This is a genomic window from Parabacteroides vesiculifaciens, assembly GCF_049860805.1.
In the GTDB taxonomy this organism is placed as follows: Bacteria; Bacteroidota; Bacteroidia; order Bacteroidales; family Tannerellaceae; genus Parabacteroides.
On record NZ_CP187555.1, the window covers coordinates 4,037,005 to 4,094,675 of the forward strand.

Genomic DNA, 57,671 nt, shown 5'->3' on the forward strand with positions numbered 1-57,671 from the left:
ACAGCAATCTTTGGCTCGGAAAAAATGTTACAAGCCTCTCCTGTAGACAAAATCCCAGATGGTCCTACCACCCCGGAAATCGCGTATCAAATGGTTAAAGACGAAACGTTTGCACAGACACAACCCCGTTTGAACCTGGCTACATTCGTAACTACCTACATGGACGACTATGCAACCAAACTTATGAACGAGGCAATCAACATCAACTACATCGATGAAACGGAATATCCGCGTATTGCCGTAATGAACGCCAAATGTATCAATATCGTAGCCAATTTGTGGAACTCCCCCGAACAGGCAAAATGGAAAGCCGGAGCTTTGGCTATCGGTTCTTCCGAAGCATGTATGTTAGGTGGTGTTGCAGCCTGGCTGCGCTGGCGTAAGAAAAGATTGGCCGCCGGTAAGCCTGTAGACAAACCGAACTTCGTTATCTCTACCGGATTCCAGGTTGTATGGGAAAAATTCGCCCAGCTTTGGCAGATCGAGATGCGCCAGGTTCCTCTGACGCTGGATAAGACTACGCTCGATCCCGAAGAAGCATTGAAGATGTGTGATGAAAATACGATCTGTATCGTGCCCATCCAAGGGGTTACATGGACAGGTCTGAATGATGATGTAGAAGCTCTGGACAAAGCTCTCGACGCCTACAATGCAAAGACTGGTTACGATATTCCTATTCATGTGGATGCTGCTTCCGGCGGCTTTATCCTCCCGTTCCTGAAACCGGAATTGAAGTGGGACTTCCGTTTGAAATGGGTTCTTTCCATCAGTACGTCCGGACATAAGTTCGGTCTGGTTTACCCGGGTCTGGGCTGGGTTGTCTGGAAAGACAAATCTTATTTGCCTGATTCCATGTCATTCAGTGTAAACTATCTGGGAGCTAACATCACACAGGTCGGTTTGAACTTCTCCCGTCCTGCCGCCCAGATCCTCGGACAATACTACCAGTTCATCCGTCTCGGTTTCGAAGGATATAAAGCAGTCCAGGAAAACAGCATGGCAGTCACCCAATACCTGCACGACCAGATCGGCAAGATGGCTCCGTTCGTAAACTACAGCAACGAAGTCGTGAACCCGTTGTTCATCTGGTATCTGAAACCGGATTATGCAAAGAAGGCAAAATGGACACTGTATGACTTGCAGGATAAACTGAAACAAAGCGGTTGGATGGTTCCGGCTTATACACTGCCTAACAATCTTGAAAATTATGTAGTGATGCGTATCGTTGCCCGTCAGGGACTCAGCCGGGATATGGCAGACCAATTGTTGAACGATATCAATGCAGCCATTGCAGAATTTGAAAAACTCGAATATCCGACTCCTACCCGTATTGCACAGGATAAGAATCTGGAAGTGAAAGGTTCTGTATTTACTCACACGGGTATGCCTCACAAGAAGTAATCCTGTTGACTATATATATTCAAGAGTGAGGGAGTTGCAGCCCTGTTGCGACGACCTCCTCTTTCACTATCAATTTTTAATATCAGTTGTTTATGATTAAAACAATTTCCGTTTCTCAAATAAAAGAGGCAGCCCAGGAAGCTTACCAGCAATTTAAGGATAATACGGGCGGCAAGAATGCCGACTATATCCCTTACTTAGCTAATATCGACAAGAACCTGTTCGGTATCAGTATTTGCCTGTTAGACGGCAGGACCATTACGCTGGGCGATTCTTCCTACCGTTTCGGGATCGAGTCTGTTTCGAAAGTGCACACGGCTATCCTGGCTCTTCGCCAGTACGGCGCCGAGAAGCTGCTCGAAATGATCGGTGCCGATGCGACCGGCTTGCCTTTCAACTCCATCATGGCGATCTTGCTTGAAAACGACCATCCTTCCACTCCGTTGGTTAACGCCGGAGCGATCACGGCTTGCAGCATGGTACAGCCGGTCGGTAATTCCGACAAGAAGTGGGAAGCCATCGTTTCGAACATCACCGACCTTTGCGGGAGTGCCCCGCAGTTGATCGACGAACTGTATAAGTCCGAGACGGCCACCAATTTCAACAACCGTTCCATCGCCTGGTTGCTGAAGAACTACAACCGTATCTACGACGATCCGGATATGTCGCTCGACCTGTACACCCGCCAGTGCTCATTGGGTATCACAGCCGAACAACTTTCCATCGCCGCAGCAACCGTTGCCAACGACGGCGTGAACCCGGTTACCAAGAAGCCTGTTTTCGACGCTTCCTTGTCTCCGAAAATCACTTCCTTAGTGGCTACAGTCGGTTTCTACGAACGTACGGGAGATTGGTTGTACACTTCCGGTATTCCTGCCAAGACAGGTGTAGGCGGCGGCGTCATGGGTATCATGCCCGGTCACTTCGGTATCTCTGCCTTTGCTCCTCCTTTGGACAGTTCCGGCAACTCTGTAAAAGCACAACTGGCAATAAAATACATAATGAATAAGCTGGGCCTCTCCATCTTTGGAAGTACCCGGTTTACAATCACCGATTAAAACGGTTTATTCTTTTAGTTGACGAGCCTCCACGCCCTTGTATTTAACAGGGAGACGGGGGGCTCGTTTTTTGTGGAAATAATTTTATCATTTTATTATCTTTATTCGGTAAAGTAGCGCATTCTGTAATGTTAAAAAATATTACCCGCAATAGTAATTTCAAAAACATGGGGTAGTAATCCGATTTGGATGGGGTAGTAGTGACATTTTGATAATCCTAAATTCGTATTCCTTTATCATGCCGGATGTGTTTCAGAAAAACAAGAGGGGATAAATGAAAGAGCCTTGGCGTAAAGGAGTAATTTTTCTAATAAAGCGAACCTTATGTAAACAAATTTGTTTTCCTTTGTAAAAAGGAAAAAATTATGGATAGCCGTATTGATATAATAAAAGGTATTAAGGAGATGAAACTATTGTAATATGAAAAAATGACAATAACCCCTTTTTCGCCCTTTTTCTATTTCATCTGAAATTCCGGTTCATTTTGATCTTACATTTTGTCCGCTTAGGCGGTTTTTGTTTGACAACACAAAGTATGTGGCAGGCAGCTTGTCCGGTTATCGCTTCTGTTTTGTCAGCCGGAGTAAGAAAAATAGGAAAATATGATAAAGCCCAACTCCCGGAGAATCGAATATTTGCAGACAAGGTCGGGGCGCGGATCATTTATGGAAAAAGTATTTTCACGTCTTTTCGGCGTGAGCTGCGCAGAATTTTGAAATGACGACCGTCTTCGTTGCCATGAACATTGACTTCGTATGTAACGACGACCGTCTTCGTGGCGATGAAGTCCCTTGTCATGGCGATGACGACCGTCTTCATGGTGATAAACCGGCAAATAAATGGAAAAAAGCTCGTTTTACCTTCAAAAAAGGGGTATCTGGATTTTTTCATCACCAGACCCATCAATTGTTAAATAATTTGTTTTTTACAATAAGTGAATAATAATGCCCCAGAATTTATTTGTTTGTCTGGGGAGAACCGGCCGGTTCACTCTCTGCCGCTTGTCCGGCAGGGGCGGCATGTGTCTCATTATAGTAATCTTCTTTTTTCTTGTTTGCCGACTGTACTAAGCTCGTGACATAGACCGTGAAGATCGGGAACATCATCATGCCGAGAGCAGCCAGCAGGACCGACAGGATGCGTCCTGTAGGAGTGATCGCGATGATGTTCGAACCGACGGTCGTCACGTCCATGAAAGCCCACCAGAGGGCGTCGCTGTAATCCTTGACTTCGGGGTTCACTTTCTGTTCGATCACGAAAAAGATCAGGCTGGAGAAATAGACCATTGCCAGCAACATCGTCAGGTAGGAGACGAAGAGGCCGGAAGCCCGGTTCGAAGTCAGCCAGCCGACGACGATCGCCAGTGCCCATCCGCTGCGTACGAGCGGGATGAAACGCAGGAAATAGGTCACCTCGGCCGAAAAAGTAAAGCCATAGTAATCTATTATATTAAGATAAGGAATCGAAACCAGCAGGAAGAGAAAATGGGTTTGCAAATAATGAATTTTATCTTTTGATAAGAAAAACTCCAATATGAAATCGGCAATGAAGAACATACAGATCCAGAACTGCGTTTTCAGATACGAGGTTTGCGAGATGAACGGTATATTATTGAACGTGTCGATCGAAATATCTACGATGAGGAACAACGATAGCAGTAATATCATCACATGAAGTACTCCGTAGATACCTCGCTTTTCATAAAAAAAGTCGTTGAATGCAGTTCTCATTATCTTTAAATATTTTATCCGATGAAACAACAAAATGACACCTTTTGTTTTTAACACTTGTCTGTTAATTAACCAAGTTTGACATTTTGTTGACAAACTAACACAAAAAGGAGTTGTTATACTGTCAATACAAGCGAAACTAAACGAAACAAAATTCACTTTTTAATAGTAAAATTCATGGCAAATATTGGAAAAGCAGTAAAACTTGGAGTATTTACTCTTGCGATTATGAATGTTACGGCAGTCGTCTCACTCCGCGGACTGCCGGCCGAGGCTGTGTATGGACTTAGTTCAGCCTTTTATTATCTTTTTGCAGCAATCGTGTTCTTAATTCCTACTTCGTTGGTGGCTGCCGAGTTGGCCGCCATGTTTCAGGATAAACAGGGCGGGGTGTTCCGATGGGTAGGAGAGGCCTATGGCAAGAAATGGGGCTTCTTAGCTATCTGGGTGCAATGGATCGAAAGTACGATCTGGTATCCGACCGTGTTGACTTTCGGTGCCGTTTCCATCGCGTTTATCGGGATGAACGATGCGCACGACATGACGCTGGCTTCGAACAAAATGTACACGCTGGTTGTGGTATTGATTATTTATTGGCTTGCAACTTTCATCTCTTTGAAAGGGTTGAGCTGGGTAGGTAAAGTGGCTAAAGTGGGCGGTATCGTCGGTACGATCATCCCGGCTGCCTTGCTGATTATCTTAGGTATTGTGTACCTGGCTTCCGGGGGGCATTCCAATATGGACTTCCATAGCAATTTCTTCCCCGACTTTACGAAGTTCGACAACTTAGTGCTTGCTTCCAGTATTTTCCTCTTTTATGCCGGTATGGAAATGGGCGGTATTCACGTGAAGGATGTGCAGAACCCTTCCGTCAACTATCCGAAGGCCGTGTTTATCGGTGCTTTGATTACTGTGTTGATCTTCGTGTTGGGAACATTCGCATTGGGTATTATTATCCCGCAGAAGGATATTAACCTGACACAGAGTTTGCTGGTTGGTTTCGACAACTATTTCAAATTTATCCATGCTTCCTGGTTGTCACCGGTTATCGCCGTTGCGTTGGCTTTCGGTGTGCTGGCAGGTGTATTGACATGGGTTGCCGGTCCGTCAAAAGGTATCTTTGCCGTAGGTAAAGCCGGTTATCTGCCTCCGTTCTTCCAGAAAACAAACAAGTTGGGCGTACAGAAAAATATCCTGTTGATCCAGGGTCTGGCCGTTACATTCCTGAGCTTGTTGTTCGTGGTCATGCCTTCCGTACAGAGCTTCTATCAGATTCTGTCACAGTTGACGGTTATCCTGTATCTGATTATGTATATGCTGATGTTCTCCGGTGCAATCGCACTGCGTTACCGGATGAAGAAAGCCGGTCGTCCGTTCCGTATCGGTAAGAATGGCAACGGTCTGATGTGGTTTATCGGCGGTCTTGGTTTCTGCGGTTCACTGCTCGCTTTCGTTCTGAGCTTTATTCCGCCCAGCCAGATTTCTACAGGTAACAATACCGTTTGGTTTGCCGTGCTGATTATCGGTGCTATCGTGGTGGTAGCCGCTCCGTTCATTATTTACGCTGCTAAAAAACCGTCTTGGATAGACCCGAACACAGAGTTCGAACCGTTCCATTGGGAAGTCGACAAACAGGCACAGGGAGCTGCTGCAACTACTACAAGCGCAACTTCTGCAACAACTGCCTCCGCCCCTAAAATGCCGGGTGGCAGCAGTACGACGACAGGCGCGTCTTCTTCCGGAACACCGGGTAAGGCGTAAATGTGTACACTGAAAATATATATTATTGGTAATAGAATGAAACAAGGGCAGTTCACAATGTGTGGACCGCCCTTGTCAATTTAAAGACTAATACCTGATGATGTTACCAACCTGTGTTCTGTATCAATTTATCGTTGAGGTCTATTTCGGACTGCGGGATAGGCCATAGATTATATTTTTCATCAATGGTTTTCGTTCCGCCGATCAGCTTGCCCATGATATCGGTTTCTTTCATGCCATTGGTTTTCTCTACCAATTCGCCCCACCTGCGGAGGTCAAAGAAACGGAGGCCTTCAAGTGCAAACTCAACGGCGCGCTCATGTTTGATACGCTCAAACACTTCGTCTTGCGAATTGGCAGCCAGCCAAGCCGGACCGCTGTTCAATCCCGGCATACCTACACGGCTACGCACTTAGTTGATGTAGATAACCGCATTGTTCTGGTCATTCGTTTGGTTGTAGCATTCAGCCAGCATCAACAAAACATCGGCATAACGGATGATCGGCCAGTTGACGGGCGAGTTGCCGCGATCTGCGATCTGGCTTCCCCAATCGTATTCCTGGACAAATTTGCGCCAGAGGTAGGCGTCGTGATTAAAGGCGTTACGTACATATCCGTTTCCTTCGTTGGAATGATATACGCCATCATTCGATAGCACCATTTCGCAATCTGCCGCTGCATTGTATACCCATCCTTTGTAAGTGGTGTAGGGGAGAATGACGGTTGCTGCCATACGCGGGTCGCGTTGTTCATACATGGCTTTCAGCTTGTCAACGGCAGGTGGATAGCTTACCACCTTTTGTCCGTTTTCATCGAATTGGCTTTGATAAAGATCCTCATCGCTGATGCCTTTAAAGAAATCATCCCGGTTGTAAGGCTTTCCATCGATACAGTCATACATGGCTACCAATTCCTGCGACGCAACATTCGCATTGATACAACCGCCGTAGGAGGCACGGTTTCCGAGGAATTGTACATGCAGCCCGTAAGGAGTGGAGCTACCGCCCATGTGTTCGACGGCAAAGATGATCTCGTTGCAATCGTCGGCTCCGTTTTCATAGCCCGACGGACGGAACAGGTCTGCATAGCTGCTGTGCAGCGTGTAGCCATATCCTCCGTTAACCACTTGCAGGAAGTCGGCTTTTGCTTTTTCATACTCTTTATTGTAGAGATAGACTTTTCCGCGCAGGGCATAGGCGGCCCCTTGCGATGCTTGTCCGACGGAACTGCGTGTCTTGGGCAGGTTTTCGATGGCAAACGTCAGGTCGTTCAATACAAATTCGCGTACCTCTTCGGCCGTATTGCGTGGATTCAGCATTTCCGAAGCATCTCCCGTAAAGGTCTCGTCGTAGATGGGCACTCCGCCGAAATAATTCAACAGGTTGCTGTAGAGCAATCCTCTTATAAAGCGGGACTCGGCTATATACTGGATCCGTATGCTTTCATCGAGGTTGCTTTTTCCCATATTGGCGATCATGTTGTTCGCCCGGGAGATTCCTTCGTATAGACCGGACCAAGTTTCGCTGAACCCTCCATAAGAGGCGTTAGCGATACCCATCGATATATTGTACTTGTCATAGGCCGGCCACCAACCGTTATAGCTCCAACCTAAATCGGTCGCAGACTCCAAGGCGTAGAAGCCGTTGTAGACGCTTGAGCCATTCAGTGCCTGATAGACTCCGACCATCGTTTCATACGCTTTTTGCGAATCGTTGAAATCGATTACTACAGAGTCGTGAGGCAATTGTTCCAAATCGTAGCAGCCCGTGAGGGAAGTCAGTAAGCTGCATACGCATATACCTGATAAAAATCGTTTTATGTTTTTCATAACTCTTAATCTTTAAAATTCAACATTGATACCTACTACTGCCTGGCGCATCGTCGGATAAACCAGGTTGTCTGTTTCAGGATCGATGCCTTTCCACCCTGTGATCGTGAAAAAGTTTTCCAACGAACCATAGACACGCAGTTTTTGAACAAAGATCTTTTGTGTCAGCAACTTCGGGAAAGTATACCCCAATTGGATATTACGAATTTTCCAGAAATCGCGGTTTTGCATCCAGGTGGTATTATTGTTGTCGGTAGCAATGATACCTTGTGAAGAAAGACGCGGATACTTGGCATTGGTAACCCCTTCTCTCCAAGCATTCTCGACAACGTATTTGGATAGCTGATGGTCCTTCGATACTGAAGTGGAGAAGTAGTTCTCATTGATGTAGCCCTGATAGCCGAATGCTCCATCCATACTGATCGACAGGTCGATGCCTTTATAGGCGACATACAGGTTCAATCCTAAGTAGTCTGTCGGATTGGTGTTGCCTGCTACGGTACGGTCTTCTGTGTCGATGACACCGTTATGATCGAGGTCTTTGAACAAGACATCCCCTTTGGTCGGTACGCGACCGAGGGCTTCGAATGCTTTCGGGTTGGCGGCTATCATGTCGTCGACGAGTTTCAGATCCGCATCGGATTGGATGATCCGGTCGGTTTCGTACATATACATGTCACCGATGGAACCGCCTTCTTTGATGTATTTGTAACCGTCTAATGAGTAGTCTTCACCCTGGAACTTATCAATCGTGTTTTTGATATGGGTGTAGTTCATGGTTATGCCGTAGGAGAAATCACCGATACGGTCGTTCCATCCCAATGTCAGTTCGATACCTTTGTTGCTGACTTCTGCTGCATTGGTCGTCGCTGCTTTTGCCGTTCCGTGGACACTCGGGATCGGGAGTTGGATCAAAATACCGTCCGTCTTTTTGTTGAAGTAGTCGAACGTACCGTTTAGGCGGTTATTGAGAACATTGAAATCAAGCCCTATGTCGGTTACGTTTGTCTTTTCCCAGGTCAGAAGCGGATTTGCCAGATTGGCTATTTTCCAACCGGTTTGCGCAAGGCCGTTTATGACATACGTGGCGTTGGAGTAAGTCGAACGGGAGGCATAATTACCTACAGAATTATTTCCCAGCGAACCGTAGGATGCACGGATCTTCAAATTATCCAACCAGTCGTATTCTTTCATGAACTCTTCTTCGCTGATTCGCCAAGCGACAGATCCTGAGGGGAACCAGCCATAGCGGTTGCCTTGCAGGAAGCGTGAAGAACCGTCGGAACGGAGATTGAACTCAGCCAGGTATTTGTTTTCCCAATCCAGGTTGATACGTCCGAAGTAAGAGCGCATAGCCCAGACCTGCTTGCTGCCGGAGGCAGAAAGTTCTCCGTTAGCCGCATCCATCACAGACAGGCTCGAGTCGATCAGGTCTTTTCGCTCGGTTGTCTCTTTTTCTTCCGTATAGCGTTCCTGGCTTGCACCGGCCATGATTCCGAAGCCCAATCTATCTTCTAAAAAGCGATGGCTGTAGTTGGCTACGATGTCCATGAAGTTACGTTCGTAACGGTTGTTCAGTTGCTTGATATAAGACTGTCCCTTGCCTTCTACCAAAATAGTATTGTTGGAAAAATTCCAGAAGTCATGGAATACCGGAATGACTTTCTGGTTATTGCCGGTAAATTCATAGACCATGCTCCCGGTTACACTCAAATCCTTGATTGGGTTTACGGTCAGGAAGAAGCGCCCTTTTCCGTTGCGGGTGATGTTGTCGCCACGTGTGGAGTGCAAGTTGGCCAGCATATTGTTGGCTGATTCCGAAACATCCGCTTGCGGATCCTGCATACCGCCATATTTCCCGTCATGTTTCAAAATCATGGCAGGAGATGTGGCATAAGCCCAACCGAATTCACCCGATCCCGGATCTGACTTGCCGTAATAACCGCTGAAATTCAACCCCATTTTCAACCAATCGGTAACATTGGCCGTGATGTTTGAGAGGGCATGGTAACGCTGATACCCGGCATTCTCCATAATACCCGGATTGTCATAGTAGCCCAATGATCCGTAAAACTGTATGGATTCGCTTCCTCCCTGCATCGAAACGGTATGGTTACTTCCGACACCTGTTTGGAAAGATTCGTCTAACCAGTTGGTATTCGGATATTTCAACGGATTCTGGCCTCCATCGGCACGCCATTCCTGGATGGATGTCACGGTATAGGGAGCGGCTACATTGGCATTGTCGTACCCCTCGTTTATGTACTCCATATAATCGGCGTAATTGCTGACCGGTTCCAAAATCCCTTTACGGGCACTTTGGAAAGAGACATAGCCGTTGTAAGAGAGTTTCATCTTGCCGGTATGCCCTGTTTTGGTAGTTACCAAGATAACGCCATTGGCAGCACGTGAACCGTAGATGGCTGAAGATGCGGCATCTTTCAAAATGGAGATATTATCCACATCGTTGATGTTGATGTTGCTTAACGAGCCTTCCACACCATCGATGATGACCAATGGGTCTGCATTGTTCAGGGTTCCGACGCCACGAATCTTGATGGTGGCATCGTCGCTGCCCGGACGGTTTTTGGCAGAGGTGACGTTTACACCGGCTGCCGCTCCTGCCAAAGCATTCGAGAGATTGGTGATCGGACGGCTTTCCGCCATGTCGGATATCTTGACAGAGGCAACCGAACCGGAGAGGTTGATTTTCTTTTGTGTACCATAACCTACGACTACCACTTCTTCCAATGCTTGTGTGTCTTCCCGCAGTTCGATGTCGATGGTAGCTGAGTTTCCTAATTTGATATGGCGTGTGGCATATCCGATGTAGGAAATGACCAATGTTTCTCCTTGTGATGCGGAGATGGAGAAATGTCCCGAGCCGTCCGTAATAGTCCCGTTGCTTGTGCCTTCGACGGATACGTTCACACCGATCAGCGGTTCACCGTATTCGTCGGTGACCGTTCCGGTGATTTTCCTGGTCGATTGCATGACGGCGGGGTTTTCTGTTTTATCCCCTTTCATCAGCATGATGCTGTTTCCTTGCATGGCATAGACAATATCGGTGTTATTGAATATGTTTTGCAGGATGTCTGCAACAGATTGATTGGTTGCATGCACAGAAACCTTACGAGTAAGGTCTACTTCGTTCTTATTAAAGATAAACAGGTAATCCGTCTGCTGTTCGATTTGATTGATCAGCGTCTGGATATTTATGTTTTCGCCGTTGATGGAAACTTTGGCAACTTGCGAGCTGGCTTCCGTAGCGAATAGCCCCGTTATGAAAATGAAGAGAGATGCAAAGGTTATTTTCATAATGCGCAATATATGTTTGTTAGTCATTTTTAATGGGATATAGAAATCCCTGTATAGATTATTTTTCATACATTTATAGCCTTGTATTAGTTAATACTTAAGATAATTAAAATCCTGTCTGGTATTGACTTAGCCGGAGTGTGTTGGTAGCGCGTTCCGGCTTTTTTATGTATTCTTTCCTTTCTCCATAGGCAGTATAGATTTAAGATGTTAATGACTCTTGTTTATTTTATTATGATTGTACTTTCCTTGTCGTCCTTTTTCTCGTATTTGAATTTTGTCCTGAGCTGCAAGGTTTTCAGGACATGTTCCACCCCGTCGCTGGTCCGGAATTTGCCGCTGTAACGCTGGTTGAGGATCCGGGTATTTTGGATGATGATGTTGACATCGAAATAGAGTTGCAGCTTCTTGAACAGGTCTCCGATCGTGTTGTCGTCAAAACAGATCAGCCCTTCTTTCCAGAGGAAATAATTGTACTGGGTGATCGGGGAGGTCTTAAGCTGCCCGTGGTCCGTGTAGGCCTTTTTATTCGGCTCTAACAGGAGATTATCCCGGTGGTTGGCCGATTCGATCTGTACGGAGCCTTTCAGCAATGAGGTTTCGAAGATGGGATTTCCCTTATAGGCATGGACATTGAATTCCGTTCCTAAAACCTTTATATCGTATTGTTCCGTCTTGACGATGAACGGTTTGTTTTTGTTGTGGGTCACATTGAAATAGCCTTCTCCATCCAGTGTGACACTCCGGTTGCCGCCTTCGAAATGGCTGGGGAAAGTCAAGGTTGTTTTAGCATTCAGCCAGACTTTTGTGCTATCCGACAGCGTCAGTTCGGCACGCTGTCCGGCAGGAACATAGATCGTTTGCATAACGGCTTCCTGTCGGACAGTCTCCGGTTCTGCTTTGTTATATGTCGACACAACTGAAAAAGCGATGGCAAATATGGCGGCGATTTTCAGCACTTCCCGGCCGATTGCCCATAACGTCCACCGTTTCCGCCCCTCAGAAAGACTTTCTGAGGCAAAATGAGCCGGCTCATTTTGCCAGATCGTTATGTTATAGAGTTTGCGTAAGGCGAGATATTCTTTCATATTCTCCTTATCGGAATCTACCCAACGGGTAACAGCCTCTTTTTCTTCGGGGCTTGCTTCGCCGATAATGTATTTATGTAGTATATCCTTATCCATAATTATTCTTCAGGGAGGTTGGTTTTTTCCACCTCTTATTAATAACACGATTCAGACGGGAACATCCCTAACCGGAAAATGAAGATTATTCGGCTAAAAGTAAAAAACATAAAACGGGCAGATAGTCTTTCAGGCTTAAACGCAGCGGTTTGAGCGCTTTCGTTATATGATATTCCACGCCTTTGACCGATACACCCAGCTGTTCGGCAATCTCTTTGTTCGACTTGTTCTGGAAACGGCTCATGATGAAGATATGGCGCGTCTGTTCGGGCAAGGTAGCCAGTGTGTCTGTGATAATCTTTTTTACTTCTTCGGAAAATATTTCTTCAGGGTTGCATGCCTGCAAGGTGGAGATACGGATTTCCAATTCGCGCTGGTTCAGGCTGCTCATCGAATGGATGGCTTCTGCTTTGATAGCCTCGTGTTTGAGATGATCGAGCGATTTGTTTTTGAGGATTGTAAGCAGCAAAGCGTCGGTATAGTCCGTTCCTTTCTCTTTCTCTTTCAAGCTTTCCCATAGCTTGATCAGTGCGTCGGATACGATGTCTTCGGCTACGGATTCATCATGTACAAACGATTTAGTGAACAAGAAGGCTTTCTTGTAGTATCGTGTGTATAAGGTGTTAAAGCTATGTATTTCCTTATAAGACATTTATTTATATTTGTATTCCGTACGCTTCTGGTAGCAAATATAGATAAAAATATGAGATTGGAACGAGAAGTAAGATGAAAAGCGACCCCGCCCTGGTTAAAATTCAATAGAGGTGTGTCGGCGATAAGTTGAGAAGGGATAAGATGGGCGGGGGCGCTTTCAAATGTCTTTTTGAGTCGTAAAGTTCGGCGTATTAGCCGGTGGCAAGCGGAGGGATAGTACTTGCCACGGCTGTTACACCTATAGAATTTCTTTCAGAAAAAGTAGCCCGAACCCCGTTCCCGGATGTTTTAGCGAACAGCGGTTCCCTGCTTTTCCCTTTCACCCACAGCGGTGTTTCTTCTTGTGATGAAGAGCTGCCTGTACTCTCTCCCATACATCCGTGCAGGCAGCTAATCAACATCACAACAAAACATCTCTGCCCGAAAATTCTATACATAACCAAACATAAAATAAAACTTACACTACAGAATCATACTCTCCATACTACCTCCGACAGGAAGCCATTCGCTGCTGCTTACATCGTCGAGCGTGATGCCTTTACCGTCGAAAAGGAGGTTGTATATATATCTTTTTCCTTTTTCCCATTTCGTATGGGCGGGAATTTCATATTTGAACGTCTCTTTGTTAATCGTGAAGAGCACTTCCACATCTCCGTCGTCTTTGATGCGTGAGGTCGGGATCACCATCAGTTGTTGCTGTCCGTCCGGTATCTCTTTCAGCATCCGCGGACTGTCCAGCTTCAGGCGGGTGGAGGCATTCGTTCCGGCACATCCGCCGATGTTTCCGGTTCTAATATTCATCTTCCCCCTGAAGCATAGAGCCGTGCCGCCTGCTTTGTTCCCGATCTGGATCGCGTGGAGCAGGAAGCAACCTTCCGTTTCCGGTGCCATACGCAACTGGAAGTTCAGAAGCGAAAGCGCATGGTTCATATTTAAAAGAGCGATTGGCGAAATCTTGTTGACCGCCCGTTGCCCGCTGGCCTGTGCCCCGTGCATGTAATCTTTCGTCAGGGAGGCATCCGGCGATATGCTGACCGGGATATTCTCCGGGTCGAAGTTTACTTGCGACTGGTACGGATAATAGGCATAAACGATGACCGGCTCTTCGTGCAAATAGATCTCGGGAGACTGTCGCCAGTTCAGCCTGTTGTTCATCAGATAGGCCTCGGCCCGTACGTTTTTGTAATCCGGATTACTATCATAGAGGTTGCCGGTGCTTTCTGAGACGACATGCAACCCGATAACCGATCCTCTTGTAAATTCTTGCATAAAATTAGGAGACTTTGTTGTCAGCACCTTTGTTATTATTTTTAAAGGTCGTTCTTTCATGCCTAAATTATCAATGAGTTCCGGATCGTAGTCGTTTGTACAACTGAAAATACTAACCGACATCATTATAAATAGTAGTAATTTATTCATTCTTTGTATTATTTTTGTGAAATGATTACAGGTGCAAAGATCAGTCAGTTTGGGGAGGTAGAGGGTGCATTCGGTATAAAACCACGATGAAATCGTATAAAACCGCAGGGTGCAAATTGTCTACAGGCATCAAATTGTCTACTGATGGTTCAAATCAACTATTTAATGCTCCAATTTGTTTACTTGATACGAGGGATCTATTATGTTGGACAAAATTCAGTTTTTATTGAGCTTACAGATTATAGGGTTCTGTGTTTTCGGCGGAACTACCCTGCTACTCCGTGCCGATGATAACCGGGCGAAAAAGATATTGGGGTGGGGAATGTATTTGTGGGCTTTCCTGGCAATCGTGAGGTTGTCCGTCAACCTCTATTTGCATGAGCCGAAAGAAGCTTTTCATCCGGATATTCTGATTATGGGTGCGTTGGTGACGGCTACGCTTGCCTGTTATGTGATTGAAGTATTGCGCCCCGGCTATCTTACCTGCAAACGTTTCTTTCTATTTATCAGTCCGGTTATTTTCGGTGGGCTGGCTTACCTGACGTATCGTCTGTCGGGGGGTGAAATACATACCTACTATTCGATGCGGGAAGTTTTCGAATACTTTAATATGGATGTCTTGCTCCGTATGACGGTCTTCGTGCTGACCTTGTTTTATATGGTACTGCCCGTCTATCTGATAGCACGGTACAGCAAAGATTTCAATGTTTTCCTGGCCGAGAATGTATCCGATCCCGAAGAATATGATTTGGAATGGTTAAAGAAAACCATGATAATTTTAATCGTCTTGTATGGCTTCTACCTTGTTTTATTGCTGACCAATACGCCTTTGATGTATGTGATCGACAAGACGGTCCTGCTGTTTGCCTGGTATTATTTCTTTTATAAGGCGCTGTTCCTGAAGGTGGTCGTACTGGAACATTCTTTTGAAAGCGGATGGGATCTGCCCTATCAGGAAGAGGAGGATGGCAATGATGATGACGAACACCGGATTCTCAGCAAACGCTATGCGGAGGAGGTGGATGCATGGTTTGAAAGAGAAAAACCGTATCTTCGCGATGATTTACGCCTGACGGACTTGCAACGGGTCTTCCCTATCAGCCGTTCTTACCTTTCCCAACTGTTTAACCGGGAGCTGGGACAATCGTTTTCCGATTATGTCAACCAGTTCCGGATCGAGGAAAGCAAACGCCTGATGGATGCCGAACCGAATGCCAGCATACAGGAGGTTGCCGAACGTTCCGGATTCCATTCGATCAGTACGTTCCGGCGGGCTTTCCAGAAATGCACGGGCACGATTCCGTCGGAGTATAAGAATAGCAAGTAAACACATAACGATCTTTATTCTGCCATGAACACTGTTCAAACTACCACTGCCAGGCCGCATATCGTCTGGCTGGATGTCCTTCGTCTTGTCGCAATCCTGATGGTGATTGCCATTCATTGCACCGACCCGTTCAACGCTTCGCCCGAGTCGCGTGCCGATCCGGAGTTTAATTTCTGGGGTTCCATCTACGGCTCCATGCTGCGTGCCAGTGTGCCGTTGTTTGTGATGATGACCGGATTTCTTTTGCTGCCTGTCAGGCAGGAGGCTTCCGTCTTTTATAAGAAACGCATTCCGCGTGTGCTATTCCCCTTCCTGATTTGGTCTGTCCTGTTCGATCTGGCGCCCTGGTTTATCCAGTGGGTGGGAGGAAGCCCGGAGTTGGTGACGGACTTTTTCCCCTGGGAACCTAACCCTTCGGCTTCGTTTACGGAAGCGTTGAAGACCATTGCCTTGATACCTGTAACCTTTACGGTTTATGCGACGCCGATGTGGTATATCTATGTGCTGATCGGGCTTTATCTGTATATGCCGGTCTTCTCCGCCTGGGTGGAAAAGGCATCGGACAAGGCGAAGCGTATGTTTCTGGCACTGTGGTTCGTTTCGTTGTTCATCCCTTATCTGACGGAGTTTGTCTCGCGTTATCAGTTCGGAACCTGCTCGTGGAATTCATTCGGGCTGTTTTACTATTTTGCCGGTTTCAACGGGTATTTGCTTTTGGGGCATTATCTGGGAAAAGGGACCGGCTGGTCGCTCGGCAAGACTTTTTCGGTGACGGTTCCGCTGTTTCTGGCAGGCTATTTTATTACATTGGCCGGCTTTCGCTATATGACATCCGATCCGAATGTGAGCGAAGAGGGGATGGAGTTGTTCTTTACTTATTGTTCGCCTAACGCGTTATTGATGACGGCAGCCGTTTTCCTATTGGTACAGAAGGTACGGATCGCTTCGCCTGTCATTTGCCGTGCCCTTGCCAATTTGACTAAATGCGGCTTCGGCTTGTATTGCGTGCATTATTTCTTTGTCGGCCCTTCCTATATGTTTGCGCAATGGATCGGGACGCCCATCCCGGCACTTGTCCCTGTCTCTACCGTCCTGACTTTTGTCTGCGCCTGGTCGTTTACCTATCTGGTAAGCAAGTTGCCGCATGCGAAGTATATTATCGGGTAAGGCGGTTGTTCTTGTACGGCTGTTTGTGCAAATGATGTTAAATAGGTGTCTGAAGTGAGCAACATATCTATATTAGCTCTACTTTTGTGTTGTAAAACATAATTCTGCGGTTAAGAAGCAGAGCCGTTTTGTACAAGTCGTTTTAAACAAAAAGAGAGAAGCTATGAAGAAGGTTTTTAGAAAATGCCTCAGATACCTTGAAATATTAGGTGAATATGGAATGCAGAAATATGGTGTGAAATAATAAGAGGTAAATGTGTGTCTGATAAGGAATGTCGATTTGACATTCCTTTTTTATTTCTTGAGGATAGCGCACATCAATACAATAGTAATTCTCTTAATGCCCAAAAACGCAGTTGTATTTCCATTAAGATAAGGTGGAAAAACTCTTGCCGGTAAACAGATATCTGTTTACGGGTGGAACTGTGGCGGGAAAGCATGCAAATCTTACCGTTGAAGAGGAAAAGCATCAGCACGCCGTTCCGGCAAACCGAAATACAGGCTACCTGGTCCGAATCGATCGATACGGATGTATCTTTGGAGGAAAGGGGCGGAAGGATAATGCCATGGTCCGTAAGTTCTATCCTGTGAATTGCCATGTAAGGGCGAAGTTCCCAGAAGAGATCGGCCGTATGGATAGGAGCCATATTCCTTTCCAAAAGAGCATTTATCTGCCGTTTGAGCTTTGTAATCATAAAAAGATCCTTCATTTTATCGGGCTTTTTCACATTCAACAGTTCCCGATTGAACGTATTATAAAAAAGAAGCGTGAGAACTGTTGATATACCAATCTGAGGCTCTGGACGGCCCTCGCAGTGATATACACAACAGCACCACGCCCTTTATTTGAAATACACAAACATGATTGCATCACATTTGTAATGTGTATACACAAATAGAAGGACGTTGACGTCGTGTCTATTCACTACGATGAAATGGTCCAGATTCCAGATTGAATAGTATCTTTAAACGCCTACGTTTTCAAAAACAAAAATACTGGCAACGCTTTGCCATCTATATACGAAACAAATATAGGAATATTTTAGAATAATTGTATGATCGGTTTATTTTAATCTTGAGCAACCATATCAAAATCTCATTTTGGAACCGGTCCCTTCGGTATGACTTGCTGTGAACCCCCGGAGGACGGCTGCATGAATGGGCGCGGAGACGCTTGTCTTCCAAAATTCATTTTGCTTCACAGAATTCACAGCAACTGGCATATATTCAGCAAGTTGCAGCGATGTGAAGGTGAATGCTATAAAAATAAAAGGCTTTAATAAAGATGTATAGATAGGCTGGGAGCCATAAAATATAGTCCTAAGGCTATAAAATATACCCTTAAGGCTATCCGTGAAAAGGTGCCGACCTTTTCCGGGAAAAGCATGCACCTTTTGCCGGAAAAGCATGCACCTTTTGCCGGTAAATCATCATTTATCAGGATACAGCCGGAGTTGCGTAACACCTTTCATTCGGACGAAGGGGAAGGAGAGGAGAGGCGGTAGCTGACAAATGCGATGCGTTTGCTATCCGGTGCCCAGGAATTGACATTGATCGTTCCCTGTCCGCCGAATAGTTTGACCAACGTTTTCGGTTCTCCTCCCGTGGCAGGCATCAGCCTAAGCTCTACGTTTTTATTGGGCAGGTGCTGCCCCGGCTCCAAATCTCCTTTGTGGTAGGTGATGTAAATGACCGATTTGCCGTCGGGCGAGATATGCGGGAACCAGGAGTTACGGCTTTCGTCGAAGGTCATCTGGGTTTGTTCGGAGCCGTCTTTTTTCATTCTCCATACCTGCATCAGGCCGGTGCGTACGGAATTGAACCAGATATATTCTCCGCAGGGCGAATATTCGGGGCCATCGTCCAGCCCTTCGGCTGTCGTCAGGCGGGTTTCTTCTCCTCCTTCAACTGGAATGACATAGATGTCATAATTGCCTTTCCGTTCGGCACAATAGGCGAGTTGCCGTCCGTCCGGGCTCCATCCGTGGAGGTAACTGGGAGCCATCGGGGTGATCAGGCGGGGTGTTCCTCCCTGCATCGGAAGCGTGTAGACACGTGATTTGCCGTCTTCTTTTGTCCCGTGGCTGATGGCGATCTGCTTGCCGTCGGCAGCTATGACATGGTCGTTGTTACATCGGGCGGCAAAACCGGTGTTTATCATTTTCGGTTCGCCGGTCGAATCGGGTGAGATTTTGTACAGTCTGCCTCCGCTGTTATACACGAGCCACTGGCCGTCGGGCGTCCAGTTGGGGGCTTCGACACGGTAAGGGAATTCTTTGACTACGGTGCGCTGGCCGTTTGTTACGTCCAGCACTTCCAGTATGCTGGTCACGCCGTTTTGTTGGGCGGATGCGAGCGACGTGAAAGCCGCTAAAAGAATCATACAACAGGTTTTCATGATGATTGAGAATTAATAGAACGCTGAAAGGTACTAAAATTAACCGGGCTGGTAATAACCGTAGGGGATTAATTCTTCTTTTTCCTTGATCTCTTTCAGGTAGCATTGGTCGAGAAGCAGGATGCGGTTTACGATTTTGTGTACTTCCCTGAAGTTATGGTCTGTCAGGATAATGCCTCTTGTCCGGGCGCTTTCGGCGATGTGCATCCGTATTTCTTCCGCTGCAACGGGGGAGAGGCCGTTGAACGGTTCGTCCAACAGAAGATAGGCTGCTTTGCTGTAGAGGATAAGTTTTATCTCCAAATAACGCAGTTCGCCTCCCGAAAGATGGGCGATCTTGTTGTTGCGGACTTTGAACAGGAACCGGTCGCCAAGGAATTGCTTATATTGCTCCTTTGGAATATAGAGTTCGACCGCTTGCGCGATGGTGAGATTGGGCGGGATAAAGTCGTGCTGGGGCAGATAAGCCACCATCCCCGTACGGTAGGCTGCTCCTTTGATCACTTTCCCGTTTATGCGGATAAAGCTCCTGTCGCCTTTCAACGTCCCGAAAATAATGTTCAGCAGAGTCGATTTCCCGCTTCCGTTATGTCCGAACAGGGCGATGATATCTCCCGGACGGCAACAGAGGTAGACGTCCGACAGGACAGTTTTCTCTTTAAACGCTTTTACGACGCTATCGACTTCCAGACAAGTGCACATAACCGGATGATTTGATTAAAGACCAGACATAATGATACGAAAATCACAAACGTGGCGACCAAAAGTTCTACCTTGCTGATGCCTTTGTTATAGAAAAAGAAGTATTTCTCCTTATATGATATTTCTTTATAAAGCAAATCCATCCCTAACCCGAACGTAGGAATGAACAGCAATGCGCTACCGACAAAATCTCTTGAATGGAGGATGGAAGCCACGAAAGCAAGTGCCACTCCGATGATGATGCTGGTCAGCAGCGTGGTGCGAAAGAAGGCGAGGTAGAGGCGGATGCGGGTCATAGGGGGAACATTATTACATCATGAGGTTTGCCGTATTTGTCGATAGTTGCAGTAATCATCGTCATCTTTGCATCTTTGGAATCCCAGTCCTTATATTTGTTATTGGTTCGAAAATAACTTTCCCAGTTTTCCAGATAGGCTGTGTAGTAAGGCATTTCCGGTTTTTCTTGCTTGGGGGTTTCTTTAATACTCGCTTTGTTATCTTGTTTGCTGGATTCTGTTTTCTCAGATGCCGGTTCCTTTTGCTTTATTGGCTGCATTTCTACTTGCTCAGAAGAAGTATTTAATGCAATGTCTCCTGCATCCGGTTGGCTGACCGGCAGATCGAGCGTGTCTTTTACCCGGTCGAGATGCAGGGTGGTGACAATGGGGCAGTCGTCTAAGGATCGCCCGCCGGCTGTTTTGTTTCCGGAACAGGCTCCAAATAAGAAGATAGCGATGAAGAACGGTGTGATGTAATGTGTTTTCATAAGCCGGCTGTTTGACTGTTTATATTATGAATAAGAACTCCGTAGCAAATATAAGGTATTATATAATATATTATTACTAATATTTCGTAAAAAGTGATGGTGAGGAGAAAAGAGAAGTATCTATAAAGCAACAGTACGCTGTCGATGGTAACCGACAGCGTACTGTGAAAGATATTATTTGTAAATATGATTTACCATTTATTATACAGCACCACCTCACGGGAGCCGCGTACACTCATGGTCGGGAACCAGATATCTTCTGCTGTCAGGCCGCATGCTTCAACGGCTTGCAGGCAATATTCCAGTCTGCCGAAATCAGCGTCTGCATTATTCGTTCCGAAGGTGAATTTGATTCCGCGTTCTTTTGCTTTGCGGATGATTTCCATGCTGGGGATCTTGTAACGTGCGTTGATTTCGAGTGCGATGTTGTATTTTTCCAATACATCCAGGACGCGGTCGATACGTTCGTCGGTCCAGTATTTGGCATATTCGGCATTCAGCTCTTCGGGCAGGAAGGTCGGATTGGCATAGATGTCGGCCGGCTCGTTGGTAAGGATCTTGACGGTCTGGTCCACCAGGTGATCCATGTATTGTTCTTTTGTGACACCGTCGTAGTGCACTTCTTCGGGGCGGTATATCCTTGACAGGCGGCCTTTATGGTCTACTATGGTCATGCCGTCGGTAAAGAGATAGTCGAATACGCCTAAAGCCTCCTGCGAGAAGGTGGCTGTCCATTTACGGCCTTCGCCTTGTACGCCGCGCAGGAAAGGCATGTCTTTTACTTCGTTGTAATATTCGTACACTTCCTTGTCGTCGGCAAGCATACGGCCTACGCCTCCTTCACCGGCATTGGGAGCTACGCCGTAGTTGATGCCATAGTTCATCGACATGGCGTGTGCCATCTCTTTCGTCAGGCCGCCTTTCAAATGTACGTGGTAGTCTATCACGGGGAAGTTTTGCTGTTGGAAACGGATCACGGCATCGTGTTGTTCGTCTATCTGCGGCATTGTGTCCGCTTCATTGACCGCGTCTTTTTTCAGGCGTGTCATGTTGAGGTTACGGAAGGTCACGTCGCCGTTTATGCCTTTTAGCGCGATAGAACCCCGGCCGAGAAGACGTCCGGCATATTCTTTCGTACGATAGGGCTGTCCGGGTTCGGTATAGCATACTACAACAGTATCGTTTATGGCAACCGATATGTTATGTCCGCGTACGGCAATTTCGAAGTCGAACCATTTCCCGTCTTGCGCCAGGGAACGGTAGAGGTTACGCACGGATGTGAGGCTGCCGCTTTTGCGTGTGCCGTCGATGGCTCCGTTCCGGAATGCCACCTCGTAGCCTGATTTCCCGTCGGTATGGAACAGCAAGGCCGCTTCCGCATCGTCACCGGTGAGGGCCTGTCCGGTGAGTATGAAGTTTTCATATTCTCCTTCGGCGAACCAAGTCGATCCGGCGGTTACGGTTATTTCATTACCGTCGGCAGTCCCCATTTCGGGGCTGCTGAAGCGGTTTAACGGTTCTGCCACGTTGTATCGTACGCAGCCGGTAAATCCTAAGATACTTATCAAGGCTGCTATGAATGCTGTGCTGGTTTTACTGATCATAATGTATTTTGTTTTATTAATTATACATTGAAGCGGAAATGCATGATATCGCCGTCCTGAACGATATATTCTTTTCCTTCGACGCTCATTTTTCCGGCTTCCTTCACGGCTGATTCCGATCCGTAGGAGATATAATCCTCGTATTTGATGACTTCGGCACGGATAAAACCTTTCTCGAAGTCGGTATGGATCACACCGGCACATTGAGGAGCTTTCCAGCCTTTATGGAAGGTCCAGGCGCGGCATTCGTCGGGACCGGCTGTCAGGAATGTTTGCAGGTTCAGGAGCTTGTAAGCGGATTTGATCAGGCGGGCAACGCCGGATTCTTCCAAACCGATCTCCTGCAAGAACATCTGGCGTTCTTCGTAGGTGTCGAACTCGGCTATTTCGCTTTCGATCTTGGCGGCAACGATCAGGATTTCGGCGTCCTCGTCTTTTACGGCTTCGCGGACTGCATCCACGTATTTATTTCCGTTGACAGCGCTGGCTTCGTCTACGTTGCAGACATACATCACCGGTTTGTCGGTCAACAGGAACAGATCGTGTGCGATCTTCTGTTCGTCTTTCGTGTCGAAAGAAACGGTGCGGGCACTTTTACCCTGTTCCAATGCTTCCTTGTATTTGCAAAGCACTTCGTAAGCGATTTTAGCCTGCTTGTCGCCGCCTGTCTGAGCCTGTTTCTGCACTTTGGCGATACGGCTGTCGATGGTTTCCAGGTCTTTGATCTGCAACTCGGTGTCGATGATTTCTTTGTCGCGCACCGGGTCGACACGGCCGTCCACATGCACGATATTGTCATCGTCGAAGCAACGCAATACATGCAGGATTGCATCTGTCTCGCGGATATTGGCGAGGAATTTGTTTCCCAGACCTTCCCCTTTGCTGGCGCCTTTTACGAGGCCGGCGATGTCTACGATTTCCACCGTAGTAGGGATAACACGTTGGGGATGTTCGATCTCTGCCAGCTTGTTCAGACGTTCGTCCGGTACGGTAATGACGCCGACATTTGGTTCGATCGTACAGAACGGGAAGTTAGCAGACTGTGCTTTTGCATTCGATAAGCAATTGAAAAGAGTAGACTTTCCTACGTTGGGAAGTCCTACGATGCCACATTGTAAAGCCATTCTATTTTGTTGTTATGATTGATTCAAACTTTGTTTTCAGTCTGCAAAGATAAGGATTCTTTTGTATTTATGTTGCCGGATAGCGGGCGAACCGAATATTTTGCTTATGTTTGTGTACCCTTTAATTAATTTATTATGAACAAAAAACTTAAAGCTCTTCTTTGTGTTTTGTCATGTTCTCTTATGACGACCTATGCACAACAAAAGCCGGAATGGATGAATCCGGAAGTGAATGCTGTCAACCGTGCTTCGATGCACGCGCATTATTTCGCCTATGAAACGGAAGATGCGGCCCTGCAGGGCGAGCGGCAAAAGTCCTCCAACTTTATGTCGATCGACGGAACTTGGAAATTCAACTGGGTGAGGAATGCCGATCAACGGCCGCTCGACTTCTATAAAGTTGATTTTAACGACAAGGGATGGGACCATTTCTCTGTCCCCGGCTTGTGGGAGATGAACGGCTATGGTGATCCGCTGTATATCGAAAGCGGGTATGCCTGGTGTTATCAGTTCGAGAGTGATCCGCCTTATGTGCCGGTCGAAAACAATCATGTCGGCTCATACCGTCGGGAGATCGAACTGCCTGCCGGCTGGAAGGGGAAAGAGGTTTTTGCTCATTTCGGTTCCGTCACGTCCAATATGTATCTGTGGGTAAATGGCAAATATGTCGGATATAGTGAAGACAGCAAGCTGGAAGCGGAGTTCAATCTGACTAAATACCTAAAACCGGGTAAGAACCTGATTGCTTTCCAGGTATTCCGCTGGTGTGACGGAACTTATCTGGAAGACCAGGATTTCGTACGTCTCTCCGGAGTAGCCCGCAACTGCTACCTCTATGCCCGTAATCCGAAATACATCGAAGATATACGGATCACGCCGGATCTGGATGAGCACTATAAAAACGGCACGGTCCGGGTGGATCTGAACCTGAAAGGAAGTGCCGTCGTGGACCTGAAATTGGCGGATGCCGAAGGTAATGTGATTGCCTCCGAAGAGTTGAAGGGCAGCGGTAAACTGAATGCCTCTTTTGCTATCAAAGATGCCCGGAAATGGTCTGCCGAGACACCCTATCTGTACACGTTGACCGCTACCCTGAAAGAAGGAAACCGGGTACTTGAAGTGATCCCGCAGAAGGTCGGCATCCGGAAAGTCGAATTGCGCAATAACCAGGTTTGGGTGAACGGTTCGCCGGTTTTGATCAAAGGTGTGAACCGCCATGAGATCGATCCGGACAGAGGCTATTGGGTGACACCCGAACGGATGCTTCAGGATATCCGGATTATGAAAGAAAATAATATCAATGCCGTTCGTACCTGCCACTATCCGGATGATAACCTGTGGTACGATTTATGCGACGAATACGGTCTGTATATGGTTGCCGAAGCCAATGTGGAATCGCATGGTATGGGGTACGGCGACAAGACGCTGGCCAAGAATCCGATATTCAAGAAAGCTCACTTGGAGAGAAACGAACGGAACGTGCAGCGCAACTTCAACCATCCGTCCATTATCTTCTGGTCATTGGGAAATGAAGCCGGTTTCGGTCCTAACTTTGAAGCCTGCTACCATTGGGTGAAAGCCGAAGATCCGTCACGTGCCGTACAATATGAACAGGCGGAAGAGAATGAGTTTACCGATATCTATTGCCCGATGTATATCCCGTTCGACAGTTGTCTGAAACACCTGCGCGGTAATTACGGCAAACCGCTTATCCAGTGCGAATATGCGCATGCAATGGGCAATTCGGAAGGTGGTTTCAAGGAGTACTGGGATCTGATCCGGAAGGAACCGGAATATCAGGGTGGTTTTATCTGGGATTTCGTCGACCAGTCTCCCCGTATGTTTACAAAAGAGGGCGTACAGTATTTCGGTTATGGAGGCGACTTCAATAAATACGATGCTTCGGGGCAGAACTTCCTCGATAACGGCCTGATCAATCCTGATCGCCGCCTGAATCCGCATATGGATGAGGTACGCCATATCTACCAGGATATCTGGGTAACGCCGAAGGATCTCGAAAAAGGTGAAATCTCCGTTTATAATGAATACTTCTTCCGTGATCTGGGCGCCTATTACTTAGAATGGCAGTTGCTTGCCGACGGTGTGCCGGTGCAAAACGGTATGGTTCCCAATTTGGATGTCAAGCCGCATGAGACGAAAACAATGCATCTGGATTACGATCTTTCGCGCATTTGTAAAGACAAGGAAGTCTTGTTGAATGTGGCTTTCCGTTTGAAACAGTCCGAAACGCTCCTGCCTTCCGGTTATCCGGTAGCCAAAAACCAGCTTTCGGTCCGTCCGTATAAAGCTCCGTCTATCGACAATGCGAACTTGGTGGAGAGCAATCGGCCTGTGGTCACACCGGTCATTTCGGATAATGATATCAACTATCTGATCGTGGAAGGGGATAACTACCGTGCCGAGTTTGCAAAGAAAGACGGATTCCTGACGCTGTACACGGTGAATGGCGTTCCGATGATGAAGGATGGCGGTAAGCTGACGCCAAACTTCTGGCGTGCCCCGACCGATAATGAGATGGGCGGCAATATGCAGAAACTATATGCCGTCTGGCGTAATCCGCAGATCAAACTGGATAAGATCACCCGGAAAACTGAGAACGGCCAGGCACTGGTCGAGGCGGCTTATACCATGCCCGAAGTCTCTGCCAAGCTCTATCTGACCTATCAGATCAATAATAAAGGAGCCATGAAAGTCACTCAGAAAATGGTTGCCGATGCCTCTGCCGACGTTCCGGATATGTTCCGTTTCGGTATGCGTTTGCAGATGCCGAAGTGCATGGATCAGATCTCTTATTATGGCCGTGGCCCGATCGAGAACTATCCTGACCGCAATAACTCCACCGATCTGGGAAGATACAAACAGACGGTTGCCGAACAATTCTACCCCTATATCCGTCCGCAGGAAACAGGTACGAAGAGCGATATCCGCTGGTGGAAACAGCAGACGGTAGCCGGTGACGGGCTTAAGTTCTTCTCCGCTAAACCGATTTTGATGTCTGCCATGAACTATACGGTGGAAGATCTGGACGACGGGCCGGAAAAAGGCCAACGCCATTCCGAACTTGTCCCGCAGGTAGACTATACCAACGTCCTGATCGACCTGAACCAGAAAGGTCTGGGTTGCATCACCAGTTGGGGCAAACGTGCTTTGCCGCTCGAACCATACCGCATTCATTATGGTAATTACGAGTTCTCGTTTATCATGCAACCGGTGTCCGGTGATTATGAATAATTTCCGATGGTCGTAATAATAAAGCCTCATCCTTTCTGCTCGAAGCAGGGGTAGGATGAGGCTCTTCATCTAACATTCAGAAAAATTTGAGTATTTTAGTAGTCCAGTATGGCTCTGACCTGCCGCTTTTCCTTTTTGGGACATATATCGAGGTTGCTGTTTGCCATGTTGAAAGTGACCCCCAGGTCTATCACGCTGTTGTCTTTGCACCAGTATTCTTCGTCATAGAGTAAAGTTCCCCGTTGTTTGGCAAGTATCATGTTAAATTCCCGCTGCTTAGTATGCAATAAGACTAAACTGAGCATATCCGGCATATGCCAGTTGCATAATGTCCCTTCGGAAACAGATTCGCAATAGATCAGGGCATCGAAATAGTCGAATGTCTGTTCTTGTATCTCCATCACCGAGCCTTTATAGGGGAGTATGTCTGTTTCGATATCCTGATTGCAAATGTCAACACCCGTTTGTATAACCAGGCCACCGGCATAAATATCGCCGACCGTAGGCGTACGGAAGGGGGGAAGATGAATCCCTTGTGCGATCTGGTAACCTTTTTCTGGATAGAAATATATGAAATGGCTTAGGGATGTCGTAAGGCGAATGGAACGGATGTGGCTGGCTTCATCCGGGATAGCGATTGAAACACCTCGATTTTGTATCTCTATGTCCGGTGTGACGAAGTGGTACTGGTGATCTTGTCCGGATGTAAATTCGAACGCCGCCTTTTGTACGGATGCCGGAAGATTGTCTGGAAATATGAAATACATAATTATCTAATTGTTCCATCTGTCCCCCAGGATGGAAAACACTCTAAGTTTGCGTAAAGCAAGAAGCTGAGGTTAATTTATATCTTTGTTGTATGAAGAAACTAAATTAACCGACTAACGGAAGTACACTAATGGAAAACGATAGTCTTTAAAGACTAGTTATTGTAACAGACTTCCGTTAGTCAAGCAGGCAAAGACTAAATAGATTATTGATATATAATAGGATATCATTTAGAGTAGTAGCCCATTCCTGCTTTCGGTTAATCCAAAAACAATATAAAGGTATGAATAAATTATTTATCGGGATTGATTTCTCCAAGAAAAAAGTAGATGTAAGTGTGATAGAGAAAGAAAACATATCTTCAGGTGTCCACCGTGAGTTCAGTAATGATGTTGCCGGACATGAGAGTCTGTTGGCATGGCTTTGTGATAGCTATCCGCAGACAGGCAAAGATCAGATGCTCTTTTGCGGTGAGAACACGGGACTTTACAGCGTTTGTTTGAGTAACACTCTCGCGCACGAGGGTTATACACTGTGGCTGGAACATCCTTACAGGATCAAACACAGCAGCGGCATGCAACGCGGGAAAAACGATAAATTGGATTCATTGCTGATCGCACAATACGCTTGCCGTTTCGAGGATATGGCCAAGGTCTATACCCCCAATACGGAAACCATCCGGGCGCTGCACTCATTTTTCACATTCCGTGATTTATTGGTGAAAATGAAAAATGAAGCATTGGTACATGCCAAAGAACTCCATTCGGTCCTAAAAGGGAATCACGCAACAGATTACATATATCAACATAGCCTGACACAAGTGGATAACTTGAACCGTGAAATAAAAGATGTGGAAAAGGAAATAATGGATCTGATCAACAGTGAAGAGGAGATCAAAAACAATTATGAGCGTATTACATCCATCAAAGGCGTGGCTTTTGTCAACGCCCTTGCTTTGATCGTTTATACCGAAAACTTCACCTGTTTTGACGATCCGCGCAAGCTGGCCTGCTATGCGGGAGTGGTACCGTTCCAACGAACCTCCGGCTCCAGTGTCAAAAGCAATGCCAAGACAAGTGGATTTGCCAATAAAAAACTAAACACGCTACTCACCCAAGCGGCACGAACCGCTGCCATACATGATCCAATATTAAGAGAATATTACAGGCGCAAAAGAGAAGAGGGGAAGCATCATAATTTAGTTATAAACAATATTAGAAACAAACTGATACATCGAATCTGTGCATTGGTCAGGAACCAAACTTTCGACCAAACGGCTTAGATTTTTGCAATATTCTTAATTTGTTTTAAAATCTTTCCGTTTATTTGGTTGGGAACATAGATTACAATAAAAGCGTGGGAACTGCCATCTATCCAAGCAAGAGGTATCGCCAAACACCTATCCAGCAGATAGACAACAGCCCACGCCTAATGTCTATATAGTATGTATATATACAAAAAACGTGAGGCAATTGTTGTCTACTGTCCTCGCTGGATGAAAAATTGGCGATTTTCTTACTTAAGGACAATATGATAACGCTTCTGTTTTACTATGTGATATTGCAACGCTTTGCAATAAAGTCCACTACAAAGATAGTGTATAAATGATATGATTTATAAGCTTTATACTTTTTTGTTAATGTGCTTCCAACCAGTTCGCCCCTTCACCGCAGTCAGCGATCAGGGGAACTTGCAGTTTGATTGCATTTTCCATTTCATCCAACACGATTTGTTTTACTTTTTCCAGTTCGTCTTTGTAGACGTTAAAGTTCAATTCATCGTGTACCTGAAGGATCATCTTGCTCTTCAGGCCTTCGGTTTCGAAGCGGTTGAAAATACGCACCATAGCAACCTTGATGATGTCGGCGGCGCTGCCTTGGATAGGCGCGTTGATCGCGTTTCGTTCGGCATATCCCCGCACGATGGCATTGTGGGAGTTGATATCCGGCAGGAAGCGTTTGCGCTTGTAGATGGTTTCTACATATCCTTTTTCTTTCGCAACCTCGATGCTCTCGTCCATGTAGGCACGAATGTCAGGATAGGTCTTGAAATAGCCTTCGATCAGCTCTTTCGACTCTGCACGGGGGATGTTCAGCCGCTCGGCCAATCCGAATACAGAGATTCCGTAGATGATACCGAAATTGGCCGTTTTTGCTTTCCGGCGCATATCGGAAGTGACTTCTTCGACCGGAATGCCGTATATCTTGGCGGCTGTGGCAGCGTGGATGTCGGCTCCGCTACGGAAGGCCTCTATCATGTGAGTGTCTTGGCTCAGGTGCGCCATGATGCGAAGTTCGATCTGGGAATAATCGGCAGAGAAGAAGATACAGTCTTCGTTATCGGCTGTAAACGCTTTCCGGATCTCGCGTCCCAACTCGTCGCGTACCGGAATGTTCTGCAGGTTCGGATTGGTGGAACTGAGACGGCCGGTCGAAGTGACTGCCTGGTTGTAGGAAGTATGGATCTTGCCGGTCTTCCGGTTGATCAGTTCGGGCAACGCATCGATGTAAGTGCTGAGTAGCTTTTTCAGTCCGCGATATTCGAGCAACTTTCCTATGACAGGATGTTTGGAACGCATTTTTTCCAAAATCTCTTCACTCGTGCTGTAGCTGCCAGTTTTCGTCTTTCTCGCTTTCTCTTCTATCTTGAGGTGGTCGAAAAGGACTTCGCCGACCTGCCGGGCCGAATTGATGTTGAACTTTATTCCCGCCAGTTCGTAAATCTCTTTTTCCAGTTCCTTCAGGGCGATCGTCAATTCCTTCGACGATTGTTTCAGGGCGACCGTATCTAATGTGACACCCGTATACTCCATTTCTGCCAATACATATACAAGAGGCATCTCGATATCGTAAAAAAGAGATTCGAGTCCTTCTTTCTCCAAAAGGGGAGCGAAATAGTTTTTCAGCTTGAGGGTGATGTCGGCGTCTTCGGCGGCATATTCGCAAACCTGGGGAATGGGGACGTCGCGCATGGTGAGCTGTTTTCTGCCTTTCGGACCGAGCAGTTCCTCGATGCGTACCGTTTTGTATTTAAGATATGTTTCGGCCAGGTAGTCCATGCCGTGACGCAATTCGGGATTCAGAAGGTAATGGGCGATCATCGTATCGAAGAGAGGGCCGGCTATCCGGATTCCATATTTACGGACGACGAGGATGTCGAATTTTATATTCTGTCCGATCTTGAGCGACTTCCGGTTTTGCAGGGCAGGGGAGAAGTGGGCAAGAACTTTGTCCGCCTCTTCACGTGCTGCCGGAACAGGGACGTACCACGCCTCGTTTTCCTTTACGGCGAACGACATTCCGACCAAGCCGGCGTTCAAAGCGTCCACACTGTCTGTTTCCGTGTCAAAAGCAAAAAAATCCTGTTCGTTCAAAAACCGTCCTAATTCGATCCTTTTCTCCTCTGTATCAACAAGATGATAAGTGTGAGGGGTGGACTTTAAGTCCGCGAGAGTCGAATATTTTGGACCAGCCGTAGGTTCGGTCGCAAATTCTTCAAAGAGCGAGCCTTGAATCGGGCCTGCCGGAGCCGTTTTTTTCTTTGTGCCGGTTTTTGCCGGGGAAGATACGTTTTTGAACTCTGTTTTGACTTTCTCGGGTTCTCCGACTATCTTGTTAATAAATGTTCTGAATTCTAATTCAGTGTAAATCTCGACGAGACGTTCTTCGTTCATCTTTTCCCGGATGCATTTGTCGGCATCGAACTCGATGGGGACGTCCGTCTTGATTGTTGCCAGGAATTTGGAGAAGCGGATCTGTTCCATATTCTCCGTGACCTTCTTTTGAAGTGAACCTTTCAGCTTGTCGGTATTCTCCAAAAGATTCTCGACTGTTCCGAATTCGGTTAATAGTTTCTGGGCTGTCTTTTCACCGACACCCGGACATCCGGGGATATTATCGGAGGTATCGCCCATCAGTCCCAGAAGATCGATCACCTGGTCGACAGAGGTCAGGCCGTATTTGTTAAGAACTTCGGGGACGCCCATAATCTCGTAGTCACCACCGAAACGGGGACGGTACATAAATATATGTTCGGAAACCAACTGGCCGTAGTCTTTGTCGGGCGTCATCATATAAACCTCGAAGCCCTCTTTCTCGGCTTTCTTGGCAACCGTGCCGATAACATCGTCGGCCTCAAAGCGCGGTACTTCCAGGATCGGGATCTTGTAGGCTTCAATGATTTCTTTGATGATTGGGATCGACTTGCGGATATCTTCCGGCGTCTCTTGCCGTTGCGCCTTGTATAGTTCGTAGGCTTCGTGGCGGAAAGTCGGGCCTTTCGGGTCGAAAGCTACCGCTATGTGAGTCGGATTTTCACGCTTCAGGACATCTTCCAGACTATTGATAAAACCAAAGATGGCCGAAGTGTTCATACCTTTGGAGTTGATACGCGGATTCTTGATAAAGGCGTAATAGGACCGATAAATCAATGCATAGGCATCTATGAGGAATAACTTCATCGCTTTTAACACGTTTTAGTGTGACAATTGTCGGTAAATGTACGAAAAAACTCGCTTACTCGATACTTTTTGTTACTTTTGCGCATCTTAGGATCGATTATGAAGGATAGAAGTAAAATAGAACAACCGGTTGCCGTAGAGTTTAAACGTTTTAATGATGAGTTTGCTGCTTCGCTGCGAAGCGAGACGAATCGTTTGCAATCGGCTATTGACCAGATACTGAATGCGAGCGGAAAGCATATCCGCCCCTTATTGGTACTTTTAGCTGCTAAAGTTTGCGGGCAGGTGACGGATCATACGATTAATTCGGCTGTTTTGCTGGAATTGCTTCATACTGCCACACTGATCCATGATGATGTGATCGACGAGACGAAACAACGTCGCGGCGTACCTTCCCTAAATGCCATATTCGATAACCGTATTTCGGTCCTGGTGGGCGATTATGTCCTTTCCACCGCATTGATCCGTTCGATCCAGACCGGTAATCTGCAAATCATAGGTATTGTTTCCAACCTCGGCCGGGACCTGTCGGAAGGGGAGATCAAGCAACTCGAAACGGCTGAAGAAAGCATAATCGACGAAGCCTGCTATATGCAGGTGATACGGAAGAAGACGGCGATGTTGCTTTCCGCTTGTGCCGAGATCGGCTCCATCTCTGCCGGAGCATCCGGTGAAATGGTGGAAAAATGTCGTGAGTTCGGCGAATATCTGGGTTACTGCTTCCAGATCAAAGACGATATATTCGACTACTTCAAAGAGGCGAATATCGGCAAACCGACCGGCAACGATATCCGCGAAGGAAAGATTACGCTCCCCTTGCTCCACGCTTTGCAGATAGGGAGAAAAGAAGAGGTAGACCGTTATTTGTATATTATCAATAAGAAAGACTTTTCGACGGAAAATATAGATTTGCTGATTGACTTTGCAAAAGCAAATGGCGGTATCGAATATGCCGAACAGCGGATGTTGGAGTATCATGACAAGGCAGTGGAAGTCCTTCGGACGCTACCGGAATCAGAGGCTCGCGAAGGGTTGTTGCTGCTTGCCGATTATATCATTGAACGTCAGAAATAATCTTCAATGTTAACACAACATTTATGTATCGTAAATTATTTTTATTGGTGTTTACTTGCCTTTACTGTTTTACCTGTATAAAAGGACAAGGTCTTGAATTGCGTGCCGGAATGAACCTCTCTTCTTATCTTCATACAGAGGGTGCGCGTCCGAAAGTGGGTGCGAATGTCGGCGTGATGGGCGACATCCGGTTGAGCCGTTATTTTCATCTTCAACCCGGTTTGATGTTGAATGGGCGTGGTGCTTCGACGCAGGAATATGTGGGGATGAAGGGAAAGATTACCGGATATTGGCTGGATATACCTGTTTATGCATCTTTCCGCATTCCTTGTTTGGAGAATACGGCCGTTCGTGTCGGTTTCGGTCCTTATTACGGAGTCGGTCTGTTTGGAAAAACATCTGTGACAAAAGGGGACGTTTCCGTTTCAATCAATACGTTTGGGGATGTCGATCATTCGATTGTTCCGGGAGGTGAGGTCGCTGTCCGCCAGGATTTTGGAGTCGGTATAGAGGCCGGTGTCGAGCATAAGCGATATTTGGTTGTCCTGAATTATATGCAGGGTTGTACCGATAACTTAGCAGGCGAGGGAAGTAAAAACTTCCTGTTATCGCTTTCTGTCGGCTATAAATTCAGGCTTTAAGCGAAGGCATTTCACTAATATGTTTTTTGCATTTCTACTGTCACTCTATCACACTTCCTGCCGTACCCTTTGTATATCATAGTTTGCGATGTGTGATAGATGTGTTTTTTATCTATCACACATGTGTCACCCTCTATCACACTTTTCTATTGTAGATGTGATCGCAACTGAAAGAATCTTCTCCGTTGAATGCGCATAGCACCTTGGAAAAACTTCCCGAAGATACAGGGAAAGATGAATGAGCTGCTTATATAAATACAGCGACATCCGGGTGCAGAGAACCTCTCCACCCGGATGTTTGTATAGGGTAGATCCGGGTGTAGCGGGAGGGAACATCCGGATCTACCAGGATTTCTGTCGTTATCTTTTGAAGAAAAGACTATGGGGTTGTGAGAAATTCCCCGTAGCTTTTCTTATTTTCCCAAACGGTGTTCGATGTCTTCCACCAAACTGCTGGCCCCGATGCGGAACAGGTCTTTGTTCAACCAGTCGTTACCCAAAACTTCTTTGACGATGGTATAGTAGCGGACAGCCTCTTCTGCCGTACGGACACCACCGGCAACTTTGATACCGACACGCTTTCCTGTGATGGAATGGTACTTTTTCAGAACCTGGCACATCGTATAAACGGCTTCCGGAGTTGCACCGGGATAGCCTTTTCCGGTTGATGTCTTGATGAAATCCGCACCCGAATAGACCGCGAGGATGGCCGCATTCCGGATGCTTTCGGGAGTCTGGAGCGCACCTGTTTCGAGGATGACTTTCAGCCGGGCTTCACGACAGCTTTCTTTGATCTCTTGAAGTTCTTCGGTAAGCTCGTCATAATTTTCTTCCAGGAAATAGCCTAAGTTCATGACAACGTCGATTTCATCGGCTCCCTGCATGACAGCCATCGCCGTTTCGGCAATCTTGATTTCCATAAAAGTCTGTGAGGAGGGGAAACCGCCTGCTACGGATGCGATCTTTACATCCTGTGCCGAGAGTGCTTCTTTTACCGTCTCCACGAATAGGGGATAGGTACAGATGGCGGCAACGTTGGGAACGTCGGGACGAGTCCCTTCGAAGTCGTTCACCTTGTCAACCAGTTTCCAGATACTCTCTTTCGTATCGATGCTGGTGAGGGAAGTCAGGTCGATGAAACCGTGTATTTGCTTCAAAACATCGGGCGTAAGGTTGTCGTTTCCGTACTTCCCGAGCAGTGTCTTTACCTGTTCGGTGACTTCTTCGGCTGTGCCGGCTGCTTCAAATTTGGCGAATGCCTGCTGATATTTGTTGGTGTGGAGATGCTCGGTATCTTCATCGTGGTGGTGATGTCCGCATCCACATTCATGATCGTGTTCGTGTACCATAATCTTATAGCTTTTTATTGTTTATATGTCGTTCTTTATCGCGGTCGGTTTTCTTCTGCAGGTTCTTTTCGAAGGCAGCAGTCAGATCGACTCCCGTCTGGTTGGCGAGGCAGAGCAAGACCCATAGAACATCTGCCATTTCATCGCCCAAATCACGGTGTTTGTCGCTTTCTTTGAAGGACTGTTCGCCGTAGGTGCGGGCCATGATGCGGGCCAGTTCGCCGACCTCTTCGGTCAGGATGGTCATATTCGTCAGTTCGTTGAAGTAGCGGACGCCATACGTCTTGATCCAGCTGTCCACCTGCTCCTGTGCCTGTTTAAGCGTAATTTCTGCCATGTCGTTTTATTCTTTATTCTGTGAATCGATCCAGATCGTAACGGGGCCGTCGTTTACCAGTTCCACTTTCATATCGGCGCCGAACGTGCCGGTCTGCACTTCCTTTCCGATTTGTAGGCCCATCTCGGCACAAAAAGCCTCGTACATCGGAACCGCTATGTCCGGTTTGGAAGCATGGATGTAGGAGGGGCGGTTCCCCTTCTTTGTGGAAGCGTGCAGGGTGAATTGGCTAACCACCATCACTTCCCCTTCCGTTTCGATCACAGAGCGGTTCATAACGCCGTTTTCATCGTCGAAAATACGGAGGTTGGCAATCTTCTTGCACAACCATTCGATGTCCTCCTGGGTGTCACGGTCTTCAATGCCGACCAGTACGAGCAGGCCTTTCCCGATTTCAGATTTTACTTGCCCGTCTATGGTCACGGAGGCATGTTGTACCCGTTGTATCAATGTTCTCATATCTTTAGTTTAAACCATTTAATAATGCTTTTGTTTTGGCTTCTCCGATTACTTCTTTCAGTTCGTCGAAGCTGGCTTCACGTATTCGCTTTACGCTCTTAAAACGACGTAAAAGTAATACTTTTGTCTTTTCACCGATCCCTTTTATCGCATCTAATTCTGATTTGGTCTGGCTCTTGCTCCGCTTGTCTTTGTGGAAAGCGATGGCGAAACGGTGCACCTCGTCCTGTATTTGCGTGAAGAATTTGAACATGAAGCTTTGCATCGGCATACCGATTGTCTCGGGAGGGAACCCGAAAAGGAGCTCCGATGTCCGGTGTTTACCGTCTTTTGCCAGTCCGGCAATCGGGATGTCCAGGTGAAGCTCGTCCTGGATCACTTCACGTACGACTTCCATCTGCCCCTTTCCACCGTCGGTAATGATCAGATCGGGCAGGGGAGATTCTTCTTCTATGGCGCGCTGGTAACGACGGCGTACGACCTCTTTCATGGAGGCATAGTCATCCGGGCCGACAACCGTTTTGATGTTATATTTCCGGTAATCTTTCTTCGATGGTTTCGCCATTTTGAAGACGACACACGCAGCCACCGCGTCGCTCCCTTGTATGTTCGAGTTGTCGAAACATTCGATATGAGCCGGTAATTTGGGTAGATGAAGCGTGTCCTGTATCTCTTTTAAAAGACGTGTACTGCGTTGTTCCGGATTCAGCTTTTCAGCCTGTTTCAGTTTGTCGACTTTATACTGCTTTACGTTCATCTCGGATAGTTCCACCAACTTCTTTTTATCCCCACGCTGGGGGACGGTAATCGAGACGTTTTCCAGTTCTATATCCAACGGAAAAGGAACGATGATTTCGCGTGCCGTACTCTTAAATCGATTTCGCATTTCGATAATGCCTAAGCTGAGCAGGTCTTCTTTCGATTCGTCCAAACGCTTTTTATATTCGAAAGTATAAGCCTGCACGATCGCACCATTGCCGATATGCATATAATTGATATAAGCCGAATGCTCGTTTTCGGCGAGCGAGAATACATCTATATTATGGAGCATCGGAGTAACCACCGTCGATTTTGAACGATAATTTTCGATGACTTCGTATTTTTCTTTGATCTTCTGTGCTTCTTCGAACCGCAATTCCCCGGCCAGCTTCTGCATCTCTTCATACAGATGTTTGCTTATTTGCGAAATATTTCCCCGGAGGATTTCTTTTATTTCGGAAATGTTTTGCTGGTATTCTTCCAGTGTCTGCAATCCTTCACAAGGGCCTTTACATCGCTTGATATGGTATTCGAGGCAGACTCGGTATCGGCCTTCCGCGATGGATTCGGGGGTAAGAGGGTATTTGCAGGTGCGCAACGGATACAGCTCTTTCAGCATTTGCAACATGACTTTTGCGGTGTAGATGGAAGGGTAGGGACCGTAATAGCGCGAACCGTCCCGTACGATGTTCCGGGTTTGGAATACGCGTGGGAAATACTCGTTTTTGACAACGATAGACGGATAGGTCTTGTCGTCTTTCAGCAGTACATTATACCGGGGACGATATTGCTTGATCAGGTTATTCTCTAAAAGAAGTGCATCCTCTTCCGTATCGACGACAAAATATTTGATGTCGCGTATCTGCTTCACTAAGACACGCGTCTTATTGCTGTCGTGCTCTTTGTTGAAATAGGAGGAAACGCGACGCTTTAAGTTCTTTGCTTTGCCTACATAGATGATCGTTCCCTTCTCGTCAAAGTACTGGTAGCAGCCTGGTGATTCCGGTATGACGGAAAGGATGCTTTTTATATGTTCCTCGGTTGCGCTCATTTTGTTTTATGAATGTTTCTGTCCTATATTCAGTCTTTTACGCCATTGTTGTTAAAGTAAATGTTTCACGTGGAACATTCCGCCTTTAGCGCCCCAGCATCACTAAGAGGATGTTTATATCGCTTGGCGAAATACCCGGAATACGGCTTGCCTGGGCGATTGTATCCGGGTCTATCCGTGTCAGCTTTTGGCGGGCTTCCGTCGATAAGGACTGGATCGAATTGTAGTCGAACTTACCTTTGATGTGGATATTCTCCAAGCGGTTTATCTTGTCGGCGATGATCTGCTCGCGGCGGATGTAACCGCTATATTTGATTAAGATTTCTGCCGCTTCGATAATTTCTTCTTTTCGCGAGGCAGGAACCTTGTCCAGCTCTGCCCGGAATGCGGGAACTAATCCTGCTATATTCTCCAACGTGATTTGAGGGCGCGGAACCAATTCGATCAGCTTGCAACCGTGCGCAAGCGGGGTAGTGCCCAATGCTTCCAGCCCGCTGTTTATATATTGCGGTTTGATGGAGTAGTTTTCTGCGAAAGAAATGATCGCGTCGCGGCTTGCTTTTTTCTCGCTCAGCAGATCATAGCGGTCTTGCTTTGCCAAACCGAGTTTATACGATTTTTCCGTCAGGCGCATATCGGCATCATCCTGGCGGAGCAGAATACGGTATTCGGCCCGCGAGGTAAACATACGGTAGGGTTCGTCCACGCCTTTCGTTACAAGATCGTCGATCAGCACACCGATGTAGGCTTCGTCGCGTCCCAACACGAACGGTTCCCCGCCGTGACAATTGATATGTGCATTAATCCCCGCCATCAGCCCTTGTCCGCCGGCTTCTTCATATCCGGTTGTCCCGTTGATCTGTCCTGCAAAGAATAGGTTGCGGATTTGTTTTGTTTCCAGATTATGATTCAACTGTGTCGGATCGAAGAAATCATATTCAATGGCATATCCCGGCCGATAGATTTGTATATCCCGGAATGCTGGAATCGCTTGCAGGGCACGCAGCTGGATGTCTAAAGGCAGGGAAGAGGAGAAGCCGTTCAGGTAGTATTCCTGCGTCGTCTCGCCTTCCGGCTCTAAGAAGAGCTGGTGTTGGGGTTTATCTGCAAAAGTTACGATTTTCGTTTCGATGCTCGGACAGTAACGCGGGCCGATACTCCGGATCTGTCCGTTATATAACGGGGAGTCAGGGAGGCCTTCGCGCAGGATTGCATGGCAGGCCTCGTTGGTGAAGGTCGTCCAGCAGCTTAGCTGTTTCAAAACGCGGTGCGAAGTGTCCATATATGAAAACTTATGGAAGTCGTTTTCCCCGGGCTGTTCCGCCATTTCATCGAAGTGTACGCTGCGTGCATCGATACGCACAGGCGTTCCCGTCTTCATCCGTTCGGATTTGATACCCAGCGAAACCAATTGTTCGGTCAGTCCGGTTGCTGCCGGTTCGGCTATACGCCCGCCCCTGATTTGTGTCCGCCCGATATGCATAAGCCCGTTCAGGAAAGTCCCGTTTGTCAGGACTACGCTTTTCGCATGGAACTCGACTCCCATATTCGTCTTTACGCCACATACGGTATTTCCGTCGAGCAATAGTTCGCGTACGGTATCCTGCCAGATATACAGGTTCGGAAGGTTTTCTAATATTTCCCGCCAGCATTCGATGAAACGGGCGCGGTCGCTTTGGGAGCGCGGGCTCCACATGGCCGGTCCCTTACTCTGGTTCAGCATACGGAACTGGATGGCTGTCCGGTCCGTCACAATTCCCATATAACCGCCTAATGCGTCGATTTCACGGACAATCTGGCCTTTGGCTATGCCTCCGACAGCCGGATTGCAACTCATTTGCGCAATCTTGTTCATGTCCATTGTAATGAGAAGAGTCTTCGAACCCATATTGGCGGCAGCCGCTGCGGCTTCACAGCCTGCATGACCGGCACCTACCACGATCACATCGTAATTGAAAGTCATTGTCCTAATTGTCTTTGTTTCTTTTGCAAAGATAGTCATACTCGGCCTTTTAGTTATCATCCCAAAGAATATTTTGCTTATGCTTTGTTTCGTTAAGGTTCTGCAAAAGGTATTGGCTGGCATGCAGCGTTCTAACAGCCATGAACATCTTACTTATTATAATTCTAAAAGAAATGTTATGAAAAAATATGTGCTTTTGTTGGGACTGCTGATACAAGCTGTGTCTGCCTTGGCCCAGGAGGCATCGACCGGAAAGTCGGTGTTTTCCGTTTATGCAGGGCCTTCCTGGTATTTGGGGAGAATGATCGGGATCACTAACAACTCCGGCTCCTATCGTAGTGATTTGCGGAATGGAGTCACCTGGGATGCCAGCTATTATTTTTTAGGGGATAAATATATCTTCAATTCGTTTAAGTTCGCTCCCGGACTTCTCTACCAGGGTGGGCAGTACAAAAATGCTTATGATGAAAGTTCCGACAAGATCCTGATGCACTATATTGCGCCTCAGATTGCCTTGTTCATGGTGAAGCAGAAATATAATCTGTCCTTATCGACCGGTTTGGGATATCAGCATTATAAAGATAAAAGCATCGTGTACGGTAAGCCACGGGATGTGTCTATGAACAAGCTGGCATATAATCTCTCGGCAGGGGGCGAGTATCTTCTCTCGTCGCTTGTGGGAATTTCTGCAAAAGTGAATTGGATCGTCACCTCCTCCGAGAGCTATTCGGTCAAATATCACGGTCGGAAATGGCAAGTCGAATCTCCTGAGTTGAATGGTGGCGGGGGCTGCTTCTCCCAATTATCGTTGTTGTTCGGTATAAATTTACATTTTTAATCAGATACGATTATGAGACATATATTATTTATCTGTTTGTTGTTGTTTTGTATGGCCTGTGAAGAGAATAAGTCGATCGATCCGACGATTATGCCCGAGGCGACCGAGACCGGGGCGAATACATTCGGTTGCCTGGTAGATGGCTGGGTGTATGCAAGCGGCCGGTGGGGCCTGCCCAATGCGGAATATATGGTGCTGGAAGACAGTACCGGCATGACGGTTTCGGCACAAGTCGATTTCGGCACGTATCTCCGTTTTACAATTGCCAATCCTAAACAAGGGAAGACGCTCCCTTATAAGGATGCCTCTTTTGATAATCAAAAGATAGAAGATGGAAAGGTCTATATATCCCGTATGTCTGACGGTGTGTTCAGTGGTACTTTCGAAGGAGGACGCGTTACGAAAGGCCGTTTCGACCTGAAATATAAAGAATGAATGACCTTCCGGCAGTTGAATTTATAATTGCCTTAAAACTTCCATCACATAATTCCGCCGTTGGCGGGAAATGCTAACCGACGCTCCATCTTTCATACGTATATATCCCCCGTCGCTTTTGATGAAACTTTTGATTTCATCCAGGTTGACCAAGTGGGATTGGTGGACGCGGAGGAAGTTGTAAGGCGTCAATAACTCATCAAACTCCTTGAGTGTTTTCGATACGATCAGCTTTTCCCCCGACTTCAGGTGGAAGGTCGTGTAGTTGCTTTCCGACTCGCAACGGATGATGGAACCGATCTCCACAAATTCTATTTTATCGGCGACCGACAGGGCTATTTTCTTTTGTTTGTCCAAAGCCTGTGTGTTCTGCAGGAGGTTTTGCATCCGTTTGTTTTCCTGTTTCCGGAGGACGACCTGGACTGCTTTGTCTACGGCATGCGTCAGTTCTTCCGGGTCGATCGGCTTCAACAAATAGTCGAGCGCACTGAAGCGGATGGCCTGGATCGCATAGTTGTCGTAAGCGGTCACGAAGATCACCTCGAAAGGAATCTCCGGAAGACTTCTCAGGAGGGAGAAACCGGTATCGTCACCCAGCCGGATATCCAAAAAAAGGATATCCGGTTTAGCTTCGGGCAGGACGGTACGGGCTTCGGTGACGGAGCTGCAAATGGCCGATATCCTGATTTGCGGGCAATAGCGCCCGATCATGCGGAGCAGGTTCTCCCGGTTCCCCTGCTCGTCATCTACAATTGCTGCGGTTATTTTTGTGTCCATATTTTGTCTTATAAAGGAATGGATAGCCGGACATGGCAACCGGAAACAGATTCTTTCTCCTGCCTGTTTTCGATCGTTATGTCGATTTCCGTGTTGTACAAATCCTTCAGTATTTCGAACTCGTTGCTGATGGCACGGATACCGAAACCTCCTTCCGCATTAGCTTTCATTCCGGGGCCGTCGTCGATGATGTCGATCACCAACAACTGGTTTTGCAAAGATAATCGAATTATGATTTCTCCCGTACCGCGCGGAGCGATTCCGTGTTTAACGGCGTTTTCGACGAAAGGTTGTATCAGCATCCCCGGAATCTCGATTGCATCCGGTTCGATATTTTTGTCTACTGTCAGCGAGTAGGAGAAGGGGAAACGGAGCTGTTCGAGCTTCAGGTAGAGCTGCAGCTGTTCGATCTCGTCGGAGAGGGGAACCAGCTTCTTTTCGGAAGTCGCCAGGACTTTCCGCAACAGGCGTGAGAAATCGATCAAATATTCGTTCGCCTCCTGATTGGCCGAGCGATTGATCAGGTTCTGGATCGAACTGAGCGCATTAAAAATGAAATGCGGGTTCATCTGTGAACGGATCGCGCGGAGCTCGAGTTCACGGATACGGCGGCGGTTCCGTTCCTTCTTTTGCTTCCCTTTCATCCGGAAATAGTAAACGATACCGATGATTGCCGCGACTAATAGCGTACCCAAGACTCCTTCTTTGAAGCCTTTTAGAAAGTCGTTGAAAGATTCGTCTTCCCGGTTCAGGTCGTTTTGAATGATTGCTAAGGCGGGTTTGGAATCAAACCTCCAACCCGTAAATTGCCGATAGAGGATGGTTCCGTCTTCACGCATCAGGATAGTCACTGCACCGAGTCCCTTACGCCTTAATTCCTCTATTTGCAGATCGGAAATCGCTTTAAAGGGCTTTACCCGTTCGGTATTGTTAGATTGGAATTTTGAATATAACTCGAGTTGAACGATGGAGACAAGCCCTTCCGATTCAAGACATTTTTTGAAATCAAGTGCATTTTGAAGGTTTGGCGCAGGAAGACCTTGTTCTCTTGATAAAAACAGCAGGATGTATTTCCGGTCGCTTCCTTTCACCAGATGCAAGCTATCGGCTATCATAAGGCCACTTTCCCTGATATTTTTTCCAGTTTCGAAGGGTAATAGTTTATCGTATGTTCTTTTTAGCAGATTTGTCAGACTGGTATCCGGACAGGAGCGGATAAAATCGTTATAATCTCCTTCTATTTCGGATAGCGTGTTGGTGTGCATCAACTGTTGTAGAGTTGATCCCGTTGCCATATATTTAGGAAAACCCGAAAAGAGTTGTTTATTTATGATGTATTCTTCCTGTGGGGATAGTTTTCCCTGCTTGTTCAAGCACAGGTTGTCGGATTTGAATTCTTGTTTTTTATAGTTTGAATATGTGTATAGGAAATAATAGTAAGTTGCGGCATCAGGCTTTTGCAAGCTGTATGCATGGTCGATAAGCGGATTGACCGATGCGAAATAAGGAGCTTGCCAGTCGAGTAAACCGCTGTTTTGCCAGGCTTCTTTGTCGGTGGCTCTTATATAGAACTGAAGGACAGACATCCCTTCAAAATATCTTTCCGAACGTTCGAATACCTTTCGCCAGTATGGATTCAAATTCTTGAAATCCTTCTCTAATGCAATTTGAAAAAGAGAATCCCGGGTTTGAAATGCTTTTTTAATTTGGTCCGGAGCAATGGGATCCAAACTACGCATCTCAGGGTCATTTATGTCTGCGAATCGCCGAAAACTGTATTGAATATTGTTTTGCTCGCTTCCCCGTCCCTGATAGCGTCTTTTATGTGTCGTGGCAAATAATTCTTTGTCTTGCGTAATGGAGTCCCCCGGAGTAAGCAGGAGCGTCACCCGTTCGCCCACTTTGTATTCTGTCGGGTAGGGGATGAATATCTTTTTATGGACGGTCGAATCTTTGGACAGATCAAAATCAACGTAACTACAGGTAAATTCCGTATTCGGAGGAAGTGCGAACGAAGCGTCGATGACCCGCGTGTTTTGTGCCAGCCGGGGCATTCCGTCTTTGTGCCAGCCGGTCAGGATATCCTGTGCCGCTGGTGTAAGCAGTTTATCCAGGGGTAACGAATCCCGGACAATTGTTTCCGGATAGGCAGATAGCCTTGCCTGTCTTACTCCGAAAGGAACATAGTTTTTCGAGTAAGAAAAGGTAGTTTCTTGCCTGTCTGAAGTATGTGCTTTCCGGCTGTCCCGATCGTATGTGACGCGCAGGATCCGTTTGCCGACCATCTCCTGATCGAACGTAAAATCCTGCTGATAGCGGCTGTCAAAATAGTAGAAACCGGGTTTCCCGGTATCGTTCCGACATTCGTACAGATTCTTGAGTGCATAATCGATGGTGAGGGTACGGGCATCTATGTCCGTTACGGTCGCCTTGAAGATGATTCTTCGGATATTTTCCGCCCGCCAGGGGACTTCTTCTTCGATGCCCGGAGCAACGTAGGGATAGTAGTGGACGGACTCGATTTCCATCCAGTCGCCCTCTTTCAGCGAGTCGGGGGTATAGGGAACGAACGTTTCAGCCGAACCGCTGTTTACCAGAAAAACGAGGAGCAATAGGAGTATTGTTTTCATACCTGTAAAAATAAGATGAATAATTTAATTACCCTTCAAATATATCCCATAAAGACCGCTTATTGTTGGCAAAATGAGCGAATGGCCGGTTTGGACGAGTATAGGGATAAAAACTTGTTGCATATTGTTGATTTTATTTCTAATTTTGTAGAAAGGATGGAATTATGAAAACTGTAGCAGAATACAAAGAAATACTATCCCAGTTCAAGAAAGAATTTGGTCCTCAATTCGGGATTAAAGAATTGGGAATATTCGGTTCTGTTGCTAGAAGAGAACAGACCGAGAATAGTGACCTCGATCTATTCGTCTTACTTGAAAAGGTCGAACCTTTTATCATTTTTGATCTGAAAGAGCTATTGGAATCTTTGTGCAAATGCAAGGTCGATCTGGTTCGATTGCGCGACTCTTTGCGCCCGGCATTAAAAAGAAATATTTTAAAAGATGGGATTTATGTCTGATAATGGGAAGATATCCTGAAATACCTTGGCGCAAGATTGTAGCTCTTCGAAATATTATATCGTATGAATATGCTAATATCGATGAAGAAATTATATTTGCTATTGTTAAACAAAGTTTGCCTCCCTTGAAATTAGCGGTATTGAAAATAATTAATGTGCTTCGATCCTGATGCAGGATTATATCTGGAACCTCCCTCTCTCAATAAAGATGTGTTTTATAGGCTCCTGTTTCTATGTTTTACCAACATAACCACCCGATTGTCATCCTCTCCCAATGTCGCAGCTACTTCTTTTAGTTTGCCTTTCAACTTCCCTTTTTCATAGTCCTTGCAAAGTTCAAAAGCATTTATAGTCGCCCATAATTCCCCTTTGGAATTGATAGGGGTCAGCATAGACATATAGAATTCTTTTTTATAAGAATAATCTCCATTGTATATGATATACCTGAAGAAATCCTTTTCCTGTGTATCGTACACAAAGTACGTTCTCGGAAAACCTTCTTCTTTGCTGAAATCATATACATTCTTTACACTTTCCATAAAATAATAGCGATCGGAAACCAACTTTAAAATCAAGAAAGATTCCGGATTCATGGTGTGGACAGGTGGTGTTCGTACAATAAACGGGCGCAAACTATAATCGGGCATTAACGTATAAATTGTATCTGACGAAGGTTCCAATAGAATCCAGCTACCTTTAAAAGGAGTTATTCTACTATAATTTCCTGGTCTGGCCGATCTAGTTCCTCCTTCATGTCTTAATAGTTGAATCAATAGTTTCTTCTCTTTAAATGGAGTTTTAATCTCTTTGGTTATACTCCCATCTTGCTTCGATACAAGCAAGAATGGTATCTCTTCATTTAATTCATCGTAACAAATCAGATTCTCTTTATCGTAATTGAATATATCCAAATAAAACCGGGTATCACCATCTTGCTTCTGCTTAATACTTCGCTTAAAATTTCCCTCCAAGTCATAAATTTTTATTTTTCTTGCCCAAAAATCGTTTATAAACATTTCATTGTTTTCTTCATCCAATATAACACTTCTACACGATATGTATTCTTCTCCCCCTTGTCCTTTACGATTTATCTTCCGGATGGCTTTCCCGCTCCGATCATACACAAAAATATCACCGTCATCTCTATAGTTTGTTACGATTATGTATTTTTCGCCTATAGCATCCACACACCCTTGGTTGATAAACTCTTCGTTTGTTTCCAGCGGAATATACTCCACATCCATAAAGTCTTGAAGGATCAATTCCTTTTTGGGAAAAGAATTTTTTGTGACATCTACTGTGATCAGGTCATTTGTCGATTGTTTGTTTCCTGCGCATCCTATCATTAGAAGGCAGAGCATGGGCAAAAGGACATTTATACTTTTCATATTTGATATTTATCTTTAGGTAATAACAGATGCTTATATTAAATAAATGGTAGAACAGCTGTTTTAATTGTCCTACAGGCTATTTTCTATGTTTTACCAACATAACCACCCGATTGTCATCTTCTCCCAATGTCGCAGCTACTTCTTTTAGTTTGCCTTTCAACTTCCCTTTTTCATAGTCCTTGCAAAGTTCAAAAGCATTTATAGTCGCCCATAATTCCCCTTTGAAATTGATAGGGGTCAGCATAGACATATAGAATTCTTTTTTATAAGAATAATCGCCATTGTATATGATATACCTGAAGAATTCCTTTTCCTGTGTATCGTACACAAAGTACGTTCTCGGAAAACCTTCTTCTTTGCTGAAATCATATACATTCTTTACACTTTCCATAAAATAATAGCGATCGGAAACCAACTTTAAAATCAAGAAAGATTCCGGATTCATGGTGTGGACAGGTGGTGTTCGTACAATAAATGGATGCAAACTGTAATCAGGCATTAATGTGTAGATCGTATCTGAAGAGGCTTCTAACAAAATCCAATTACCCTCAAAAGGAATTATACTATTATACAGACCAGGTCCTGCAGATGCTATTACTACTCCATCAGGTTGCCTTAATACTATATGAAATAATTTCTTCTCTTTAAATGGAATTTTAATTTCTTTCGTTATACTTCCATCTTGCTTTGAGACAAGCAAAAACGGTATTTCATAATTAAACTTATCATAGCAAATCAAGTTTTCCTTGTCATAATCAAACATATCCAAATAAGACGAATTTTTATCACTCTTTTGATTAAGGCTTCGTTTGAAATTTCCTTTCAAATCATAAACTCTTATTTTTTTTGCATAGTTATCGTTTACAAACAGTTCTTCATTTTCTTCATCCAATATAACACTTCTACACGAAATATATTCTTCTCCCCCTTGTCCTTTACGATTTATCTTCCGGATGGCTTTCCCGCTCCGATCGTACACAAAAATATCACCGTCATCTCTATAGTTTGTTACGATTATGTATTTTTCGCCTATAGCATCCACACACCCTTGGTTGATAAACTCTTCGTTTGTTTCCAGAGGAATATACTCCACATCCATGAAATCTTGAAGAATCAATTCTTTTTTGGGAAAAGAATTTTTGGTGACATCTACCGTGATCAAGTCATCTGCCGTTTGATTCCGTCTCTTACAACCTGTCGTTATTAACAGAATAAATAGAAAGAAAATAGTTGTGCTTTTCATACCCGATAATTTATTATTGTTGCCAATCCCTTGTTTGTCTGTTTCCAGGATTGAGTTGATAATAGAGTTATAAATTCAAATCTATGTGATAATACCGGGGTTTATCCGGCAAATGAGCAGATGGTCGTTCGGTATGAGTATTTGTGGTAGTGATAGCGAGTAATCGGTTTTGGGAGCATTTCTCCGGCAATCTCTGTTTTCACCGGAGCATGTACAAGCTTTTTCAGGCATACATATTATGCAACCCGTTCAGCAGCATTTTGCCCCCCAGCAAAAAAGAAATTCCTATAAATAGAGAGCCGGCAACGAGCAGTTGGAGTGCACTGGCTTCCGTCCCGAGTGGAAATTCCGAATATTCGGATAGCAATGCAAAAAACATGAATAATGAACCGAAAGTAAACAGCATCCCTAACAGGAAGCGGCTCCAGACATTTCTTTTTAGAAGCTGTATGATCAGTAAAGCGATAATTGCCACACAGAACAAGGTCGTGAACGTATTTCCTGAATGCCAGTTACCTCCATTAAACAGGATGTGGATATTGCTATGCGCTAATATTGCAAAAAGCATGATATACCAAACTTCCGGAAAGTTTCACCGGTGGAACTCGGAGTTTCATGCAGTAAAACTTTTATGGGCTTCGGGAACCCTTTTCTGTCGCCTTTCGGAAGATAGTGCGTCAAAAGTAATAAAGAATTCCGGTGTTGGTGATTGTGGAATAATCCGGGAAATCTAAATTTCCCGGCATTCCTCCGGCAATATCGCCAGTGCTTTGTTTTCGTTGGCCTCCATAATCTCGCGTTCTCCGGGCCCTTTGTCGTTGATGCCGCAGAGGTGGAGGATACCGTGGATGATGGTACGGTGGAGCTCCTCATTGTAGGAGGTGTTGAATGTTTCGGAGTTGCTCTTTACCGTGTCGAGGCTGATAAAAAGGTCGCCGGAGATCTTGTTGCCGCCGGTATAGTCGAACGTGATGATATCCGTATAATAATCATGCTGAAGGTACTGGCGGTTTACTTCCAGTATCTTTTCATCGGAGCAGAAGATATAACTGATATCACCGACTTTCTTCCCGTATGTAGCGGCAACCTCTTTTATCCAATTGCCGACCGCTCTCTTTTTGATTGCCGGAAGCTTGATGTCTTCCGCATAAAATGCTATTGCCATATTGCTATTCTTTTTGTGTTTTATCTTACCGAATGATATGTTAAAAAATATTACCCGCTATACTAATTCCAAATATATGCACTACTAATCCGATTTACATGGGATGGCAGTATCATTTTGATAGTAGGTGAAAGATGGATTCGCCATACATTTCCTGTCGTTTTTACTGTTTGTAAATTGCTATGTTAGATAGGACGAAGATACAAATTATTTTTAGGTGAAAAACAAATATGTCATAGCGACCGCCGCCACCGCCCCGGCCAGATCAGCCAACAGCGAGCAGGGGATCGTATAGTAGGTGTTGCGTATACCGACACTGCCGTAATAGAGGGCGACGACGTAGAAAGTCGTATCGCTCGATCCCTGCACGATGGAGCAGAGGCGGCCGATGAACGAGTCCGCTCCGTAGGTGTTCATCGCATCCAGCATCATGCCACGCGCCCCGCTGCCGCTAAGCGGTTTCATCAGCATGGTAGGAAAACCTTCCACAAACTGCGTGTCTAATCCTGCTGCCGCAACTCCCATACGGATGCCGTCGATCAGGAAATCCATCGCTCCGGAGGCACGGAAAACAGCAATGGCGACCAATACGGCGATGAGGTAGGGGATGATCGTCACGGCAGTCCGGAAACCCTCTTTCGCCCCTTCGATGAAGGTGTCGTAGACGTTGATTTTCTTTCGGATGCCGCTGATGATGAATCCGCATATGATGGAGAAAAGCAAAATGTTGGCAAACAGGGTAGAGTAGAGGGAGACCGACTGCTGGCTCATCATCCCGAAAAGCAATGCCAGACCACCGATGAACGCGATCAGGCCACCGAAGAAAAGCAGCAGGTTCCGTTGCAGGATGTTTATTTTTTGCTTGAAACAGACCGCCAGTATGGCGACTAAGGTGGAAGAGAAGGTTGCGAGCATGAGGGGCAGGAAAACATCCGCCGGGTTTGCCGCTCCCATCTGTGCCCGGTAGGTCATGATGGAAACCGGAATCAACGTCAGCCCCGAAGCGTTGATGCAAAGAAACATGATCATCGGATCGCTGGCGGAATCCTTCTGCGTGTTCAGTTCCTGCAACTCTTTCATGGCTTTCAGTCCCATCGGTGTGGCCGCATTGTCCAGACCTAAGAGGTTGGCCGAAATGCACATGAAGATGGAGCCCGTTGCCGGATGGTCTTTCGGTATTCCCGGAAAGAGCTTGCTGAACACGGGGGCCGTCAGCCGTGCAAAAGCCTGTATCACACCTCCTTTTTCCCCGATTTTCATGATGCCGAGCCAGAGGGCCAAGACTCCCGTCAGCCCGAGGGATATCTCGAACCCCGTCTTAGCCGAAGCAAAAGATGCGTTGATGATATGGGTAAAAACTTCCGTGTCTCCGCCGATGACTAATTTGCAGAGCGCCACCACGAAGGCAATCAGAAAGAAGGCAATCCAGATATAATTTAGAACCATAGTAGTTGTTGACAGGTAATAAGATACTCGTTATTAGATTACAAAAATAGGAAATAATCGGGTTCAGCAGAAAAAAGAAGGCGGGAAATGGGAGATTGTTTGTTTTGTTGGAAAAAGCTGGTTACTTTTGGAACATGAATCTATGTGTTTAATCAATTCAAATTTAGAACAAAATATGATGCATAAAATCTGGTTAACCTTCTTGCTCATCCTCGTTTCCGTGGCGGCTTTTGCTGCCGGTTATACCTATGAGCGTAATGTCCCGTATCGTGAAAATGCAGGAGATGAATACACCTCCAAGATGTGCCGCCTGGATATTGCTTACCAGCCGGGAGTACAAAATGCGCCTGTCGTTGTCTGGTTTCATGGCGGCGGATTGACCGGCGGTAGCCGTGAAGTACCTTCGCAGCTGCTGACGGATAACTTAGTAGTCGTAGGCGTCGAATACCGCTTGTCGCCGCATGTGAAAACAATGGAGATCGTGGACGATGCCGCTGCCGCCGTTGCCTGGGTGTTCGATAATATCGGAAAATACGGAGGCGACACCTCCTCTATTTATGTTGCCGGGCATTCCGCCGGCGGCTATCTGGTCGATATGGTCGGACTGGATAAGAAACAGTTGGCCCGTTACGGAAAAGATGCCGACAAACTCGCCGGGATCATCCCTTTCAGCGGCCAGGTAATCACCCATTTCGAAACCCGTAACCGGCAAGGCATTAAACCTTTGCAGCCGACAATCGATGAAACGGCGCCCTTATATTACGTCCGGAAAGATTGCGCCCCTATCCTGATCCTCTCCGGCGACCGTGAAAAAGAAATGTACGGTCGCTATGAAGAAGCCGCCTATTTCTACCGTCTCTTCAAACTGCTCGGCCATCCCGATGTGACCCTTTATGAGTTAGGTGGTTTCGATCATGGTAGCATGTGTGCCGCTGCTTTTCCCTTAGCTGTCCGGTTTATTCGCGACCATGAAAAGAAATGAACGCCGGTACCAGCCTATGTCTGGCTTCCTGACGATGTTTTAGAGGCATACATTCCCTGTGTTTCGCGTTTTTACATTGTTTTAGAGACATACATATCATGTGTTTCACGTTTTTACATTGTTTTGGATGCATACATACCCTATGCCTCGTGTTTTTACGTTGTTTTAGAGGTAAACATACCCTATGTTTTGCATTTTTACGTTGTTTTAGAGGTAAACATACCCTATGTTTTGCATTTTTACGATGTTTTAGAGGAAAACATACCTTGTTCCAGATTTTCAGGCATTGTTTTATTTTATATTTTTGCACGTAAAAAAGGAAAACTATGGCAAAGATATTAGTCACTTACGATATGTTCCGCGAAGGTTTTACTGAGCTGGAAAGCAAGTACGAAGTTACTTTTCCCGAAGGAAGAGATTTCACGTATGAAGAAGTTTTAGAGATGATACCGGAGTACGATGTGTTGTGTTCGATGTTCGATTTTCCGGTAAACAAGGAGTTGATCGACCGTGCCCCCAACCTGAAAATGGTGGCGAACTATGCCGTCGGTTACAACAATATCGATGTCGCTTACTGCCTCGAAAAAGGAATCACGGTCGCCAATACCCCCGACCCCGTAACAGCCCCTACCGCTAATCTCGCACTCGGGCTGATGCTTGATGTGGCACGGCGCATTACCGAATGCGACCGAAAGCTGCGCAAGGAAGGCCTCGGGATGAAGGTTGGCGTACTGGAGAATTTAGGTGTCAACGTAACCGGAAAAACGTTAGGTATTATCGGTATGGGACGTATCGGGAAAGCACTTGCCAAACGGGCGAATGCCTGCGGTATGGAAGTCCTCTATCACAACCGCCGCCAGCTGTATGTCGAAGAAGAGACAAAGCTGAATGTCACATACGTTTCCAAAGAAGAGCTCCTCTCCCAATCCGATTTCGTTTCCTTGAATGCCCCTTATACTCCTGAAACCTTTCATCTCATCGGTGAAGCCGAACTGAAGCAGATGAAGCCGACTGCCGTCCTGATCAACACCGGCCGCGGCCCGCTGGTCGATGAAAAGGCCCTGGTGCAGGCATTGAAAGACGGGACGATCCACGGAGCCGGCTTAGATGTATTCGAATTCGGTGATTACCCGTTGCCGGAACTGCTGGAAATGGAAAATGTCGTACTCACCCCCCATATCGGAACGCAGACACTGGAAACACGCATTATTATGGCGCGTACGGTTTGCAACAATGTAATCGGATTCTTAGAAGGCGACCGTCCTGTGTCACGGGTGTTGCGCCCATGACGGCGGAGTTTGTGCTGAGTGAACTGCAATCGGTCGGTTCACCCGAAAAAGCCGTCCACCTGAGCCGGTTTTTCAAGACCGGACCGGGACAATATGGCGAAGGCGACCGCTTTTTAGGCGTAGTCGTCCCGCTAACCCGCAGCATAGCCAAGGCAAACAAGGCGATGCCCCTCGATGAATTGCAGCGCCTCCTGGATAGCCCCTGGCATGAGGCCCGTCTCTGCGCTCTGTTAGTGTTGGTCTACCGTTTCCAGGATAAAAAGACTACGGCTGAAGAACGGGAAAAGATGTATCGTTTCTATTTGAAAAATACCCGCCGTTGCAATAATTGGGATTTGGTCGATCTCTCCTGCCGGGATATCGTCGGTGAATATTTAGTCGACCGGGACCGTTCCATTCTGTATGAGCTGGCAGAAAGCGATAACCTTTGGGAACAGCGGATCTCGATCGTCTGTACCTGGGCCTTTATCCGCCGTTCGGATTTTACCGATACGCTGGCGCTGGCCGAACGGTTGATGACGCATAAACATGACCTGATGCATAAAGCTGTCGGCTGGATGCTTCGCGAAGTGGGCAAAAGGGATCGGGATACCCTTACCGGCTTTCTGGAACGGTATGCGACACAACTTCCGCGTACGGCTCTCCGATATGCCATCGAGCATTATCCCGAAGACCGGCGGCAGTATTTCCTAAAGAAGAAATAACGGATGGACAAACAACTGAAAGCGCAATTGAAGGAATGGGCCGGAACCTATAATGTGAAATCTTTTATCCCCGATGATCCGGTTCAGTTCCCCCATCGGTTTACGGAGAAACGGGATATCGAAATATCCGGTTTCATCACTTCCTGGATCTCCTACGGGCGTCGCGAAGTGATCCTCCGGAAGGCGGACTGGTTGCACAGCCGGATGGGCGGAAGCCCTTACGAGTGGATTTCGTCCGGGCGGTACCGGGAACTGGCTTCGGACGTTCCGGCCGGCAAGCGCGATACGTTTTACCGCTTTTATACGCATTCGGACCTGCGTGCCCTTTGTGACCGGCTGAAAGAGATCTATGAGCAGTATGATTCACTGGAAGATGCACTGGCGGCAAGCCCCTACCCGAATCCGGTCCTCAAGCTACAGGACGTCTTTTCTGGCATAAACGGTATTCCGGTGATGAGTGGCACTTCTGCCTGTAAACGCTTGGCTATGTTCCTTCGCTGGATGATCCGGACCGATGGAATCGTCGATTTCGGGATTTGGAAGACTGCCTTTCATCCTCGTCAGCTGATTATCCCGCTGGATACGCATGTCCACCAGCTCTCGTTAGAACTGGGCTTGACAAGGCAACGGAGCGCCACCCTGAAAACGGCGCTCGAGATAACCGAGGCCCTGTCGCATATCTTCCCGGATGATCCTTGCCTGGGTGATTTTGCTTTGTTCGGGTATGATATAAATAAAGGAAAATTAACGGCCATTGTCGGGTGACGGACTGAACCTCGTTCAGTGACGGACCTGTCAACGTTATCTTTTTATACATATATATTAACGATTGGGTTGATAATAAATATTAATGGGAAAAGAAAGAAATAAGATCGCTTCTGTTTGTGTATATTGCGCTTCCAGCACACAAGCCGCCCCTGTTTTTTATGAGGCGGCAACCGAATTGGGGCGTTTGTTAGGTGAGCGGAACCTGCGGGTGGTAAACGGAGCCGGCAATACCGGCCTGATGTGCGCCGTGTCGGATGGCGCACTGGCTGTCGGTGGAACGGTTACGGGTGTAATCCCCCGTTTTATGGTGGAACAGGATTGGTGTCATAAGGGGCTTACCGATCTGGTCGAAGTCGATAGTATGCACGAACGCAAACAACGGATGGCTGACCTCTCGGATGCCGTGATTGCCCTTCCGGGCGGATGCGGAACTCTTGAAGAGCTGTTGGAAGTTATCACCTGGAAGCAGTTAGGCTTGTATTTCAACCCGATTGTTATTCTGAATATAAACGGTTACTTCGATCCCCTTTTGGAGATGTTCCAAAGAGCCGTCGACGAACATTTCATGCGCCCGCAGCATGCCGGGCTTTGGGCGGTCGCCTCAACTCCGGCCGAAGCGGTCGAACTGATTTATACGGAACCGGTTTGGGATGCGAATATCCGTAAATTCGCTTTGGTGTGAATCAGGGATAGAGCATAAGTTCGAAAGCACTGACTTCCGGCGTGCGGATGCCCGGTTTTAGCTCTCCGTTGATTAGGATTACCGTGTTTCCAAAGTTCGCAACGCCGGCTCCGGCACGTGCCGCTTCTTCGTAGTCTCCGAGGTTGGTCCAGCGTTTTGTGAAAGTATTGTATAGTAGCAGGGAGGTATTGAACTTATACCAGTCGGCAGGATGTAAGAGATAGTTCCGGGCCTCTTTTTGCAGCGAATCCCGCAACGAACTGTTGCCCGTGTTCGTTGCTTGTTCTATTAGTAACGGGCGGTTAAGAGCGTCACGGAAACGGTCGTAGTTCACGCCTCCTGCCAGTAAGATGGAGCTATCGCACGATGAGACGGCACAGCCTCCCGTAACGGTATGGAGAGAACCGTCTGCTAACAAAGGTAAAAAGCCTTCGTTTCTCCACTGCTTTGTCTTCGGATGATACGAAAGTATGTCTGTGCAGACAATAGCTTCCTGAAGGGAGGATGCAGGCTGGAAACCGCCTGCCAGATAAAGGCGTACGCCATCCCCGGATTGTTGGGCTGTCAGGACGGGCTGTACCCGGGCAGGCCCCGGAAAATCAGGAAGCCGCACCCATACCTTTTGAGGCGACGGTGTTAGCTGTAACGAAAAGAGCGAGTTTGAACAGTCCGGCTGCTTATTCCCGCCGGCGACATACAGATAACCGTCGGCATAGGTGGCTGAGAGGTTATCCATCGGCATGGGGAGTGGCGGCAGTTCGGAGATATGCAATTTCTGTTTTTCCCTGTCCCAATTTGCCAGAAAGACTTGTTTGGAGGCTCCTTCCCGGTTATTTCCCCCAATCCAAACAAGGCCTTCGGGTGTTGTGACCGACGCCCCGTAAGCAAGCGGCAGCGGCAGTTTGCCGATCTTTCTCCATCCGGCGGGAGATTGGGCGGTCATGCTGAGTGCATATATATCGCTGTAATATTGTTTTGTACCTCCTTCCGCCGCCGGTTTACCGGGGAAGTTACACCCTCCGGCAACCAATAACTCACCGTCACTGATACCCGTGAACGGAGCAGAGACCCCTAATGCCGGGCCCTTTTGGCTGCCGGGCAGGTCGGGCAGCCGGAACCAGCTGATCCGGGCGGCTTCCGAACGGAATGTCGAAGCCGGAAGTTCAGCCTCGTTTACTAAATTGGCACGGGTGAAAGGTTGCCATCCGTAACGGACGAACTTCGGATTGCGGATCCGGTCGCTCCATACTTTTATTGTCTTTTCGTCTATGATTTGTGCCTCTGCAGGGACAAACAGACCATCGTGCCCAGCAATCTCGAAAGTGCGCAGTTTGCCGCCGTCGGAGCTATGCATCCCTTTCCCGTAATCGAATGTGACGTAAGCAGCGCTGTCCTTGAATGTGACCGAGCGATAGAGCGGGCCGGAAGCAAGAACGTCGTGCCCGTACGTCTTGTTGAGCGCCCAGTGGGCAAGGCGTTCCCCTACTTCGCGTTTGTGGCGCGGGTGGACATCCAAGGAATCGCCGTGATCGCTGCTGACCGCCATGCCGCTGTTCGGAATCGATTGCAGCATCCTGCGTTGGCTGTCCCGGAACCAGGGCCAACTGGGACGGTCGATGCTGGATAGTTGTACGTAATAGAAAGGCAACTCTTCCGACCAGTTCTCCCGCCAGTTTTTTGTCAGAAGATGGAACAACTTCTCGTGCGCTTCCACATTGTGTGCATTCGATTCTCCCTGATACCAGATGATGCCCCGTATCGGGAATTTTTCAAGCGGGCGGATGCCGGACTCGTATAAATAGCAAGGCTCGTAGGGATGCCGTTGTTGTTTGTTCGCTGATTTCCGGATGTTGAGGGCGGCGCGTTCCCGTGCCCAATTCTGGATAAAATCATTCTGTTTCCAGTCGTAAAGAATATCCGGCAATTCGAATTCCAGCGTCTTGCGATCCACCCAGGCTTCCGCCGGTGATCCGCCTATGGCGTTCAGGATAAGCCCGATCGGAACCTGCAAGCTGTCTGACAACATCTGCCCGAACGCAAAGGCGACAGCCGAGAAACGATTTGCCGTCTCTTCGTTGCATTCCTTCCATTCGGTATTTCGGTAATATTGGAGCCTGTTGAGAGAATCCAATGTCGAGATGTCCCATTCCACCGCATTTGTCGCCCACCGGGGTTTCATATCGAAAAGACGGATTTGTGGCTTTCCGGCAGCAAATTCCAGAAAAGCTTTTCGCTGGCTGTCGGCGGCACTGCTTACTTGGAACGCCATGTTCGACTGGCCGGAGCAAAGCCATACTTCGCCGATCAGGACATTCGTATAATCCAGTTTTCCGGATGCGGCCGAGATGCTTAGCGTGTACGGCCCTTCTGCCTCCATCGGCGGCAGGATAACCGACCATTTCCCATTTGATCCCGTTATTGTTTCGCCCTTTTGACCGGCGATGCCAACCGTCACCTTCTCACCGGCATTGGCAATCCCGGCTATCCTGAGCGGTTTTTCTCGTTGGAGTACCATATTATCCGAATAGGTCACGGGCATTTGCAGGCCTCCGTAATCTCCGGTCAATGCCTGGCAGACAGTCCGTGCGATGATTCCGGCTCCTTCAGCTGTGGGATGCAAGGCGTCCGGCAAGAGGTCGGGACGGTCGTAGAGTCCTGCTTGCAGGTCGATCAGCCCGGTATTGGCGAGTGTTGCGATCTCTTCGATGTTTTGTTGTATCTGCCAGTACCAGTCGCGTGTGCCCGATTTGAAGCGCGGGTGCCGGTGGGAGATCGGCGTCAGGCGGCAGATCCAGATTTCACACTTCGGGTTTGCTTGCCGGAAAGCATCGATCAGTGCCAGATAATCCTTTGTGAAGTCATCCCGGTAATTCGGCCAGTCACGCGGGTCGGTGTCGTTCAGCCCGAGATGGATGACGACCCGGTCGGCGGCAAAGTCGAGGGCCGCCTTGCATTCTTCTTGTTCGTTGTAAGGACGGTGTCCTTTTCGCAATAGTGTCGCCCCGCTTTTTCCGAAGTTGACGACCTCATATCCGTCACCCAGCATCCGTTGGAGTTGGGCGGGATAACTGTTTTTTTCGCGGTCTTCGATTCCGTGGCCGTACGTTACACTGTTCCCTACACAGGCCACCTTGATCTTTTGCGCATCAATCGTGGCACTTAATACGATGAATAAACAAAGCAGAATCTTTTTCATTTGCTTATCGTTTCTTATCAGGTGAATAGACCAGGCCGTCCACAGCCTTTTCCCCGCTCCAGACAACTTTTTGCGGCCAGGGAAGCAAATGAGGGGTACCGGCTGCTTGCACAG

General features: G+C 46.9%; 47 protein-coding genes and 1 pseudogene (2 of these 48 only partly in view). 18 read left to right on the top strand and 30 right to left on the bottom strand.

Annotated elements, in window-relative coordinates:
* Positions 1 to 1,401, top strand: partial view of a glutamate decarboxylase gene (locus tag ACPYIV_RS16115; RefSeq protein ID WP_293734673.1) — the 3' portion only. It extends 36 nt beyond the left edge of the window; only the last 1,401 of its 1,437 coding nucleotides appear in the window; its start codon lies off the left edge, out of view; the stop codon is at positions 1,399 to 1,401.
* Between the two features lie 92 nt (positions 1,402 to 1,493).
* The gene (gene glsA / locus ACPYIV_RS16120; RefSeq protein ID WP_301704210.1) at positions 1,494 to 2,459 is read left to right on the top strand and encodes a glutaminase A; all 966 of its coding nucleotides are present in this window, start codon (positions 1,494 to 1,496) and stop codon (positions 2,457 to 2,459) included.
* Positions 2,460 to 3,122: 663 nt separating this feature from the next.
* On the opposite strand, the gene ACPYIV_RS16125 is transcribed toward glsA, so the two are convergent.
* Both ACPYIV_RS16125 and ACPYIV_RS16130 read right to left on the bottom strand, forming a co-directional pair.
* Positions 3,123 to 3,362, bottom strand: coding sequence for a hypothetical protein (locus ACPYIV_RS16125; protein WP_293738736.1), 240 nt, complete (start codon positions 3,360 to 3,362; stop codon positions 3,123 to 3,125).
* A gap of 53 nt (positions 3,363 to 3,415) precedes the next feature.
* Complete coding sequence (locus ACPYIV_RS16130; protein WP_293734668.1) at positions 3,416 to 4,189, bottom strand: potassium channel family protein; 774 nt, start codon at positions 4,187 to 4,189, stop codon at positions 3,416 to 3,418.
* A 177-nt stretch (positions 4,190 to 4,366) separates the two neighbouring features.
* On the opposite strand from ACPYIV_RS16130, the gene gadC reads away from it, so the two are divergent.
* Positions 4,367 to 5,950 (top strand): putative glutamine/gamma-aminobutyrate antiporter GadC, encoded by a 1,584-nt coding sequence (gadC, locus tag ACPYIV_RS16135; protein ID WP_425884019.1) that lies wholly within the window; start codon positions 4,367 to 4,369, stop codon positions 5,948 to 5,950.
* Positions 5,951 to 6,053: 103 nt separating this feature from the next.
* On the opposite strand, the pseudogene ACPYIV_RS16140 reads toward gadC, so the two are convergent.
* From ACPYIV_RS16140 to ACPYIV_RS16160, 5 genes and pseudogenes are all read right to left on the bottom strand, one after another.
* Positions 6,054 to 7,778, bottom strand: a pseudogene (locus ACPYIV_RS16140) (RagB/SusD family nutrient uptake outer membrane protein).
* A gap of 12 nt (positions 7,779 to 7,790) precedes the next feature.
* A complete protein-coding gene (locus tag ACPYIV_RS16145; protein ID WP_293732440.1) occupies positions 7,791 to 11,096 on the bottom strand; it encodes a TonB-dependent receptor in 3,306 nt (1,101 codons plus the stop codon).
* A 224-nt stretch (positions 11,097 to 11,320) separates the two neighbouring features.
* Positions 11,321 to 12,280 carry a FecR family protein gene (locus ACPYIV_RS16150; protein WP_425884022.1) on the bottom strand — a complete coding sequence of 320 codons (960 nt, stop codon included), beginning with the start codon at positions 12,278 to 12,280 and terminating at the stop codon, positions 11,321 to 11,323.
* 85 nt (positions 12,281 to 12,365) lie between these two features.
* A complete protein-coding gene (locus tag ACPYIV_RS16155) occupies positions 12,366 to 12,932 on the bottom strand; it encodes an RNA polymerase sigma-70 factor (protein WP_425884024.1) in 567 nt (188 codons plus the stop codon).
* A gap of 464 nt (positions 12,933 to 13,396) precedes the next feature.
* Positions 13,397 to 14,353 (bottom strand): fimbrillin family protein, encoded by a 957-nt coding sequence (locus ACPYIV_RS16160; protein WP_425884026.1) that lies wholly within the window; start codon positions 14,351 to 14,353, stop codon positions 13,397 to 13,399.
* Positions 14,354 to 14,555: 202 nt separating this feature from the next.
* On the opposite strand from ACPYIV_RS16160, the gene ACPYIV_RS16165 reads away from it, so the two are divergent.
* Both ACPYIV_RS16165 and ACPYIV_RS16170 read left to right on the top strand, forming a co-directional pair.
* Positions 14,556 to 15,680, top strand: a complete 1,125-nt coding sequence (locus ACPYIV_RS16165; protein WP_425884028.1) for a helix-turn-helix domain-containing protein — start codon at positions 14,556 to 14,558, stop codon at positions 15,678 to 15,680.
* Positions 15,681 to 15,704: 24 nt separating this feature from the next.
* Complete coding sequence (locus ACPYIV_RS16170; RefSeq protein WP_293732435.1) at positions 15,705 to 16,847, top strand: acyltransferase; 1,143 nt, start codon at positions 15,705 to 15,707, stop codon at positions 16,845 to 16,847.
* A gap of 317 nt (positions 16,848 to 17,164) precedes the next feature.
* Here the strand turns inward: ACPYIV_RS16170 and ACPYIV_RS16175 are convergent, their stop codons facing one another.
* The 7 genes from ACPYIV_RS16175 to ychF all read right to left on the bottom strand — a co-directional run bounded on the left by ACPYIV_RS16175 (position 17,165) and on the right by ychF (position 23,441).
* The gene (locus ACPYIV_RS16175) at positions 17,165 to 17,557 is read right to left on the bottom strand and encodes a hypothetical protein (RefSeq protein ID WP_293738730.1); all 393 of its coding nucleotides are present in this window, start codon (positions 17,555 to 17,557) and stop codon (positions 17,165 to 17,167) included.
* A 758-nt stretch (positions 17,558 to 18,315) separates the two neighbouring features.
* A complete protein-coding gene (locus tag ACPYIV_RS16180; RefSeq protein ID WP_299361146.1) occupies positions 18,316 to 19,245 on the bottom strand; it encodes a TolB family protein in 930 nt (309 codons plus the stop codon).
* 39 nt (positions 19,246 to 19,284) lie between these two features.
* Positions 19,285 to 19,947: an ATP-binding cassette domain-containing protein gene (locus ACPYIV_RS16185; protein WP_299361144.1), complete on the bottom strand. Its 663-nt coding sequence runs from the start codon at positions 19,945 to 19,947 to the stop codon at positions 19,285 to 19,287.
* Positions 19,914 to 20,243: a hypothetical protein gene (locus ACPYIV_RS16190; RefSeq protein WP_293732431.1), complete on the bottom strand. Its 330-nt coding sequence runs from the start codon at positions 20,241 to 20,243 to the stop codon at positions 19,914 to 19,916. The genes ACPYIV_RS16185 and ACPYIV_RS16190 overlap by 34 nt, the downstream gene beginning before the upstream one ends.
* Positions 20,240 to 20,713 (bottom strand): hypothetical protein, encoded by a 474-nt coding sequence (locus tag ACPYIV_RS16195; RefSeq protein ID WP_293732430.1) that lies wholly within the window; start codon positions 20,711 to 20,713, stop codon positions 20,240 to 20,242. The genes ACPYIV_RS16190 and ACPYIV_RS16195 overlap by 4 nt, the downstream gene beginning before the upstream one ends.
* A gap of 191 nt (positions 20,714 to 20,904) precedes the next feature.
* Positions 20,905 to 22,317, bottom strand: coding sequence for a DUF1080 domain-containing protein (locus ACPYIV_RS16200; protein WP_293732429.1), 1,413 nt, complete (start codon positions 22,315 to 22,317; stop codon positions 20,905 to 20,907).
* 20 nt (positions 22,318 to 22,337) lie between these two features.
* The gene (ychF, locus tag ACPYIV_RS16205; RefSeq protein ID WP_293732428.1) at positions 22,338 to 23,441 is read right to left on the bottom strand and encodes a redox-regulated ATPase YchF; all 1,104 of its coding nucleotides are present in this window, start codon (positions 23,439 to 23,441) and stop codon (positions 22,338 to 22,340) included.
* 135 nt (positions 23,442 to 23,576) lie between these two features.
* Here ychF and ACPYIV_RS16210 point away from each other — a divergent pair, with 135 nt between their 5' ends.
* On the top strand, positions 23,577 to 26,693 hold the full coding sequence (locus ACPYIV_RS16210; RefSeq protein WP_425884032.1) for a glycoside hydrolase family 2 TIM barrel-domain containing protein: 3,117 nt from the start codon (positions 23,577 to 23,579) through the stop codon (positions 26,691 to 26,693).
* Between the two features lie 95 nt (positions 26,694 to 26,788).
* Here the strand turns inward: ACPYIV_RS16210 and ACPYIV_RS16215 are convergent, their stop codons facing one another.
* Complete coding sequence (locus ACPYIV_RS16215) at positions 26,789 to 27,460, bottom strand: hypothetical protein (RefSeq protein WP_293732426.1); 672 nt, start codon at positions 27,458 to 27,460, stop codon at positions 26,789 to 26,791.
* 284 nt (positions 27,461 to 27,744) lie between these two features.
* Between ACPYIV_RS16215 and ACPYIV_RS16220 the strand changes: the two genes are divergently transcribed.
* Positions 27,745 to 28,743 carry an IS110 family transposase gene (locus ACPYIV_RS16220; RefSeq protein WP_290092606.1) on the top strand — a complete coding sequence of 333 codons (999 nt, stop codon included), beginning with the start codon at positions 27,745 to 27,747 and terminating at the stop codon, positions 28,741 to 28,743.
* 354 nt (positions 28,744 to 29,097) lie between these two features.
* On the opposite strand, the gene polA is transcribed toward ACPYIV_RS16220, so the two are convergent.
* On the bottom strand, positions 29,098 to 31,920 hold the full coding sequence (polA, locus tag ACPYIV_RS16225; protein ID WP_293732425.1) for a DNA polymerase I: 2,823 nt from the start codon (positions 31,918 to 31,920) through the stop codon (positions 29,098 to 29,100).
* Positions 31,921 to 32,019: 99 nt separating this feature from the next.
* On the opposite strand from polA, the gene ACPYIV_RS16230 reads away from it, so the two are divergent.
* Together ACPYIV_RS16230 and ACPYIV_RS16235 are read left to right on the top strand one after the other, a co-directional pair.
* Positions 32,020 to 32,994: a polyprenyl synthetase family protein gene (locus ACPYIV_RS16230; RefSeq protein WP_293732424.1), complete on the top strand. Its 975-nt coding sequence runs from the start codon at positions 32,020 to 32,022 to the stop codon at positions 32,992 to 32,994.
* A gap of 23 nt (positions 32,995 to 33,017) precedes the next feature.
* Positions 33,018 to 33,635 (top strand): porin family protein, encoded by a 618-nt coding sequence (locus ACPYIV_RS16235; protein WP_425884035.1) that lies wholly within the window; start codon positions 33,018 to 33,020, stop codon positions 33,633 to 33,635.
* Between the two features lie 413 nt (positions 33,636 to 34,048).
* Here the strand turns inward: ACPYIV_RS16235 and deoC are convergent, their stop codons facing one another.
* From deoC to mnmG, 5 genes are all read right to left on the bottom strand, one after another.
* Entirely contained in the window at positions 34,049 to 34,984 is a 936-nt protein-coding gene (gene deoC, locus ACPYIV_RS16240) for a deoxyribose-phosphate aldolase (RefSeq protein ID WP_425884037.1), read from the bottom strand.
* 4 nt (positions 34,985 to 34,988) lie between these two features.
* Entirely contained in the window at positions 34,989 to 35,321 is a 333-nt protein-coding gene (locus ACPYIV_RS16245; protein WP_293732421.1) for a nucleotide pyrophosphohydrolase, read from the bottom strand.
* A gap of 6 nt (positions 35,322 to 35,327) precedes the next feature.
* The gene (gene dtd, locus ACPYIV_RS16250) at positions 35,328 to 35,780 is read right to left on the bottom strand and encodes a D-aminoacyl-tRNA deacylase (RefSeq protein WP_293738721.1); all 453 of its coding nucleotides are present in this window, start codon (positions 35,778 to 35,780) and stop codon (positions 35,328 to 35,330) included.
* A 4-nt stretch (positions 35,781 to 35,784) separates the two neighbouring features.
* The gene (uvrC, locus tag ACPYIV_RS16255) at positions 35,785 to 37,590 is read right to left on the bottom strand and encodes an excinuclease ABC subunit UvrC (RefSeq protein ID WP_293738720.1); all 1,806 of its coding nucleotides are present in this window, start codon (positions 37,588 to 37,590) and stop codon (positions 35,785 to 35,787) included.
* Positions 37,591 to 37,675: 85 nt separating this feature from the next.
* Positions 37,676 to 39,553 carry a tRNA uridine-5-carboxymethylaminomethyl(34) synthesis enzyme MnmG gene (gene mnmG / locus ACPYIV_RS16260; RefSeq protein ID WP_293732418.1) on the bottom strand — a complete coding sequence of 626 codons (1,878 nt, stop codon included), beginning with the start codon at positions 39,551 to 39,553 and terminating at the stop codon, positions 37,676 to 37,678.
* 178 nt (positions 39,554 to 39,731) lie between these two features.
* Between mnmG and ACPYIV_RS16265 the strand changes: the two genes are divergently transcribed.
* A complete protein-coding gene (locus ACPYIV_RS16265) occupies positions 39,732 to 40,391 on the top strand; it encodes a hypothetical protein (protein ID WP_293732417.1) in 660 nt (219 codons plus the stop codon).
* Positions 40,392 to 40,403: 12 nt separating this feature from the next.
* Complete coding sequence (locus ACPYIV_RS16270) at positions 40,404 to 40,826, top strand: hypothetical protein (RefSeq protein WP_293732416.1); 423 nt, start codon at positions 40,404 to 40,406, stop codon at positions 40,824 to 40,826.
* A gap of 21 nt (positions 40,827 to 40,847) precedes the next feature.
* On the opposite strand, the gene ACPYIV_RS16275 is transcribed toward ACPYIV_RS16270, so the two are convergent.
* Positions 40,848 to 41,603, bottom strand: coding sequence for a LytR/AlgR family response regulator transcription factor (locus ACPYIV_RS16275; protein WP_425884041.1), 756 nt, complete (start codon positions 41,601 to 41,603; stop codon positions 40,848 to 40,850).
* A gap of 8 nt (positions 41,604 to 41,611) precedes the next feature.
* A complete protein-coding gene (locus ACPYIV_RS16280; RefSeq protein ID WP_425884043.1) occupies positions 41,612 to 44,233 on the bottom strand; it encodes a sensor histidine kinase in 2,622 nt (873 codons plus the stop codon).
* 164 nt (positions 44,234 to 44,397) lie between these two features.
* Here ACPYIV_RS16280 and ACPYIV_RS16285 point away from each other — a divergent pair, with 164 nt between their 5' ends.
* Both ACPYIV_RS16285 and ACPYIV_RS16290 read left to right on the top strand, forming a co-directional pair.
* The gene (locus ACPYIV_RS16285) at positions 44,398 to 44,691 is read left to right on the top strand and encodes a nucleotidyltransferase family protein (RefSeq protein WP_425884045.1); all 294 of its coding nucleotides are present in this window, start codon (positions 44,398 to 44,400) and stop codon (positions 44,689 to 44,691) included.
* 2 nt (positions 44,692 to 44,693) lie between these two features.
* Complete coding sequence (locus ACPYIV_RS16290; protein ID WP_425884047.1) at positions 44,694 to 44,861, top strand: DUF86 domain-containing protein; 168 nt, start codon at positions 44,694 to 44,696, stop codon at positions 44,859 to 44,861.
* A gap of 45 nt (positions 44,862 to 44,906) precedes the next feature.
* Here ACPYIV_RS16290 and ACPYIV_RS16295 read toward each other — a convergent pair whose 3' ends face one another.
* From ACPYIV_RS16295 to ACPYIV_RS16315, 5 genes are all read right to left on the bottom strand, one after another.
* A complete protein-coding gene (locus ACPYIV_RS16295; protein ID WP_425884049.1) occupies positions 44,907 to 46,079 on the bottom strand; it encodes a 6-bladed beta-propeller in 1,173 nt (390 codons plus the stop codon).
* Positions 46,080 to 46,158: 79 nt separating this feature from the next.
* Positions 46,159 to 47,325, bottom strand: coding sequence for a 6-bladed beta-propeller (locus tag ACPYIV_RS16300; RefSeq protein ID WP_425884051.1), 1,167 nt, complete (start codon positions 47,323 to 47,325; stop codon positions 46,159 to 46,161).
* Positions 47,326 to 47,548: 223 nt separating this feature from the next.
* On the bottom strand, positions 47,549 to 47,893 hold the full coding sequence (locus ACPYIV_RS16305) for a hypothetical protein (RefSeq protein ID WP_293732410.1): 345 nt from the start codon (positions 47,891 to 47,893) through the stop codon (positions 47,549 to 47,551).
* Between the two features lie 162 nt (positions 47,894 to 48,055).
* Positions 48,056 to 48,490, bottom strand: coding sequence for an rRNA maturation RNase YbeY (gene ybeY, locus ACPYIV_RS16310; protein WP_293732409.1), 435 nt, complete (start codon positions 48,488 to 48,490; stop codon positions 48,056 to 48,058).
* 213 nt (positions 48,491 to 48,703) lie between these two features.
* Positions 48,704 to 49,936: a nucleoside recognition domain-containing protein gene (locus tag ACPYIV_RS16315; protein ID WP_425884054.1), complete on the bottom strand. Its 1,233-nt coding sequence runs from the start codon at positions 49,934 to 49,936 to the stop codon at positions 48,704 to 48,706.
* A gap of 175 nt (positions 49,937 to 50,111) precedes the next feature.
* Here ACPYIV_RS16315 and ACPYIV_RS16320 point away from each other — a divergent pair, with 175 nt between their 5' ends.
* The 5 genes from ACPYIV_RS16320 (at position 50,112) to ACPYIV_RS16340 (ending at position 54,361) form a co-directional block, all read left to right on the top strand.
* Positions 50,112 to 50,918 carry an alpha/beta hydrolase gene (locus tag ACPYIV_RS16320; RefSeq protein ID WP_425884056.1) on the top strand — a complete coding sequence of 269 codons (807 nt, stop codon included), beginning with the start codon at positions 50,112 to 50,114 and terminating at the stop codon, positions 50,916 to 50,918.
* 326 nt (positions 50,919 to 51,244) lie between these two features.
* A complete protein-coding gene (locus ACPYIV_RS16325) occupies positions 51,245 to 52,207 on the top strand; it encodes a 2-hydroxyacid dehydrogenase family protein (protein ID WP_301703575.1) in 963 nt (320 codons plus the stop codon).
* The gene (locus ACPYIV_RS16330; protein WP_293732405.1) at positions 52,204 to 52,911 is read left to right on the top strand and encodes a DNA alkylation repair protein; all 708 of its coding nucleotides are present in this window, start codon (positions 52,204 to 52,206) and stop codon (positions 52,909 to 52,911) included. Before ACPYIV_RS16325 ends, ACPYIV_RS16330 begins: the two co-directional genes overlap by 4 nt.
* 3 nt (positions 52,912 to 52,914) lie before the next feature.
* A complete protein-coding gene (locus ACPYIV_RS16335; RefSeq protein ID WP_301703574.1) occupies positions 52,915 to 53,676 on the top strand; it encodes a TIGR02757 family protein in 762 nt (253 codons plus the stop codon).
* An 85-nt stretch (positions 53,677 to 53,761) separates the two neighbouring features.
* Positions 53,762 to 54,361 carry a TIGR00730 family Rossman fold protein gene (locus ACPYIV_RS16340; RefSeq protein ID WP_293732403.1) on the top strand — a complete coding sequence of 200 codons (600 nt, stop codon included), beginning with the start codon at positions 53,762 to 53,764 and terminating at the stop codon, positions 54,359 to 54,361.
* Position 54,362: 1 nt separating this feature from the next.
* Here the strand turns inward: ACPYIV_RS16340 and ACPYIV_RS16345 are convergent, their stop codons facing one another.
* Positions 54,363 to 57,557 carry a cyclically-permuted mutarotase family protein gene (locus tag ACPYIV_RS16345; protein ID WP_425884060.1) on the bottom strand — a complete coding sequence of 1,065 codons (3,195 nt, stop codon included), beginning with the start codon at positions 57,555 to 57,557 and terminating at the stop codon, positions 54,363 to 54,365.
* Between the two features lie 4 nt (positions 57,558 to 57,561).
* Positions 57,562 to 57,671, bottom strand: the 3' portion of a protein-coding gene (locus tag ACPYIV_RS16350; RefSeq protein WP_293732401.1) for a hypothetical protein. Its footprint extends 49 nt past the window's final position; only the last 110 of its 159 coding nucleotides appear in the window; its start codon lies beyond the right edge, outside the window; the stop codon is at positions 57,562 to 57,564.

Coding starts and splice junctions, on each gene's coding strand:
- ACPYIV_RS16180 (WP_299361146.1), bottom strand. CDS start 19,245: ATGAAAACCTGTTGTATGATTCTTTTAGCGGCTTTCACGTCGCTCGCA.
- ACPYIV_RS16210 (WP_425884032.1), top strand. CDS start 23,577: ATGAACAAAAAACTTAAAGCTCTTCTTTGTGTTTTGTCATGTTCTCTT.
- ACPYIV_RS16285 (WP_425884045.1), top strand. CDS start 44,398: ATGAAAACTGTAGCAGAATACAAAGAAATACTATCCCAGTTCAAGAAA.
- ACPYIV_RS16230 (WP_293732424.1), top strand. CDS start 32,020: ATGAAGGATAGAAGTAAAATAGAACAACCGGTTGCCGTAGAGTTTAAA.
- ACPYIV_RS16245 (WP_293732421.1), bottom strand. CDS start 35,321: ATGGCAGAAATTACGCTTAAACAGGCACAGGAGCAGGTGGACAGCTGG.
- ACPYIV_RS16165 (WP_425884028.1), top strand. CDS start 14,556: ATGTTGGACAAAATTCAGTTTTTATTGAGCTTACAGATTATAGGGTTC.
- ACPYIV_RS16330 (WP_293732405.1), top strand. CDS start 52,204: ATGACGGCGGAGTTTGTGCTGAGTGAACTGCAATCGGTCGGTTCACCC.
- ACPYIV_RS16280 (WP_425884043.1), bottom strand. CDS start 44,233: ATGAAAACAATACTCCTATTGCTCCTCGTTTTTCTGGTAAACAGCGGT.
- ACPYIV_RS16275 (WP_425884041.1), bottom strand. CDS start 41,603: ATGGACACAAAAATAACCGCAGCAATTGTAGATGACGAGCAGGGGAAC.
- uvrC (WP_293738720.1), bottom strand. CDS start 37,590: ATGAGCGCAACCGAGGAACATATAAAAAGCATCCTTTCCGTCATACCG.
- ACPYIV_RS16340 (WP_293732403.1), top strand. CDS start 53,762: ATGGGAAAAGAAAGAAATAAGATCGCTTCTGTTTGTGTATATTGCGCT.
- ACPYIV_RS16150 (WP_425884022.1), bottom strand. CDS start 12,280: ATGGATAAGGATATACTACATAAATACATTATCGGCGAAGCAAGCCCC.
- ychF (WP_293732428.1), bottom strand. CDS start 23,441: ATGGCTTTACAATGTGGCATCGTAGGACTTCCCAACGTAGGAAAGTCT.
- ACPYIV_RS16315 (WP_425884054.1), bottom strand. CDS start 49,936: ATGGTTCTAAATTATATCTGGATTGCCTTCTTTCTGATTGCCTTCGTG.
- polA (WP_293732425.1), bottom strand. CDS start 31,920: ATGAAGTTATTCCTCATAGATGCCTATGCATTGATTTATCGGTCCTAT.
- ACPYIV_RS16185 (WP_299361144.1), bottom strand. CDS start 19,947: ATGTGCACTTGTCTGGAAGTCGATAGCGTCGTAAAAGCGTTTAAAGAG.
- ACPYIV_RS16155 (WP_425884024.1), bottom strand. CDS start 12,932: ATGTCTTATAAGGAAATACATAGCTTTAACACCTTATACACACGATAC.
- dtd (WP_293738721.1), bottom strand. CDS start 35,780: ATGAGAACATTGATACAACGGGTACAACATGCCTCCGTGACCATAGAC.
- ACPYIV_RS16170 (WP_293732435.1), top strand. CDS start 15,705: ATGAACACTGTTCAAACTACCACTGCCAGGCCGCATATCGTCTGGCTG.
- ACPYIV_RS16320 (WP_425884056.1), top strand. CDS start 50,112: ATGATGCATAAAATCTGGTTAACCTTCTTGCTCATCCTCGTTTCCGTG.
- ACPYIV_RS16145 (WP_293732440.1), bottom strand. CDS start 11,096: ATGAAAATAACCTTTGCATCTCTCTTCATTTTCATAACGGGGCTATTC.
- ACPYIV_RS16160 (WP_425884026.1), bottom strand. CDS start 14,353: ATGAATAAATTACTACTATTTATAATGATGTCGGTTAGTATTTTCAGT.
- ACPYIV_RS16215 (WP_293732426.1), bottom strand. CDS start 27,460: ATGTATTTCATATTTCCAGACAATCTTCCGGCATCCGTACAAAAGGCG.
- ACPYIV_RS16175 (WP_293738730.1), bottom strand. CDS start 17,557: ATGAAGGATCTTTTTATGATTACAAAGCTCAAACGGCAGATAAATGCT.
- ACPYIV_RS16130 (WP_293734668.1), bottom strand. CDS start 4,189: ATGAGAACTGCATTCAACGACTTTTTTTATGAAAAGCGAGGTATCTAC.
- ACPYIV_RS16235 (WP_425884035.1), top strand. CDS start 33,018: ATGTATCGTAAATTATTTTTATTGGTGTTTACTTGCCTTTACTGTTTT.
- ACPYIV_RS16305 (WP_293732410.1), bottom strand. CDS start 47,893: ATGCTTTTTGCAATATTAGCGCATAGCAATATCCACATCCTGTTTAAT.
- gadC (WP_425884019.1), top strand. CDS start 4,367: ATGGCAAATATTGGAAAAGCAGTAAAACTTGGAGTATTTACTCTTGCG.
- ACPYIV_RS16195 (WP_293732430.1), bottom strand. CDS start 20,713: ATGAAAACACATTACATCACACCGTTCTTCATCGCTATCTTCTTATTT.
- glsA (WP_301704210.1), top strand. CDS start 1,494: ATGATTAAAACAATTTCCGTTTCTCAAATAAAAGAGGCAGCCCAGGAA.
- ACPYIV_RS16125 (WP_293738736.1), bottom strand. CDS start 3,362: ATGGGTCTGGTGATGAAAAAATCCAGATACCCCTTTTTTGAAGGTAAA.
- ACPYIV_RS16220 (WP_290092606.1), top strand. CDS start 27,745: ATGAATAAATTATTTATCGGGATTGATTTCTCCAAGAAAAAAGTAGAT.
- ACPYIV_RS16300 (WP_425884051.1), bottom strand. CDS start 47,325: ATGAAAAGCACAACTATTTTCTTTCTATTTATTCTGTTAATAACGACA.
- ybeY (WP_293732409.1), bottom strand. CDS start 48,490: ATGGCAATAGCATTTTATGCGGAAGACATCAAGCTTCCGGCAATCAAA.
- ACPYIV_RS16190 (WP_293732431.1), bottom strand. CDS start 20,243: ATGACCCGCATCCGCCTCTACCTCGCCTTCTTTCGCACCACGCTGCTG.
- deoC (WP_425884037.1), bottom strand. CDS start 34,984: ATGGTACACGAACACGATCATGAATGTGGATGCGGACATCACCACCAC.
- ACPYIV_RS16200 (WP_293732429.1), bottom strand. CDS start 22,317: ATGATCAGTAAAACCAGCACAGCATTCATAGCAGCCTTGATAAGTATC.
- ACPYIV_RS16290 (WP_425884047.1), top strand. CDS start 44,694: ATGGGAAGATATCCTGAAATACCTTGGCGCAAGATTGTAGCTCTTCGA.
- ACPYIV_RS16295 (WP_425884049.1), bottom strand. CDS start 46,079: ATGAAAAGTATAAATGTCCTTTTGCCCATGCTCTGCCTTCTAATGATA.
- mnmG (WP_293732418.1), bottom strand. CDS start 39,553: ATGACTTTCAATTACGATGTGATCGTGGTAGGTGCCGGTCATGCAGGC.
- ACPYIV_RS16270 (WP_293732416.1), top strand. CDS start 40,404: ATGAGACATATATTATTTATCTGTTTGTTGTTGTTTTGTATGGCCTGT.
- ACPYIV_RS16265 (WP_293732417.1), top strand. CDS start 39,732: ATGAAAAAATATGTGCTTTTGTTGGGACTGCTGATACAAGCTGTGTCT.
- ACPYIV_RS16325 (WP_301703575.1), top strand. CDS start 51,245: ATGGCAAAGATATTAGTCACTTACGATATGTTCCGCGAAGGTTTTACT.
- ACPYIV_RS16335 (WP_301703574.1), top strand. CDS start 52,915: ATGGACAAACAACTGAAAGCGCAATTGAAGGAATGGGCCGGAACCTAT.
- ACPYIV_RS16345 (WP_425884060.1), bottom strand. CDS start 57,557: ATGAAAAAGATTCTGCTTTGTTTATTCATCGTATTAAGTGCCACGATT.